At 73.6% G+C, this 57,671-nt stretch carries 51 protein-coding genes and 3 riboswitches (2 of these 54 running past the window's edge); of the genes, 39 read left to right on the plus strand and 12 right to left on the minus strand.

Translation table 11 applies throughout. The features are described from left to right. The 4 genes from ACYVJE_RS17440 to ACYVJE_RS17455 all read left to right on the plus strand — a co-directional run. On the plus strand, positions 1-1,396 hold the 3' portion of the coding sequence (locus ACYVJE_RS17440) for a penicillin-binding transpeptidase domain-containing protein (RefSeq protein WP_459156866.1). It extends 446 nt beyond the left edge of the window; the window shows 1,396 of its 1,842 coding nt (coding positions 447-1,842); the start codon falls outside the window, past its left edge; the stop codon is at positions 1,394-1,396. Between the two features lie 156 nt (positions 1,397-1,552). Further along, positions 1,553-1,969 (plus strand): type II toxin-antitoxin system VapC family toxin, encoded by a 417-nt coding sequence (locus ACYVJE_RS17445; RefSeq protein ID WP_459156865.1) that lies wholly within the window; start codon positions 1,553-1,555, stop codon positions 1,967-1,969. Positions 1,970-2,065: 96 nt separating this feature from the next. After that, entirely contained in the window at positions 2,066-2,923 is an 858-nt protein-coding gene (gene map / locus ACYVJE_RS17450; RefSeq protein WP_459156864.1) for a type I methionyl aminopeptidase, read from the plus strand. A 185-nt stretch (positions 2,924-3,108) separates the two neighbouring features. Then, positions 3,109-4,584, plus strand: a complete 1,476-nt coding sequence (locus ACYVJE_RS17455; RefSeq protein WP_461145294.1) for a cobyric acid synthase — start codon at positions 3,109-3,111, stop codon at positions 4,582-4,584. Positions 4,585-4,640: 56 nt separating this feature from the next. Here ACYVJE_RS17455 and ACYVJE_RS17460 read toward each other — a convergent pair whose 3' ends face one another. From ACYVJE_RS17460 to ACYVJE_RS17470, 3 genes are all read right to left on the minus strand, one after another. Further along, positions 4,641-6,053 (minus strand): mycothione reductase, encoded by a 1,413-nt coding sequence (locus tag ACYVJE_RS17460; protein ID WP_461145295.1) that lies wholly within the window; start codon positions 6,051-6,053, stop codon positions 4,641-4,643. Between the two features lie 14 nt (positions 6,054-6,067). Next, a complete protein-coding gene (locus ACYVJE_RS17465; RefSeq protein ID WP_461145296.1) occupies positions 6,068-7,195 on the minus strand; it encodes a VanZ family protein in 1,128 nt (375 codons plus the stop codon). 267 nt (positions 7,196-7,462) lie between these two features. Continuing rightward, positions 7,463-8,008, minus strand: coding sequence for a YbhB/YbcL family Raf kinase inhibitor-like protein (locus ACYVJE_RS17470; RefSeq protein WP_461145297.1), 546 nt, complete (start codon positions 8,006-8,008; stop codon positions 7,463-7,465). A 209-nt stretch (positions 8,009-8,217) separates the two neighbouring features. On the opposite strand from ACYVJE_RS17470, the gene ACYVJE_RS17475 reads away from it, so the two are divergent. The 4 genes from ACYVJE_RS17475 to ACYVJE_RS17490 all read left to right on the plus strand — a co-directional run bounded on the left by ACYVJE_RS17475 (position 8,218) and on the right by ACYVJE_RS17490 (position 15,060). Then, positions 8,218-9,189, plus strand: a complete 972-nt coding sequence (locus ACYVJE_RS17475) for a sugar kinase (protein ID WP_461145298.1) — start codon at positions 8,218-8,220, stop codon at positions 9,187-9,189. A gap of 1 nt (position 9,190) precedes the next feature. Continuing rightward, positions 9,191-9,799 (plus strand): bifunctional 4-hydroxy-2-oxoglutarate aldolase/2-dehydro-3-deoxy-phosphogluconate aldolase, encoded by a 609-nt coding sequence (locus tag ACYVJE_RS17480; protein WP_459156858.1) that lies wholly within the window; start codon positions 9,191-9,193, stop codon positions 9,797-9,799. A gap of 191 nt (positions 9,800-9,990) precedes the next feature. Continuing rightward, positions 9,991-10,112: riboswitch (cobalamin riboswitch) on the plus strand. 53 nt (positions 10,113-10,165) lie between these two features. Next, positions 10,166-13,840, plus strand: coding sequence for a cobaltochelatase subunit CobN (gene cobN / locus ACYVJE_RS17485; protein ID WP_461145299.1), 3,675 nt, complete (start codon positions 10,166-10,168; stop codon positions 13,838-13,840). 371 nt (positions 13,841-14,211) lie between these two features. Next, complete coding sequence (locus ACYVJE_RS17490; protein WP_461145300.1) at positions 14,212-15,060, plus strand: S1 family peptidase; 849 nt, start codon at positions 14,212-14,214, stop codon at positions 15,058-15,060. Positions 15,061-15,204: 144 nt separating this feature from the next. Here the strand turns inward: ACYVJE_RS17490 and ACYVJE_RS17495 are convergent, their stop codons facing one another. Next, positions 15,205-15,834: a LysE family translocator gene (locus ACYVJE_RS17495; protein WP_459156855.1), complete on the minus strand. Its 630-nt coding sequence runs from the start codon at positions 15,832-15,834 to the stop codon at positions 15,205-15,207. 261 nt (positions 15,835-16,095) lie between these two features. Between ACYVJE_RS17495 and ACYVJE_RS17500 the strand changes: the two genes are divergently transcribed. From ACYVJE_RS17500 to ACYVJE_RS17550, 11 genes are all read left to right on the plus strand, one after another. Beyond that, positions 16,096-16,944, plus strand: a complete 849-nt coding sequence (locus ACYVJE_RS17500) for a S1 family peptidase (protein WP_461145301.1) — start codon at positions 16,096-16,098, stop codon at positions 16,942-16,944. 138 nt (positions 16,945-17,082) lie between these two features. After that, on the plus strand, positions 17,083-17,538 hold the full coding sequence (locus tag ACYVJE_RS17505) for a GNAT family N-acetyltransferase (protein WP_459156853.1): 456 nt from the start codon (positions 17,083-17,085) through the stop codon (positions 17,536-17,538). 191 nt (positions 17,539-17,729) lie between these two features. Then, positions 17,730-17,866, plus strand: a riboswitch (cobalamin riboswitch). 58 nt (positions 17,867-17,924) lie between these two features. Next, the gene (locus tag ACYVJE_RS17510) at positions 17,925-20,084 is read left to right on the plus strand and encodes a magnesium chelatase subunit D family protein (protein WP_461145302.1); all 2,160 of its coding nucleotides are present in this window, start codon (positions 17,925-17,927) and stop codon (positions 20,082-20,084) included. A 333-nt stretch (positions 20,085-20,417) separates the two neighbouring features. Next, positions 20,418-21,032: a cob(I)yrinic acid a,c-diamide adenosyltransferase gene (cobO, locus tag ACYVJE_RS17515; protein ID WP_459156851.1), complete on the plus strand. Its 615-nt coding sequence runs from the start codon at positions 20,418-20,420 to the stop codon at positions 21,030-21,032. Next, positions 21,026-22,396, plus strand: coding sequence for a cobyrinate a,c-diamide synthase (locus tag ACYVJE_RS17520; RefSeq protein ID WP_461145303.1), 1,371 nt, complete (start codon positions 21,026-21,028; stop codon positions 22,394-22,396). Before cobO ends, ACYVJE_RS17520 begins: the two co-directional genes overlap by 7 nt. Further along, positions 22,393-23,154: a precorrin-2 C(20)-methyltransferase gene (cobI, locus tag ACYVJE_RS17525; RefSeq protein WP_459156849.1), complete on the plus strand. Its 762-nt coding sequence runs from the start codon at positions 22,393-22,395 to the stop codon at positions 23,152-23,154. Before ACYVJE_RS17520 ends, cobI begins: the two co-directional genes overlap by 4 nt. Then, on the plus strand, positions 23,148-24,647 hold the full coding sequence (gene cobM, locus ACYVJE_RS17530; protein WP_461145304.1) for a precorrin-4 C(11)-methyltransferase: 1,500 nt from the start codon (positions 23,148-23,150) through the stop codon (positions 24,645-24,647). The genes cobI and cobM overlap by 7 nt, the downstream gene beginning before the upstream one ends. Beyond that, complete coding sequence (locus ACYVJE_RS17535; RefSeq protein WP_459156847.1) at positions 24,637-25,830, plus strand: cobalt-precorrin-5B (C(1))-methyltransferase; 1,194 nt, start codon at positions 24,637-24,639, stop codon at positions 25,828-25,830. The genes cobM and ACYVJE_RS17535 overlap by 11 nt, the downstream gene beginning before the upstream one ends. Further along, positions 25,815-27,068, plus strand: coding sequence for a precorrin-6y C5,15-methyltransferase (decarboxylating) subunit CbiE (gene cbiE, locus ACYVJE_RS17540; protein WP_461145305.1), 1,254 nt, complete (start codon positions 25,815-25,817; stop codon positions 27,066-27,068). The genes ACYVJE_RS17535 and cbiE overlap by 16 nt, the downstream gene beginning before the upstream one ends. Then, positions 27,065-28,825 carry a precorrin-3B C(17)-methyltransferase gene (gene cobJ / locus ACYVJE_RS17545; protein WP_461145306.1) on the plus strand — a complete coding sequence of 587 codons (1,761 nt, stop codon included), beginning with the start codon at positions 27,065-27,067 and terminating at the stop codon, positions 28,823-28,825. The genes cbiE and cobJ overlap by 4 nt, the downstream gene beginning before the upstream one ends. After that, positions 28,818-29,000, plus strand: coding sequence for a DUF362 domain-containing protein (locus ACYVJE_RS17550; RefSeq protein WP_459156844.1), 183 nt, complete (start codon positions 28,818-28,820; stop codon positions 28,998-29,000). The genes cobJ and ACYVJE_RS17550 overlap by 8 nt, the downstream gene beginning before the upstream one ends. 101 nt (positions 29,001-29,101) lie before the next feature. On the opposite strand, the gene ACYVJE_RS17555 is transcribed toward ACYVJE_RS17550, so the two are convergent. After that, entirely contained in the window at positions 29,102-29,371 is a 270-nt protein-coding gene (locus tag ACYVJE_RS17555; protein WP_459156843.1) for a DUF1876 domain-containing protein, read from the minus strand. Between the two features lie 188 nt (positions 29,372-29,559). Further along, positions 29,560-29,690, plus strand: a riboswitch (cobalamin riboswitch). Between the two features lie 309 nt (positions 29,691-29,999). Between ACYVJE_RS17555 and ACYVJE_RS17560 the strand changes: the two genes are divergently transcribed. From ACYVJE_RS17560 to cobA, 3 genes are read left to right on the plus strand one after another with little or no spacing between them, the layout of a single operon-like run. After that, positions 30,000-30,602, plus strand: a complete 603-nt coding sequence (locus ACYVJE_RS17560; protein ID WP_461145307.1) for a precorrin-8X methylmutase — start codon at positions 30,000-30,002, stop codon at positions 30,600-30,602. A gap of 60 nt (positions 30,603-30,662) precedes the next feature. Continuing rightward, positions 30,663-31,529, plus strand: coding sequence for a sirohydrochlorin chelatase (locus tag ACYVJE_RS17565; RefSeq protein WP_461145368.1), 867 nt, complete (start codon positions 30,663-30,665; stop codon positions 31,527-31,529). After that, a complete protein-coding gene (gene cobA / locus ACYVJE_RS17570; protein ID WP_461145308.1) occupies positions 31,513-32,733 on the plus strand; it encodes a uroporphyrinogen-III C-methyltransferase in 1,221 nt (406 codons plus the stop codon). The genes ACYVJE_RS17565 and cobA overlap by 17 nt, the downstream gene beginning before the upstream one ends. A 72-nt stretch (positions 32,734-32,805) precedes the next feature. Here the strand turns inward: cobA and yaaA are convergent, their stop codons facing one another. Then, a complete protein-coding gene (gene yaaA / locus ACYVJE_RS17575) occupies positions 32,806-33,546 on the minus strand; it encodes a peroxide stress protein YaaA (protein ID WP_459156839.1) in 741 nt (246 codons plus the stop codon). A gap of 55 nt (positions 33,547-33,601) precedes the next feature. Continuing rightward, entirely contained in the window at positions 33,602-34,909 is a 1,308-nt protein-coding gene (locus tag ACYVJE_RS17580; RefSeq protein ID WP_461145309.1) for a cytochrome P450, read from the minus strand. Between the two features lie 143 nt (positions 34,910-35,052). On the opposite strand from ACYVJE_RS17580, the gene ACYVJE_RS17585 reads away from it, so the two are divergent. Further along, positions 35,053-36,795, plus strand: coding sequence for a proline--tRNA ligase (locus ACYVJE_RS17585; RefSeq protein ID WP_461145310.1), 1,743 nt, complete (start codon positions 35,053-35,055; stop codon positions 36,793-36,795). Positions 36,796-36,992: 197 nt separating this feature from the next. Here the strand turns inward: ACYVJE_RS17585 and ACYVJE_RS17590 are convergent, their stop codons facing one another. Beyond that, positions 36,993-37,691, minus strand: coding sequence for an HAD family hydrolase (locus tag ACYVJE_RS17590; protein ID WP_459156836.1), 699 nt, complete (start codon positions 37,689-37,691; stop codon positions 36,993-36,995). A 94-nt stretch (positions 37,692-37,785) separates the two neighbouring features. Then, complete coding sequence (locus ACYVJE_RS17595) at positions 37,786-38,196, minus strand: secondary thiamine-phosphate synthase enzyme YjbQ (RefSeq protein WP_461145311.1); 411 nt, start codon at positions 38,194-38,196, stop codon at positions 37,786-37,788. Positions 38,197-38,320: 124 nt separating this feature from the next. On the opposite strand from ACYVJE_RS17595, the gene ACYVJE_RS17600 reads away from it, so the two are divergent. Continuing rightward, the gene (locus tag ACYVJE_RS17600; RefSeq protein ID WP_461145312.1) at positions 38,321-39,346 is read left to right on the plus strand and encodes an aminotransferase class V-fold PLP-dependent enzyme; all 1,026 of its coding nucleotides are present in this window, start codon (positions 38,321-38,323) and stop codon (positions 39,344-39,346) included. A 117-nt stretch (positions 39,347-39,463) separates the two neighbouring features. Further along, on the plus strand, positions 39,464-40,654 hold the full coding sequence (locus ACYVJE_RS17605) for a hypothetical protein (RefSeq protein ID WP_461145313.1): 1,191 nt from the start codon (positions 39,464-39,466) through the stop codon (positions 40,652-40,654). 120 nt (positions 40,655-40,774) lie between these two features. On the opposite strand, the gene ACYVJE_RS17610 is transcribed toward ACYVJE_RS17605, so the two are convergent. Together ACYVJE_RS17610 and ACYVJE_RS17615 are read right to left on the minus strand one after the other, a co-directional pair. Continuing rightward, the gene (locus tag ACYVJE_RS17610; RefSeq protein WP_461145314.1) at positions 40,775-41,239 is read right to left on the minus strand and encodes a ferritin-like domain-containing protein; all 465 of its coding nucleotides are present in this window, start codon (positions 41,237-41,239) and stop codon (positions 40,775-40,777) included. Then, positions 41,236-41,736, minus strand: a complete 501-nt coding sequence (locus ACYVJE_RS17615; RefSeq protein WP_461145315.1) for a hypothetical protein — start codon at positions 41,734-41,736, stop codon at positions 41,236-41,238. The genes ACYVJE_RS17610 and ACYVJE_RS17615 overlap by 4 nt, the downstream gene beginning before the upstream one ends. 288 nt (positions 41,737-42,024) lie before the next feature. Between ACYVJE_RS17615 and rimP the strand changes: the two genes are divergently transcribed. The 8 genes from rimP (at position 42,025) to ACYVJE_RS17655 (ending at position 50,895) form a co-directional block, all read left to right on the plus strand. Then, entirely contained in the window at positions 42,025-42,582 is a 558-nt protein-coding gene (gene rimP, locus ACYVJE_RS17620) for a ribosome maturation factor RimP (RefSeq protein WP_461145316.1), read from the plus strand. Then, positions 42,579-43,658: a transcription termination factor NusA gene (nusA, locus tag ACYVJE_RS17625; protein ID WP_459156829.1), complete on the plus strand. Its 1,080-nt coding sequence runs from the start codon at positions 42,579-42,581 to the stop codon at positions 43,656-43,658. Before rimP ends, nusA begins: the two co-directional genes overlap by 4 nt. Before the next feature lie 74 nt (positions 43,659-43,732). Further along, positions 43,733-44,077, plus strand: coding sequence for a YlxR family protein (locus ACYVJE_RS17630; protein WP_461145369.1), 345 nt, complete (start codon positions 43,733-43,735; stop codon positions 44,075-44,077). Between the two features lie 92 nt (positions 44,078-44,169). Continuing rightward, entirely contained in the window at positions 44,170-47,193 is a 3,024-nt protein-coding gene (gene infB, locus ACYVJE_RS17635; protein ID WP_461145317.1) for a translation initiation factor IF-2, read from the plus strand. A 72-nt stretch (positions 47,194-47,265) separates the two neighbouring features. Continuing rightward, entirely contained in the window at positions 47,266-47,559 is a 294-nt protein-coding gene (locus ACYVJE_RS17640) for a DUF503 domain-containing protein (protein ID WP_459156826.1), read from the plus strand. Between the two features lie 43 nt (positions 47,560-47,602). Beyond that, a complete protein-coding gene (gene rbfA / locus ACYVJE_RS17645) occupies positions 47,603-48,121 on the plus strand; it encodes a 30S ribosome-binding factor RbfA (protein WP_459156825.1) in 519 nt (172 codons plus the stop codon). Between the two features lie 73 nt (positions 48,122-48,194). Beyond that, positions 48,195-49,217 carry a DHH family phosphoesterase gene (locus ACYVJE_RS17650; protein ID WP_461145370.1) on the plus strand — a complete coding sequence of 341 codons (1,023 nt, stop codon included), beginning with the start codon at positions 48,195-48,197 and terminating at the stop codon, positions 49,215-49,217. 217 nt (positions 49,218-49,434) lie between these two features. Next, positions 49,435-50,895, plus strand: coding sequence for an MATE family efflux transporter (locus tag ACYVJE_RS17655; protein WP_461145318.1), 1,461 nt, complete (start codon positions 49,435-49,437; stop codon positions 50,893-50,895). Between the two features lie 240 nt (positions 50,896-51,135). On the opposite strand, the gene def is transcribed toward ACYVJE_RS17655, so the two are convergent. Beyond that, positions 51,136-51,639: a peptide deformylase gene (gene def, locus ACYVJE_RS17660; RefSeq protein ID WP_459156823.1), complete on the minus strand. Its 504-nt coding sequence runs from the start codon at positions 51,637-51,639 to the stop codon at positions 51,136-51,138. Between the two features lie 320 nt (positions 51,640-51,959). Between def and truB the strand changes: the two genes are divergently transcribed. The 6 genes from truB to ACYVJE_RS17690 form a co-directional block, all read left to right on the plus strand. Then, positions 51,960-52,868 (plus strand): tRNA pseudouridine(55) synthase TruB, encoded by a 909-nt coding sequence (gene truB / locus ACYVJE_RS17665; RefSeq protein WP_461145319.1) that lies wholly within the window; start codon positions 51,960-51,962, stop codon positions 52,866-52,868. A gap of 263 nt (positions 52,869-53,131) precedes the next feature. After that, complete coding sequence (locus ACYVJE_RS17670) at positions 53,132-54,112, plus strand: bifunctional riboflavin kinase/FAD synthetase (RefSeq protein WP_459156821.1); 981 nt, start codon at positions 53,132-53,134, stop codon at positions 54,110-54,112. A 149-nt stretch (positions 54,113-54,261) separates the two neighbouring features. After that, positions 54,262-54,753 (plus strand): helix-turn-helix domain-containing protein, encoded by a 492-nt coding sequence (locus tag ACYVJE_RS17675; RefSeq protein WP_461145320.1) that lies wholly within the window; start codon positions 54,262-54,264, stop codon positions 54,751-54,753. A gap of 135 nt (positions 54,754-54,888) precedes the next feature. Further along, positions 54,889-55,458 (plus strand): RNA 2',3'-cyclic phosphodiesterase, encoded by a 570-nt coding sequence (thpR, locus tag ACYVJE_RS17680; RefSeq protein ID WP_461145321.1) that lies wholly within the window; start codon positions 54,889-54,891, stop codon positions 55,456-55,458. A gap of 210 nt (positions 55,459-55,668) precedes the next feature. Beyond that, on the plus strand, positions 55,669-55,938 hold the full coding sequence (rpsO, locus tag ACYVJE_RS17685; RefSeq protein WP_459156818.1) for a 30S ribosomal protein S15: 270 nt from the start codon (positions 55,669-55,671) through the stop codon (positions 55,936-55,938). A 318-nt stretch (positions 55,939-56,256) separates the two neighbouring features. Further along, positions 56,257-57,671, plus strand: the 5' portion of a protein-coding gene (locus ACYVJE_RS17690; protein WP_461145322.1) for a polyribonucleotide nucleotidyltransferase. 859 nt of this gene lie beyond the right edge of the window; 1,415 of the gene's 2,274 nt are visible here — the first part of the coding sequence; it begins with the start codon at positions 56,257-56,259; its stop codon lies off the right edge, out of view.

Raw genomic sequence — 57,671 nt, forward strand, 5'->3', positions numbered from 1 at the left:
GCTGGCGTTCCACGAGGAGCGCCCGGATCCGGCCCCGGTGTACGACCGCTCCGGGGACGAGCTGATGACGCCGCAGCGGGTCGTCACCGTGCAGCTGGACCCGCGAGCCGCGGGGGACGTCCCCGCCGTGGCCGGTGAGCTCGCCGGGGCGCTGGGCGGGGTCGCCCCAGGGGTCACGCAGCAGTCCATCACCGAGGGCGTCCGCCAGACCCCGGAGGGGCAGCCCTACACCGTTGTCTCGCTGCGCGACGCGGACTACCGGCAGGTGCGCGACAGCATCCACGACCTGCCCGGGGTGCGGTTCCCGTCCCGCACCCAGCTCGTCACGGTCGACCGCAGCATGGGAACGCAGACGCTGTCCGGGATCACCGAGCGCGTCGACGAGCAGGTGAAGGCCAACGCCGGCTGGCGGGTGGTCGCGCAGCAGCGGAACTCCGGTGCGCGGGCCGCGACGCTGCACGAGGTGCGGCCGCGGCCGGTGCAGCCGGTGCGCACGACGCTCGACGCGGCGACGCAGCGCGCGGCCGAGGGCGTGCTCGACCAGCACGGCAAGTCGGCGATGCTCGTGGCCATGCGCCCGTCCGACGGCGAGATCGTCACGATCGCGCAGAACGACGCGGCCGACGCGTCCGGTCCGGTGGCGCTGACCGGCCAGTACCCACCGGGTTCGACGTTCAAGATGGTGACCGCCACCGCGGCGCTGTCCGCGCAGGGCGGCCGCCTCACCCCCGACACGCCCGTGGCGTGCCCGCCGCGGAAGACGTTCAACGGGCGCGTGCTGCCGAACGAGGACGAGTTCGACCTCGGTCGCGTGCCGCTGCACACGGCGTTCGCGCAGTCCTGCAACACCACGTTCGCGCAGCTGGCGGCCGATCAACCGGCGGACGCCCTGCCGAAGACCGCGCGCAAGCTCGGTGTGGGCGCGGACTTCCGGATCCCGGGTGCCACGACGATCACCGGTTCGGTCGAGGCCTCCGAGGAGGTGGTCGGGCGCGCGGAGAACGGCATCGGGCAGGGCACGGTGCTGGCCAGCCCGTTCGGCATGGCGCTGGCGACCTCCACGATCGCCGGTGGTGAGATGCCGACGCCGAAGTTGGTGCGCGACGCGCCCACGGAGACGACGAAGCCCGCCGGCGAACCACCGCCGCCCCAGGTGCTCGACCAGGTGCGCGGCATGATGCGCGAGGTCGTCACCTCCGGCACGGCGAGCGGGCTGTCCGGCTCCGGCGAGGTCCACGGCAAGACCGGTACGGCGCAGTACGGGGACGGGTCGCACGCCCACGGGTGGTTCACCGGTTACCGGGGGGACCTCGCGTTCGCCGTGCTGCTCACCGACGCGGGTTCCTCCAAGCCCGCCGTGAGCGCGGCCGGCGACTTCCTCGGCGCGATCGGATGATCCCGCGCCGCTGATCTGTCACCACCCGCGATCACCGTGCTACGTTCCGGCGCTTGAAGCAGCGCGACGGCGGTGCCGGAGGGGGCGGTCCGGCACCGCCGTCGCGAGAGGTGTTCCCTCGGCACTCACGCGGACCGGGAGGAGTGGGCAGCGGTGATGATCTATCTGGATTCCTCCGCGCTGGTGAAGCTGATCGCGCCGGAGACCGAGAGCGCGGCGCTGAGCGAGTGGATCCGGGCGCGCTGGGAGCACTCCCGGGCCACCAGCGCCCTGTCGCGGGTGGATGTGCTGCGCGGGTTCCGCGAAACGGGGCCCGCGGCGGAAGACCTGGCCGCGATCGTGCTGGACAAGATCGAGTCGCTGGCCGTTTCACCGGACGTGCTCGCCGCGGCCGCGGACCTGCCGGTGGGGGTGAGCACCACGGGCGCCGTGCACCTGGCGACGGCGCGCGCGTTCGACGTCGAGCTGCTCGCCTACGTCAGCTACGACGCCGCGCTGCTGGAGGAGGCCGCGCGGGTCGGCCTGCCCACGGCTTCCCCCGGGCTGGAACAGCCGACCACCCCGCTCGGGTGACATGCCGCCGCCGCGGCGTGTGCGCTTCGCCATAGCAGCGCCGCGCGGGCCCCTGGGGCGCGACGTCACCGCGACACGACGTTCTAGAGTGAGGGCATGCCCGTTCGATCCCCCCTAGAGCCAGGTGTGCAGACGCCGCGTCGGCCGGTGCCCGCGCACATCGCGCGTCCCGAGTACGTGGACAAGCCCGCTCCGGCCCGGAACACGGATCCGGACGTGCAGCCGCCCGAGGTCATCGAGGCGATGCGCGTCGCGGGCAAGCTCGCCGCGCAGGCCCGGGTGGAAGCGGGCAAGGCGGTCCGCCCCGGGGTGACGACGGACCACGTCGACTCCGTGGTGCACGAGTTCTTCTGCGATCACGGCGTGTACCCCTCCACGCTCGGGTACCGCGGGTTCCCGAAGTCGTGCTGCACCTCGTTGAACGAGGTCATCTGCCACGGCATCCCGGATTCGACGGAGATCCGGGACGGCGACATCGTCAACGTCGACGTCACCGGCTACGTCGGGGGCGTGCACGGCGACACCAACGCCACCTTCATCGCCGGTGAGGCCTCCGAGGACGTGCGGTCGCTCGTCGAGCGGACCCACGAGGCGACGATGCGCGGGATCCGCGCGGCCAAGCCGGGGCGCCAGCTCAACGTGATCGGCCGCGTCATCGAGTCCTACGCCAAGCGGTTCGGTTACGGCGTCGTCCGCGACTTCACCGGGCACGGGATCGGGCGCTCGTTCCACAGCGGGCTCGTCGTGCTGCACTACGACGAGCCGTCGGTGCAGACCGTCATCGAGCCCGGGATGACGTTCACCATCGAGCCGATGATCACCCTCGGCGGCATCGACTACGACATCTGGGACGACGGCTGGACCGTCACGACCAAGGACAAGAGCTGGACCGCCCAGTTCGAGCACACGATCCTCATCACCGAGGACGGGAACGAGATCCTCACCGAGTCGTGACCCGCCCCGCTCCGCCTGACCGGTCGGTCCCCGGGGTGCGGCGGCAGGTCGGGGGCACGAGAGGACCGCGCTGCCCGGAACGGCTCCAGACGGTGTTCGCGGGTGGCGGGGCGCTGCCGGTGGGACGGGGCACATTTCCCGCGCGCGCCCCGCTCGCGGGCGATCGTCTGCGGTAGGAAAGGCCCGTGTCCGCACTGTTGGTAGCCGGGACGACCTCCGACGCCGGGAAGAGCGTGCTCACCGCGGGACTGTGCCGCTGGTTGACCCGCGACGGCGCGCGGGTCGCACCGTTCAAGGCCCAGAACATGTCGAACAACTCCGCCGTCACCCTCGACGGCGGGGAGATCGGGCGCGCGCAGGCGTTGCAGTCCGCCGCGTGCGGAGTCGAACCGTCGGTGCGGTTCAACCCGGTGCTGCTCAAGCCCGGCAGCGACCGCAGCTCCCAGGTCGTGGTGCTCGGTCGCGTGGCCGGGGAGGTCACGGCGCTGTCCTACCGCGAGCGCAAGTCCGCGCTGCTGGACGTCGTGGTGCGCACCCTGGGCGAGCTGCGCGCCGAGCACGACCACGTGATCTGCGAGGGCGCGGGCTCGCCCGCGGAGATCAACCTGCGCGAGCACGACATCGCCAACATGGGGTTGGCGCGCGCGGCGCAGCTGCCGGTGCTCGTCGTCGGCGACATCGACCGGGGCGGGGTGTTCGCGCAGCTGTACGGCACGCTCGCGCTGCTGGACCCGGCCGACCAGGCGCTGCTGCGCGGGTTCGTGGTCAACAAGTTCCGCGGTGACCGGCGGCTGCTCGACCCCGGGCTGGAGCAGCTGCGGCAGTTGACCGAACGCCCCACGATGGGCGTGCTGCCCTGGGCCGAGGACCTGTGGTTGGACGCGGAGGACTCGTTGTCCTACGTGGCCGACGGGGTGATCGGCAGGCCCCGGTCACCGGTGGGGGAGGAGTGGCTGCGGGTGGCGGTGGTGCGCCTGCCGCGCATCTCCAACGCGACCGATGCGGAGGCCCTGGCCGCGGAACCGGGTGTTTCCGCCCGGTTCGTGACCGAACCCTCGCGCATCGCGGATGCCGACGTCGTCCTGCTTCCCGGGTCGAAATCCACTGTGGATGACTTGGCGTGGTTGCGCCGCACCGGGCTGGCCGAGGCGATCACGCGGCACGCGCGCGCCGGCAAGCCGCTCGTGGGAATCTGCGGCGGATTCCAGATGCTCAGCCGGCGCATCGTCGACTCCGTCGAATCCCGCGCCGGCGAGGTCGACGGGCTCGGGCTGCTCGACGCGGACATCGCTTTCGCCCCGGAGAAGACGCTGGCACGCCCGCACGGGACGGCCTGGGGCGAACCGGTCAGCGGCTACGAGATCCACCACGGCCAGGCCCGCCGCGGCGATCTGCTCCCACTGCTCGAGCACTCCGACGGCACGGCCGAGGGCGGCGTGTCCGGCGCCGTGTGCGGAACCCACTGGCACGGGCTGTTCGAGAACGACGGGTTCCGCCGGCGGTTCCTCGGCACCGCCGCGGAGCGCGCGGGACGCGACGGGTTCCGACCGGCCGCCGACGTCTCCTTCGCCGCGGTGCGCGAGCAGCAGCTCGACCTCCTCGGCGACCTCGTCGAGCAGCACCTGGACACGGACGCGGTGCGGCGGTTGCTCGGCGAGTAGCGCGGTCGGGCGCGGGCCGCGGGGTGCTCGCGGTGGCCGCGAACACCCCGCGGGCATCAGCGGGCCTGCTCGTTCAGCGGCAGGTTCAGCAGCGCGTTCTCCAGCAGTTCCGGCATGGCCGGGTGGATCCAGTACTGGCCGCGCGCGAGCTCGCGCGCGTGCTGGCCGAACACCATCGCCTGGATCAGCGGCTGCACCAGGGTCGGCGCCTGCGGGCCGATGATGTGCGCCCCGAGCAGCGCACCCGTGTTCGGATCTGCCAGCAGCTTGCAGAAGCCGGTGGTGTTCTCCATCGCCCAGCCGTAGGCGATGCCCGCGTAGTCCTGCTGCGAGGTGACGTAGTCGACGCCCTGCTCGCGAGCGGCCTGCTCGGTCAGCCCGACCGAGGCGATCTGCGGCGAGGTGAACACGGCGTGCGGCACCCAGCGGTGGTCCGCCTGCTGCGGGGAGTTCGGGTGCAGCAGGTTGTGCTGCACGACGCGGGCTTCGTGGTTGGCGACGTGCTTGAGCTCGTGCTCCGAGCTGATGTCGCCGAGAGCCCACACGCCGTCCTGCGGGGTGGCCTGGGTGCTGTCGACCTTCACCAGGCCGTCCGGGTGCAGTTCGACCCCTCCGGTCGCTGCGTCGATCATGTCCGTGTTCGGGATGCGCCCGGTGGCGATGAGCAGCTGGTCGGCTTCGACCGCCTCCCATCCGGCCTCGGGGCTGTCGAGGTACATGCGGATGCACTCGTCGTCCTGCTCGACGCTGCGGACGGAGCGGTTCAGCCGCAGGTCCCACTGCCGGGAAGCGATCTCGGTGAACCGCTCGGAGACCGACTCCTCCTCGGCGCGCAGCATCCGGCCGGAGCGGCCGACCACGGTGACCGCGACGCCGAGGGAGTGGAACACGTGCGCCAGCTCGGCGCTGATGAATCCCGTGCCCAGGATGATCATCCGCTCGGGCAGGGTCTCCAACCGCATGACCGTGTCGCTGGTGTGGTACCAGACCTCGTCGATGCCGGTGATCTCCGGAATGCTCGGCCGGCTCCCCGCGGCGAGCACGATGTGATCGGCGGTGAGCGTTTCCGGCCCCTCGAGGCCGTAGACGGTCAGCTCCTTCTTCCCGGTGAACCGGCTGTAGCCCTGGTAGAGGGTGACGTTGGCGTTCTCCTCGGCGCGGTAGCGGCGCCCGCCCTCCGCGATCGCGTCGATCCGGCCGAAGATGCGGTCGCGGATGTCCTGCCAGCGCACGTGCGGGTCGGCGAGATCGACGCCGAGTGCGCCCGAGTGCCGCGGAGTCGCAGCGACGTCGGCGGCGTGCACGAACATCTTGCTGGGGATGCACCCCACGTTCAGGCACGTTCCGCCGTAGGAGTCCTCCGGGCCGATGCCCTTCTCCACGATGGCGACGTTCCAGTCCGCGAACCGTTCGTCCACGATCGTGTTGCCGGATCCGGAGCCGAGGATGATGAGGTCGAAGTGTGGCACTGCTCCAGCCTGCCTTACCGCTCGCCGCGTTGGGGTGCTCGTGCGTCGACTACGGACAACAGCGCGTGCTGCGCGGGCATTCCGCGTCGTGGCTCGATTCTCGGTCGTGCCCGCGGCGTCCCCGCCGCCGGGTCGGGCAGTGCCGCCCCGCCGGCCGATCCCTCCCGGCCGTGATCGCGCCGCGGGGGCGTGCGCAGGCGCAACGACAGGCCGCAGGCGTGCAGCACGTGCCCGGTCGCCAGCACCGGTGCGTGCCACGCCGGCGCGACGAGCCCGGCGACGCCCTGGGTGACCGCCAGCACACCGGCCCCCGTAGCCCAGTGCACCACCGCACGGGTGAGCGGTGCCGGTCCGCGCAGCCGCAGCAGGACCGCCCCGTGCCCGGGGGTGCCACCGGTGCAGGCGGTGTGCACCAGCAGCAGCGCCGCGGGGGCGAACCACAGGGCGGTGGCCTCCGCGAGCCGGGACTCGGCGGGCGGGAACGCGCCGGTGTCGCGCAGCAGGGCCAGCGCTGCGAGCAGGGCACTGCCCGACCACCACAGCGCGAGGAGGTCGCAACAGCGCGCGAGCAGCCGCCGCGCAGGTGTGGCCGGGCGGGGAGCGGCTCGGTCCGCGGTCGGCCCTCCGGATCGCTCCCTTCGCGGCAGCGCGTCGACCAGCCGTGCCCCGAGCGCCGCACCGAGGGTGTTCGCCAGGAGGTCGTCGACGTCGAACACGCGGTGGGCGCAGGGTGCCCACCCCCACATGCCGGTGAGCTGGGTCGTCTCCACCAGCAGCGAGCAGGCCGCGGCCCACGCGGCCGCGCGCGGCAGGCGGTGGCCGGCGAGCGCGAGGAACGCGCCGAACGGTGTGAACAGGGCGATGTTGCAGAGGAACTGCAACAGCACCGGGTCGGTGACCGACGGGCTCAGCCGGCCGAGCGGGATCCAGCGCGGACGGCGGCAGGGCGCGTCGGGTTCGGGTGGTAGCACGTAGCAGGCCACCGCCGTGGCGTAGAGCAGCACCGCCGCGCGCATCAGGCTCGGACCGGGGCGCAGTCGGCCGTGCCGCCGGTGCTCGGCTGCCACGTACGGGGCGAAGAGGCAGGTCACGAGCACTGCGGTGAGCACGGCCGCGGAGCCCGCCGGTGCGATCGCGATCATTGCTGCCTCCTTCCCGTGCGTTGCACGGGGAAGGAGGGCTCAGCCGGCGTTGCAAATGCACCCCGGACGGGTGATCTTCGTGCGCGTCAGCGGAGGCCCATCCCCCATCCGCGTGGGGACAACCCACAATTTTCATGAAAATTGTGCTCTCTGGAGGAGTTCCAGATAAGTGGGCGCCTGCGCCCCGGGCACGAGTGCGCCCCGGTGCTCCGCTGGGGTGCACCGGGGCGGGAAGAGCGGGTCGCGAGGACCGCGGAAGAGCTCGGCTCAGATCTGGTAGGTCGGGGCGATGACCGCGCGGCCCACCGTGTGGAACGCGAGCATGAAGTTCACGACGGCCGGGCTGGCGGTGTCGTCCACGCCCAGCTTCTCGGTGTCCGCGGCGATGACCGCGAAGTAGTACCGGTGCGGCCGGTCGCCTTCCGGCGGGGCGGCGCCGCCGAAGGCGCGCTCGCCGAAGTCGTTGGCCACGTGGAAGGCCCCCGCCGGGACGCCCTGGCCGTTGCGGTTGCCGGCGTCCGCGGGCAGCTCGGTCACCGAGGCGGGGATGTCCACCATGGCCCAGTGCCAGAACCCGCCCGGGATCGGCGCGTCCGGGTCGAAGCAGGTCACCACGAAGCTCTTCGCGGATTCCCCGAAACCGCTCCAGCTCAGCTGGGGCGAGAGGTTCCGGCCGCCCATGCCCATGCCGTCGTAGGCGTGGGTCTGGTCCATGGGCTGCCCGTCGGTCACGTCGGTCGAAGCGAGGGTGAACTGCGGCACCTCGGGCAGCAGCGAGTACGGGTCCGGGTCAACCGGGCGCTGAAGGCTCATGAGTGCTCCTTTGCCTGCGGACGGTGATTCGTGATCGCCCCGCCCCAGCGTAGAGGTCGGCTCCACCTCCGCGCCGTGTGGATCGTTTGCACCATGTGCACGGTCGCTGTGGATCGCGCACGCCGGGTGGGTAGCGTGTTCCCGGTCGGCGCGTCCGGCCGCACCGCCGCGCGGGCCGCGCCGGACGTGAGCAGAGAGGGGAGTGCCGCATGACCGCCGAACTGCCCGGGGCGTTCGAGGCGCTGTGCGTGGGCGAGACGATGTCGCTGATCGCGCCGGAGCAGCCGGTCGCCCTCGAGAACGCCGCGCGGTTCACCCTCTCCGCAGGGGGTGCGGAGTCCAATGTGGCGATGCACCTGGCCGGGCTGGGACACCGGGTCGGCTGGGCGAGCAAAGTGGGCGACGACCCGCTCGGGCGGCGCCTCGTCGCCGACATCTCCGCCGCGGGCGTGGCCACCGACCTCGTCGCGACCGAATCCGCCGCGCCCACCGGGGTCTACTTCAAGAACCCCGGACCGGACGGCACGCGCGTGCACTACTACCGCTCCGGGTCCGCGGCCTCCACGATGGACGAGGGCTTCCTCGGCGACGGAGTGCTCGACGCCGTCGAGGTCCTGCACGTCAGCGGCATCACCCCCGCCCTGTCGGCGGCCTGCGACCGGATGGTGCAGCACCTGCTCGCGCGTCCACGCCGGCACCTGCTGTCGTTCGACGTGAACCACCGCCCCGCGATGTGGCCGGCCGAGCAGGCGGCGCCCCGGTTGCGGGAGCTCGCCGACCTCGCCGACATCGTGTTCGTCGGCCTCGACGAAGCAGCCGCGCTGTGGGGCGCGCGCACCGCGGAGGAGGTGCGGGCGATGCTGCCGCGCCCCGGCACCGTCGTCGTCAAGGACGCGGCGAACGCGGCCTGGGAGCTGGGCGCCGAGCCCGTGTCCGTTCCCGCGCCGCACGTCGACGTCGTGGAACCCGTGGGGGCGGGGGACGCCTTCGCCGCGGGGTACCTCGCGGGCGTCCTCCGCGGCTTCGACCCGCAGCGGCGCCTGCGGTTCGGCCACCTGCTCGCCGCGCACAGCCTGCTCAGCACCACCGACCAGACCGCGCCGCCGGAGGAACCCGCGCTCGCCGGCTGGTTGGACCGCTCCGATCAGAGCTGGCGCGCACTCCGGTTCGGGGAGGGCTGAGATGCACACCTTCGACGAGCTGTTCACCGTCCCGGTCATGGCGATCCTGCGCGGGATGGATCCGCAGCGCACGGTCAGCCTCGCCGAGCGGGCGTGGGACCTGGGGATCCGCGCGGTGGAAGTGCCGATCGAAACGGGGGAGGCCGAGCCGTCCCTGCGGGCCGCCGTCGAAGCGGGCAGGCGGCGCGGACGTCCCGTCGGCGCCGGCACAGTGGTCGGCCTCGACCAGCTGCACGCGGCGCACGCCGCCGGCGCGGCGTTCACCGTCGCTCCCGGCCTGGATTCCGAAGTGCTGCGCACCAGCGAGGAGCTGCGAGTGCCGCACCTGCCCGGCGTGGCCACCCCGAGCGAGATGCAGTGGGCCCAACGGCTGGGGGTGACCTGGGTGAAGGCCTTCCCCGCCGCCGAGCTCTCCGCCGGGTGGTTCCGCGCGATGCGCGGACCGTTCCCGAGCATGCGCCTGGTCGCCACCGGCGGCGTGCACGCGGGCAACGCGGAGGAGTACCTCGCGGCCGGGGCCTCGGTGGTCGCCGTGGGCTCGGCGCTGGAGGACTCCGCGCAGCTGGCCAGGCTGGCCGACCTCGTCGGTGGCGCGGGCGCGCCGGGCTGAGCCGCCCTCCGGTGTGGCCCAGCACACCGCGCGCCGCGCGGCGCTGCCGACCGCTGGTCACCTGCGACGATCGCGCGCGCTCCCGCTGCGCGGCGCTGCCCGGCGCCGTTGCGGGGGAGACGGGTGAAGCAGCTCATGGCGCCGCGTGCCGCGCCCGTTAGGATGGGTCGGCAAGCCTGCGGCGAAATCGGAGGAACCCGGTGCGAGTCCGGGGCGGTCGCGCCACTGTGACCGGGGAGCTGCCCCTGAGATGCCACGGCCCGGAACGGGCGGGAAGGCGGGGGAGGTGCGGTGATCCGGGAGCCAGGAGACTCCGAGCGCCGCAACCCCCACCCGGGGCGCGCACCCCGAGAGAGAGGACGAGGCGTGACCGAATCCGCCAGTACACGTGTGCTGCTGCTGTCCACCGCCGACACCGACCTGCTCGCCGCACGTGCCTGCGAAGCGGACTACCGCGTGGCGAACCCGGCCCGCGTCTCTGCTGAGGAAGTGCCCGACCTGGTGTCCGGTGTGGACATCGTCGTTGTGCGGCTGCTCGGCGGCAAGCGCGCCTGGGAGGACGGGCTGAACGCGGTCCTCGAGACCGGTGTCCCGACCGTCGCGCTCGGCGGCGAGGCGACTCCGGACGCGGAGCTGATGGCCCTGTCCACCGTTCCCTCCGGTGTGGCGACCCAAGCCCTGTCCTACTTGGTGGAAGGTGGTCCGCGCAACCTCGCGCACCTGGCCTGGTTCCTCTCGGACACGGTGCTGCTCACCGGAACCGCGTTCGAGCCGCCGGAGAAGACCCCCGAGTTCGGTGTGCACGGCAGCCGGGAGCACGACCCCGCCCGCCCCACAGTCGGCGTCGTGTTCTACCGGGCGCACGCCCTGGCCGGGAACACCGCGTTCGTGGACGTGCTCGCCGACGAGGTCGAAGCCGCCGGTGCCAACGTGCTGCCGGTGTACTGCGGGTCGCTGCGCGGCCTGTCGGACACCGAAGGGCTGCGCGAACTCCTCGGCGAGTGCGACGCCCTGATCGCCACGGTGCTCGCCGCGGGCGGTTCCGTGGCCGCCAACGCCAGCGCGGGCGGCGACGAGGACTCGTGGGACGCCGGCGCACTGGCCGAACTGGACATTCCCGTGCTGCAGGGGATGTGCCTGACCAGCAGCCGTGCGCAGTGGGAGGAGAGCGACGCCGCGCTGTCCCCGATGGACGCCGCCATGCAGGTGGCCGTCCCCGAGTTCGACGGCCGCCTGATCAGCGTCCCGTTCTCCTTCAAGGAGTCCGGTGAGGACGAGATCCCGGTCTACGTCGCGGATCCGGAGCGCGCGCGGCGCGTCGCCGGGACAGCGGTGGCCCTGTCCCGGCTGCGCGGAACCCGCAACGCGGACAAGCGCCTCGGCGTCGTGCTGTCGTCGTACCCCACCAAGCACTCCCGCGTCGGCAACGCCGTCGGACTCGACACGCCCGCCTCGGCCGTGGTGCTGCTGCGCGCGCTCGAATCAGCCGGCTACGACCTCGGTGGTCTCGACACGTCCGGACTGGACGGGGACGCGCTGATCCACCGGCTCATCGCCGCGGGCGGGCACGACGTCGAGTGGCTCACCGAGGAGCAGATGTCGCAGGCCGCCGTACGGATCCCGGCGACGCGCTACCGCGAGTGGTTCGACGCGCTGCCCAAGCCGCTGGCCGACAGCATGGTCGAGCACTGGGGAACGCCGCCGGGCGGCCTCTACGTCGACGAGGAAGGCGCGATCTACGTCGCCGCTCTGCGGTTCGGCAACGTGGTGCTGCTGATCCAGCCGCCGCGCGGCTTCGGCGAGAACCCCATCGCGATCTACCACGACCCGGACCTGCCGCCGTCGCACCAGTACTTCGCCGCCTACCGGTGGTTGGAGGAGGAGTTCGGCGCCGACGCCGTGGTGCACCTGGGCAAGCACGGCACGCTGGAGTGGTTGCCCGGCAAGGGGATCGGGCTGTCGGCCGACTGCGCCCCCGACCCGGTGCTGGGCGACATGCCGCTGGTGTACCCGTTCATCGTCAACGACCCGGGCGAGGGCACGCAGGCCAAGCGGCGCGGGCACGCGACGGTCATCGACCACATGATCCCGCCGATGGACCGGGCCGACTCCTACGGCGACATCGCGAAGCTGGAGCAGCTGCTCGACGAGTACGCGTTGGTGTCCGACATGGACCCGGAGAAGAAGCCGGCGCTGCGCGACCAGATCTGGGAGCTGGTCACCTCGGCCGAGCTGCACCACGACCTGCACCAGAAGGAGCAGCCGGACGCGGATTCGTTCGACGACTTCGTGATGCACATCGACGGCTACCTCTGCGAGATCAAGGACGTGCAGATCCGCGACGGGCTGCACGTGCTGGGCAGGGCCCCGCAGGACGAGGAGCTCGTCAACGACGCGCTCGCCGTGCTGCGCGCCCGGCAGGTCTTCGGCGGAGCGGTCGGCGCCGTCCCGGGGCTGCGCTCGGCGCTGGCCGAGCACTTCGGCATGGACGAGCAGGCGCTGCTCGCCGACCCCGGCAGCCGCGCGTCCGTGCCGAGCGCGCTGACCGATCTCGTGGACGGGCCCGCCGCCTCCGGGGCGGACGCGGTGGATCTGCTGGAGTCGCTGGCGCGGCGCATCGTGGAAGCCGTGGCCACCACCGGCTGGGACGCCGACCGCGCCGCCGCGACCGCGCAGGAGGTGCTCGGCGGCAGCGTGCCGCAGGTCGAGAAGGTCGCGCACTTCGCCTGCGCCGAACTCGTGCCGCGGCTGGCGCGCACCACCGACGAGATCGACAACGCGGTGCACGCCCTCGACGGCGGATTCGTCCAGTCCGGACCGTCCGGTTCGCCCACCCGGGGACTGGTCTCCGTGCTGCCGACGGGGCGGAACTTCTACTCGGTCGACCCCAAGGCCATCCCCTCGCGCAACGCCTTCGACGTCGGTTCGTCCCTGGCGGATTCGCTGATCGCGCGGCACGTGGCCGACCAGGGGTCCCACCCCCGCTCGGTCGGGCTCACCGTGTGGGGGACCTCGGCCATGCGGACGCAGGGCGACGACATCGCCGAGATCCTGTGGCTGCTGGGCTGCCGCCCCGCGTGGGACGACGCCTCGCGGCGCGTCACCGGGTTCGAGATCGTCCCTCTGGAGGAGCTCGGCCGTCCGCGCATCGACGTCGTGATGCGGATTTCCGGCTTCTTCAGGGACGCGTTCCCGCACGTGGTCAGCCTCGTCGACGACGCGATCCGCGCGGTCGCGCAACTCGACGAGTCCGATGCGGACAACTACGTGGCCGCGCACTACCGCGCCGATCTCGGCGAGCACGGCGACGAGCGCCGCGCCAGCTCGCGGATCTTCGGCTCGAAACCGGGGGCCTACGGCGCCGGTCTGCTGCCGCTCATCGATGCGCGGAACTGGCGCAGCGACGAGGACCTCGCCGAGGTGTACGCCACCTGGGGCGGCTACGCCTACGGGCGGGGCCTCGACGGGCGGGAGGCCCGCGCCGAGATGGAGACGGCGTTCAAGCGCATCCAGGTCGCCGCGAAGAACGTCGACACACGCGAGCACGACATCGCCGACTCCGACGACTACTTCCAGTACCACGGCGGCATGGTCGCCATGGTCCGCTCGCTGTCCGGGCAGAACCCCGAGGCCTACGTCGGGGACTCGGCCGTGCCGCACGCGGTGAAGACCCGCACCCTCGGCGAGGAGACCAAGCGCGTCTTCCGGGCTCGCGTGGTCAATCCGAAGTGGATCAACGCCATGCGCCGGCACGGGTACAAGGGCGCGTTCGAGATGGCGGCCACCGTGGACTACCTGTTCGGCTTCGACGCCACGGCCGAAGTGGTCGACGACTGGATGTACTCCAAGCTCGCCGAGACCTACGTGTTCGACGACGAGGTCCGGCAGTTCCTCAACGACGCCAACCCGTGGGCGCTGCGCGGCATGACCGAGCGGCTGCTGGAGGCCGCCGACCGCGGTCTCTGGGAGGAGCCCGACCAGGAGAAGCTGGAGGAGCTGCGGTCGATCTACCTCGAGCTCGAAGGCGAGCTCGAGGAGTAGCCGATCCGGCGGGAGACGGCGCTTCCCGGTACGCGGGTCCTCGAGCACGGGGGTTCTCGAGCACGGGGGTCCTCGAGCACGGCCTGCTGCCCGACATGCTGGGACGTGTCGGGCAGCAGGCCGGTCCGAGTTCTGCGACGTACGGCATGCGCGTGCCGTGTTCGATCGTTTTCTGCCGTGTGCCAGTGGATCTGGATGTCCACTGTGTCCTGACGCGCAGTGTTCTCCGCCGGCGAACTTCACCGGATCGAGTGGTGGGGGACGGGGGTGCCGAAAACCTCTCGCACTGTGACCCTGCTGAGTGGGGACACTCCGGTGCGGATGCGAACGGTCCGCTCCGGGAGCGGTAACACCAGGGAGGAGAGGGAGTCATGGCGCGAGGCAGTACTCCGCGGAGGAGCAGGCACGTCGCGGCCGTGTTGTCCGCGGCCGCGATGGTGTCGGGGTCGATCGCTGCGGCCGGGATCGCGGGCACGGCGCACGCCGCTCCTGAGCAGCCCGCCGCCGCGGCCTCCTCGGCCGCGGCGCAGGCACCGCCGATCGTGGGCGGCGAACCCGCCCCGATCGCAGCGAGCCCGTGGGTGGTGTACCTGAGTGATGGCCAGGGCAACCAGTTCTGCGGGGGAACGCTCGTGCGCTCGAACAAGGTGGTGACCGCGGCGCACTGCGTGGAGGGGGAGTCCGCGGGTTCGGTCGAGGTCGTCTCCGGACGTGCGGACAAGAACACGGACGCGGGAACCGTGTCCGAGGTCACATCAGTGTGGACACATCCGTCCTATCGGAACCCGCAGGCGGGGGCCGACATCGCCGTGCTCACGCTCGCAGGTGAGCTGCGGCAGCCGACGCTGGACCTCGCCCCACCGCAGGACGAGCAGCTCTACGCGCCCGGCACGCCCGCCACGGTGTACGGCTGGGGGACGACGAGCGAGGGCGGGCAGTCCTCCGACGTGCTGCGCAGCGCCGAAGTGCCGCTGGTCGGCGACGAGAAGTGCGGCGCGGCCTACGGCGGCGACTTCGACGCCAGCGCGATGGTGTGCGCGGGCCTGCCCGAAGGCGGTGTGGACAGCTGCCAGGGCGACTCCGGAGGCCCCCTGGTCGCCGGTGATCGGCTGGTCGGGATCGTCTCCTGGGGCAACGGTTGCGCCCGGCCGGGATCGCCGGGGGTCTACACCCGCACGGCCGCCTACCAGCAGGACGTGGTCGCCCAGCTGAACGCGTGAACCGCACCCGCTCGCCGGCGGCGCGGCAGCGCGGAGGGCGCGGAGACGGGTGCGCGGCGCGGCCCGCCGACCCGCGGCGGAGGGTGGACGCGGCGGCGCGGGAACCGCCTCGCGCCGCCGCACCTCCCCGCTGGCGGCAGGTGCTCAGCCCGCCACCAGGCCGATCGAGATCGTGACGAAAGCGGTGGCGCTGACGAGGTCGAGGGTTCGACCGACCCGGGGGTTGCGCAGCCGGTCGGCGATGTGCCCCGCCCCCAGGACGATCGCGAGCTCCCAGACGGCGGCGAGGGCGAGGAACAGCACGCCGAGCACGACGAGCTGCGCGGCGGGGTAGGCGGCGGAGCCGACGAACTGCGGCAGGAAGGCCAGGCTGAACAGCAGCATCTTCGGGTTGGTGATGTTGCTGAGGAAGCCGCGGGTGAACGGTTTCGCCGTCTCGGCGTGCCGCGCGGGCAGCCCGCTGCGGGCCTCCCGCCGCGCCAACCAGAGCCCGCGCAGGATGCTCCCGGCCAGGTAGAGCAGGTAGGCCGCGCCGATCCACTTCAACGTGGACAGCACCGCCGGCTGCTGCGTGATGAGCGCGCCGAGCCCGGAGATCACCACGGTCATCTGCACCGCGCTGGCGCTGTGGATGCCGAGCAGGGCGCGCAGGCCGGCGCCCCGTCCCTGGTGCAGCGAGGTGCGCAGCAGGAGGAACGTGTCCACGCCCGGGGTGAGGATCACGACGAGGCTGGCGATCAGGAACGCGGGCACCGTGCTGAGATCCACGAACACGTCCTCCTCCTCACACGATCAGGTTCGATCTGCCGGTGGCTACCGGCACGGGTCGGGACGCGTCGGGTGCGCCCCGTTCGATGCAAAGCCCCCAGTGCGCACATCCATGTGCTCAACATGCCCATGGAGAGGAAAATTTCCGCGATATATCCATAGTAACGGGATTTTTTCCGAAAACCATGTGAGTTGTGCCTCCGCCCGGCGAGCGCGCGGGGGCACTACGGTGATCGGCTGGCGCAACCCGGTGAGAGGAGGCACCCCGTGGCGAGGTGCGACGGGAGCGGAGACTCCGCCGACGCCCCCGGTGCGGAGGCGGGTGGGCGCGGCCGGCTCGTGCGCGGTGCGGGCGTGCTCGGCGGTGTGGTCACGGTTCTGGCCGGGATGTCCCCGGCCGCGCAGGCCGTCACCGCCGAGCCGAAGGTGCTCGGCGGGGAGCGGAGCGACACGAGCCGGGCTCCGTGGGTGGTGGCGCTCACCGACGCCGAGGGGCGGCAGTTCTGCGGCGGCACGCTCGTGCGCCCCGGCAAGGTCGTCACCGCGGCCCACTGCACCGTCGACCAGCTCACCGGCGTCGAGCGCCCGTCGGAGGACCTGCACGTGGTGGTCGGGCGCAGCGACCTGCGCACCGACGCCGGGAGCGAGGCCACCGTCGCCGACGTGTGGCGCCACCCCGACTACCGCGACGTGCAGCACGGCGACGACATCGCGGTGCTCACGCTGCGCGACCCGCTGCCGCAGCCGACGATCGACCTCGTCGAGCCGGGTGATGCGGAGTCGTACCGCCCCGGCACGCGCGGCACCGTGTACGGCTGGGGCCGCACCGCCGAGTCCGGTCCGTCCTCACCCGTGCTGCGCTCCGCCGAGGTGCCCGTGGCGGCGAACGCGGAGTGCGCGGAGACCTACTCCGAGTACGACCGGTCCGCGATGTTCTGCGCCGGAGTTCCCCGGGGCGGCGTGGACTCCTGCGCCGGGGACTCCGGTGGTCCCTACGTGGTCAACGGGCGGCTGGCCGGCGTCGTCTCCTACGGCGACGGGTGCGGCCGCCCGGACACCCCGGGTGTGTACACCCGCACCTCGGGCTACGTCCCGCTGCTCGAGGGGCAGCTGTGAGCCCGCCTGCGAGCCGCCTGCGCGGTGCTCCGGCGCAGGCCGGGGCGCCCAGCGGCGCGCCCCCGGCGGGGTGGCGTGCCTAACGGTGCCGCGGGGTCGGGCGAACCGGGCGGGCGCTGCTGTGGTATCCACGAACAGGTGATACTTCAGCCGCTCGCGACTGCTGTCCACCGGGCGTACACCGCCGATCTGGACGCGACCGATTTCTACCGCATGCTGCGCCTGCGGGTCGACGTGTTCGTCGTGGAGCAGAACTGCCCGTACCGCGAGCTGGACGACCGCGATCTCGAGGAGACCACCCGGCACTTCTGGATCGACTCCGCCGACGGAGTCGTCCTCGGCTACCTCCGGCTGCTGGAGGAGCCCGACGGCACGTACCGCATCGGCCGGGTGTGCACCGAGGCGGGCGCCCGCGGCATGGGGCTGGCGCGCAAGCTGATGCGCGCCGCGCTCGCCGAGATCAGGCGCAGTCCGGCCGTGCTGTCCGCGCAGGTGGACAAGGCCGGCTTCTACCGCTCCTTCGGCTTCGTCGAGAGCGGTCCGGTCCACGACGAGGACGGCATCCCGCACGTCGACATGCGGCTGGCCGAGTGAGGCCAGGCCCCGGCCGGGTCGCGGACCTCCTGCGCAGCTCGGGTGGAGCGCCGCAGCGCGGAACGGCCCGGTGAGCTCCCGCGGGCTCCGTGGGACTTCTCTCCGATCGGGCCCGCTGTGTTGGATCCGTGATCGCGCTCTGCCAGGATGCTGGTGGACCTGCAGGAAACGGTTCCACGAGGGGGCGCCAGGGAAGCCGGTGCGAATCCGGCACGGCCGGCGCCACTGTGACCGGGGAGCGGACCTCCCGCGCGGGCCACCGGACCGCGGCGCACGGACGCCGCCCCGGGAAGGCCGGAGGGACGCGAGGATCCGGGAGTCAGGACACTGCCGCCCCTCGCCCCGACACCCCGGGCGTCCGAGACCGGAGGAAGGAAGACCTTGGTATGACTGCCTCGCCGCAGGCCTCCCGCGTGAGTCCGCGCTTCCCGTTTTCCGCCGTCGTCGGGCACGACGACCTGCGGTTGGCGTTGCTGCTGAACGCGGTGCACCCCCGCATCGGCGGTGTGCTGGTGCGCGGTGAGAAGGGCACGGCGAAGTCGACGGTGGTGCGAGCGCTGGCCTCGCTGCTGCCGGTGCTGGACGTGGTGCCGGAATGCCGGTTCGCCTGCTCCCCCGCGCAGCCCGACGCGCAGTGCCCGGACGGTCCGCACGCCTCCGCGGGGGCGCAGCACCGCGCGGCGCGCCTGGTGGAGCTGCCCGTCGGCGCCACCGAGGACCGGCTGCTCGGATCGCTGGACGTGGAGCGGGCGCTGTCCGAGGGCGTCCGCGCCTACCAGCCCGGCCTGCTGGCCGCGGCGCACCGGGGCGTGCTCTACGTCGACGAGGTCAACCTGCTGCACGACCACCTCGTGGACGTCCTGCTGGACGCGGCGGGGATGGGGCGCGCGCACGTCGAGCGGGAGGGCGTGTCCGTCTCGCACGCGGCGTCGTTCGTCCTGGTCGGGACGATGAACCCGGAGGAGGGCGAGCTCCGGCCGCAGCTGCTCGACCGGTTCGGGCTGGCGGTGGAGGTCGGTGCCGACCGCGAGGTCGGGACCCGGTCCGAGGTGATGCGCCGCCGCCTGGCCTTCGAGGACGACCCCGAGGGGTTCGCCGCGCGGTGGGCCGCCGAGGAGGCCGAGCTGGCCGAGCGGATCGCGCGGGCGCGCGACCAGGTGGGCAAGGTCGTCCTGCCCGACGCGGAACTGCGCCGCATCGCTGCGCTGTGCGCATCGTTCGAGGTGGACGGGATGCGCGCGGACCTCGTGCTGGCGCGCACCGCGGTGGCGCACGCGGCCTGGCGCGGTGCGGACGCCGTGGCCGCCACCGACGTTGAGACGGCGGCGAAGCTCGTGCTGCCGCACCGGCGGCGCCGCGATCCGTTCGACGAACCGGGTGTGGACGACGACCAGCTGCAGCAGGCGCTCGACGACGCCGCGCAGCACGCGGACGAGCCCGGTGACGACCAGGGCGGCGGTTCGGACGGCGACGGGGACGACTCGGGCGGAACGGACGGCGACGGAGGGCCGGACGACGAAGGGCCGGACGACGGTGGTCCCGATGACGACGGCCCCGGCGGCGGCGCGCCCGAACCGGAGGAGCAGCAGGCCTCGGCGCCCTCCTCGCAGTCGCAGGGTCAGGAGTCCCAGGACTCGGACGGTTCCTCGCCGGCGCCGCAGGAGCGCCGCGCACCGGCGCCCGGGTCCGAGTTCCGCGCGCGCCTGCTGGAAGTTCCCGGCACGGGGGAGGGAGCTCCCGGCCGCCGCAGCCGCGCCCGCTCGCGCACGGGACGCGGGGTGCGCGCCTCGTCCCACGAGGGGTACGGGGTCCACCTTCCGTCCACTGTGGTCGCTGCCGCTCCGCACCAGCACGCGCGGGGGCGCAGCGGCCCCGGTCTCGTGGTGCGCAACGAGGACGTGCGCCGCACGGTGCGCGAGGGGCGCGAGGGGAACCTCGTGCTGTTCGCCGTGGACGCGTCCGGCTCGATGGCCGCGCGGGAGCGGATGTCCGCGGTCAGCGGCGCGGTGCTGTCACTGCTGCGGGACGCCTACCAGCGCCGGGACAAGGTCGGCGTGATCTCCTTCCGCGGGGAGTCCGCCGAGGTGGTGCTGCCACCGACGTCCTCTGTGGACGTTGCTGCGGCGCGGATGCGCCAGCTGCGCACCGGTGGCCGCACGCCGCTGGCCGACGGACTGCTGCGCGCGCAGCGGGTGGTGGACAGCGAGCGGGTGCGCGATCCGCAGCGCCGCCCGTTGCTGGTGCTGCTCACCGACGGCAAGGCGACGGTCCCGGCGAACGCGGCGACCGCCCCGAGCGGATCCCGGCAGCGGGCGCGCCAGGCGAGCGCCGATGCGGTGCGCGCGGCCGGCGTGCTCGCCGAGCGGGAGGTCGCCGGTGTGGTCGTGGACTGCGAGCAGGGGCCGGTGCGGCTCGGACTGGCCGGTCAGGTGGCCGCTGCGCTCGGTGCTTCCGCGCTGCGGCTGGAGGAGCTCTCGGCCGATGCGGTGGCCGGCGTGGTGCGCGCGGCGCAGCAGCCGGCGGGGGCGGTTCGGCGCGCCGCATGAGCGCGCCGTACACGAATTTTTATCGTGTTTTGGGAAACGCCGCACAGTTGCTACGGTGATCACCGTCCACCTGACCCCCAGGGGTGGACCCGCGAAGTGCCCCTGCGCTCCCGGTGACCCCCAGGCCGGTTGAGCGTGGGGGCCTTCTTCGCGCGGAACCGATCGCTCCGCATCCGATGCAGTCCGGAAGTGCGTGAGCGGCAACCGCTCCCGCGGTGCTCCCGGTAGGAGGCGGCGCGCGGACCGGTGCCGCCAACCGCCCGGTTCGTCGGAGAAAGTGAGCCTTCTCCTGCGCGCATCGGCGCGCAGGGGGAGGTTGGTTAGGGTCGGACTATGCCACAGGGACAGCCAACGACAGTGCCCGACGACGGGCTCACCACGCGCCAACGGCGCAACCGCCCGCTGGTCGTGGTGCACACGGGGGAGATGAAGGGGAAGTCCACGGCCGCCTTCGGTCTCGCGCTGCGCGGCTGGAACCAGGGCTGGTCGATCGGCGTGTTCCAGTTCGTGAAGTCCGCGAAGTGGCGCGTCGGCGAGGAGAGCGCCTTCCGCGCCCTCGGGCGCGCGCACGAGGAGACCGGTGAGGGCGGTCCCGTCGAGTGGAACAAGATGGGCGAAGGCTGGTCGTGGACGCGCAAGAAGTCCACGACCGAGGACCACGCCGCCGCCGCGCTCGAGGGCTGGGAGGAGATCGAGCGGCGCCTGCAGGCGCAGCAGCACACCGTCTACGTCCTCGACGAGTTCACCTACCCGCTGCACTGGGGCTGGGTGGACGTGCAGCGCGTCGTCGAGGCGCTGCGCACGCGCCCCGGGTACCAGCACGTCGTGATCACCGGCCGCAACGCGCCGCAGGAGCTCGTCGACGCCGCGGACCTGGTGATGCGCACCGACAAGGTCAAGCACCCGATGGACGCCGGGCAGAAGGGGCAGAAGGGCATCGAGTGGTGAACGACGCACGCGTCGTGGTTGCCGCTCCCGCGTCCGGCCACGGCAAGACGACGGTGGCCACAGGACTGCTCGCTGCGCTGCGGCAACGCGGTGCGCAGGTCGCGCCGTTCAAGATCGGCCCCGACTACGTCGACCCCGGGTACCACCGGTTGGCATGCGGGCGGCCGGGGCGCAACCTCGACCCCGTGCTGGTCGGCGAGGAGCGCATCGCCCCGCTGTTCCGGCACGGCTCCGCGGACGCGGAGCTGTCCGTCATCGAGGGCGTGATGGGGCTGTTCGACGGGCGCATCGCACCGACCGGTGGCTCCGCCGCCCCGGAGGGCAGCACCGCGCGGGTCGCCGAGCTGCTCGCCGCCCCCGTGGTGCTGGTCGTCGACGCGCGCGGGCAGGGGCACAGCCTCGCCGCGCTGCTGCACGGGTTCCGCACCTACCGCGCGGACGTGCGCCTGGACGGGGTGATCCTCAACCACGTGGGGTCGGCGCGGCACGAGCAGGTGCTCACCGACGCCGCGCACGCGGCGGGGGTGCGGGTGCTGGGCGCCATCCCGCGGGAGGAGGCGCTGCGCGTCCCGTCCCGCCACCTGGGCCTGGTCACCGCGGTCGAACGCGGAACCGAGGCGGCCGAGGCGGTCGAGGCGATGGGCGAGGTCGTGGCCCGCTCGGTCGACCTGGAGGCGGTGCGCGCGCTCGCGGCCGGCGCCGCTCCGGTGCGCTCCTCCCGCTGGACCCCGGCGGAGGAGGTGACCGCGCACGCCGGTGCTCCCGTGATCGCCGTGGCCGGGGGGCCGGCCTTCACCTTCGGCTACCCGGAGCACCTGGAACTGCTCGAGGCGGCGGGTGCGCGGGTGCGCGTGGTGGATCCGCTGCACGCCGAGGCGCTGCCCGAGGGCACCGCGGGCCTGGTGCTGCCCGGGGGGTTCCCCGAGGAGCACCGCGCGCAGCTGTCCGCCAACACCGCGCTGCGCGAGGAGGTCGCGCGCTTCGCGGGCGCCGGCGGGCCGGTGCACGCCGAGTGCGGCGGCCTGCTCTACCTCGGCGAGGAGCTGGACGGGCACCCGATGTGCGGCGCGCTGCCCGCGCGGGCGCGCATGTCCGAGCGCCTCACGCTGGGCTACCGCTCCGCCGTGGCCGCCTGCGATTCCAGTGTTGTCGACGAAGGAGCACACGTGAACGGGCACGAGTTCCACCGCACGGTCCTGGAACCGGCGGGTGGTGATCCGCCCGCGTGGCAGTGGCGGGACGGCGCGGGGCGCCTCCGCCGCGAGGGCTACGTCACCGGGGGTGTGCACGCCTCCTACCTGCACGTGCACCCGGCCGGGGCGCCGGGGACGGTCGAGCGGTTCGTCGCGGGGTGTGCTCGGTGAGGCTGGTCGGAGTCGGCGTCGGCCCGGGCGATCCGGACATGCTGACGGTGGGCGCGCTGCGCGAGATCGAGGCGGCCGGGACCGTCTTCGTGCCGGTGCTGGACTCCGGCGAGCAGGGGCGTGCCGAAGCGGTGGTGCGCGCGCACCTCGATCCGGCGGACGCGGACGAACGGGTGCAGCGCCTCGTGTTCGCGCTGGCCGATCCCGTCGACGGGTCGCAGCAGCGGCGGCACCGGCACTGGGACGGGGCGGCGACCGCGGTCGCGGAGGCGCTGCGCGAGCGCGGTGGGACCGCGGTGTTCGCGACCCTCGGCGACCCCTCGGTGTACTCCACGTTCAGCTACCTCGCCGGGGCGGTGCGCGAGCTCGTGCCCGGCGTGGAGGTCGTCGGTGTCCCGGGGATCACCGCGATGCAGGCGACCGCCGCCCAGGCGGACGTCGCCCTGACCGAAGGCGCCGAACCGCTGACGGTGATCCCCGTGATGCGCGACGTGTCCGCGCTGCGGGACGCGCTGCGCGGGCGCGGTACGGTCGTGGCCTACAAGGGCGGGAGGCGGCTCGGCGAGCTGCGCGCGGCGATCGAACAGGCCGGCGCGCTGGACCGCGCGATCTACGCCGAGCACGTGGGAACCCCGGACGCGCGCGTTCTCCCGCTTTCCCAGGTAAATGTGTCCGATGTGGATGACGGTGCTGCGGCGCCGTATCTGTCCACTGTGGTAGTGCTTCCACCCCGAGGCGGGAGAGGAGAGCAATGGTGAGTGGCCGGATCTCGTTCATCGGCGCCGGGCCAGGCGCGGCGGATCTCATCACGTTGCGCGGAGCCAACCGGATCGCCGAAGCCGACATCGTGGTGTGGGCGGCGAGCCTGGTCACCCCGGAGTGCGTGCGGGACCACGCCCGCAGCGACGCGGAACTGGTGGACTCCTCGCGGATGACCCACGAGCACGCCCTGGAGATCTACCGGCGCGCCGAGCAGGAGAAGCTCAAGGTGGCCCGGGTGCACTCCGGGGACCCCTCCCTCTGGGGGGCGGTGCAGGAGCAGTACGACGCCTGCGTGCGGATGAACGTCGAAGTGGAGATCGTGCCCGGCGTGGCCGCGTTCTCCGCGGCGGCGGCCGCGGTCGGGCGGGAGCTGACCGTGCCGGAGGTCGCCCAGTCGCTGGTGCTGACGCGCCTCGAGGGCGGCAAGACGCCGATGCCGGAGGGGGAGAAGGTCCGGGAGTTCGCCAAGCACGGCACGACGATGGCGCTGTTCCTGTCCGCGGCGCGGACCGGGCAGCTCGTCGACGAGCTGCGCGCGGGCGGCTACTCCGACGACACGCCCGTGCTCGTCGCCTACAAGGTGACCTGGCCGGACGAGCTGCTGCTGCGCACGACCATCGGTGAGCTGGAGGCGACGGTCAAGGAGCACAAGCTCTGGCGGCACACGCTGTACCTCGTCGGCGAGGGGTTGACCGCCGGAGGCACGCGCTCGCACCTCTACCACGCGGGGCACTTCCACACCTTCCGGCGCGCCGATCGCAACGCCCGGCGCGAGCTGCGGGAGCGGCGGAAGCAGCGCTCCCGCGGCGGTGCGGAGGCGACGGCCGGGCGGCAGGAGGGCTCCGCTGCCGCGGAATCCGCCCCGGCCGCCCGGCAGGTCGACTCCGCCGCCCGGCAGGTCGAGTCCGAAGGGGCGACCGCCCCGGCGGCCGAGACCGCCCCGGTGACCGGAACCGCCCCCGCGGAGGGGAAGGCCCCCGCGGAAGGGAAGACCACCGCCGAGGCGAGCGCGGAGAACCGCGCGGTGGATCCGGACGTCGCCTGGTGGGCGGTGCGCGAGTGGCAGGAGGAGGCGCGCTCCGGGCAGTCCTCCGCCGCCCGCGGGAACCAGAACCGCCCCCGCGCGGCCCGGGCGGACGAGGCCCAGTCCGAGCTGTTCGGTGTGGGCGCCGAGGAGGGGGGCTCCACCGCCGCGGACACCGCGGCGGTCGCGGACACCGCGGCGGACTCCGGAACGGCCGCGGAGGCCGCGCCGGAGGTGCGAGCGGAGCGGGGAGGCGCCACCGGGTCCGAGGAGGCGTCGGCTTCCGGCGCCGCGGACGCGGCGGGCTCGACCGCGCGGGCCACCGGCTCGGGCAGCTCCGCTCCGGGCAAGTCGACCAGGACGGGCAAGGGCGGCCGCTCGACCAAATCGGCGGGCGGCAAGAGCGGCAAGCGCCGTTCCGCTGCGAACTCGGAGGCGAACAGCGCGAAGCGGGATGACCAGTAGCGACAGCGGGAGACCGCACGAGCAGGGGGCCGATGCGCAGCCCCGGCCGCGTGACCCCGACCTTCCGCGCACCGCCAAGGAGCGTCCGAAGGCGCTGCGCACCGGGTTCACCACGGGTGCGTGCTCGGCGGCAGCCGCGCGGGCCGCCGCCGAGCTGCACCGGACCGGGACAGCACCGGCCACTGTGGACATCGAGTTCCCGGACGGCGAGCGGCGCCGGTTCGCGGTCGACTCGGCCGCCGCGGAGCCGCCCGCCACCGCGGTCGTCGTCAAGGACGCCGGCGACGACCCGGACGCGACGCACGGCGCCCGCATCACGGTGACCGTCCGCCCCCGCACCGACGGTGCGGTCGAGCTGCACGGCGGCGAAGGCGTCGGCACGGTCACGCAGGCCGGCCTCGGCCTGCAGGTCGGCGGGCCCGCGATCAACCCCGTCCCGCGGCGGATGATCACCGCTGCGGTGCGGGAGGGGCTCGGCGACGAGGGCGCTGACGTGACCGTCGCGGTCCCCGGCGGTGAGGAGATGGCGCGCAGGACCACCAACCGGCGGCTGGGGATCATCGGCGGCATCTCCATCCTCGGCACCACCGGCATCGTGCGCCCGTTCTCCACCGCCTCGTGGCGCGCCAGCGTGGAGCAGGCCGTGTCGGTGCTCGCCGCGCAGCGCGGCAGCACCCTCGTGCTCTCCACCGGCGGGCGCACCGAACGCGCCGCGATGCGGCTGCTGCCCGACGAGCCCGAAGCGGCCTTCGTCGAGGTGGGCGACTTCACCGGCGCCGCGTTGCGCCGCGCCGTGGAGAACGAGCTCGGTGAGATCGTGTTCATCGGCATGATCGGCAAGCTCACGAAGCTGGCCTCCGGGGTCGTGATGACCCACTACACGCGTTCCAAAGTGGATACCGACCTGCTCGCGCGGATCACCACCGAGTTCGGCGGCAGCGAGGAGGACGCCGAGCACGTCCGCGCCGCTCCGACCGCGCGCCGCGCCTACGAGGTCTGGCAGCGCACCGGCGTGCTCTCGGCGTGTGCGGAACGGCTGTGCGGGCAGGTGGCCGCAGTATTGGAGCAGTTCACCGCGGACTGCGGTCGGCGGCTGCCGGCGCGCGTGGCGATGGTGGATTTCAGCGGCGAATACGTGGTAGCGGCGACAGAGGCGAGGTGGGTGACGTGGCCGTCACAGTGATCGGCGTCGACGGAGCGGAGCTTCCCCGGGGCGGCGCGGAGCTCGTCGACTCGGCGAAGCTCGTCATCGGAGGGCGGCGGCACCTGCGGTCGCACGCCCCGGAGAGCGCGCGCACCCTCGAACTGGGTCCCCTGGAGCCCGCGCTCAACGCGCTGTCGGCCCTGGCCGCCGACGAGGAGGCCGTGGTGCTCACCTCGGGCGATCCCGGGTTCTTCGGCGCGTTGCGGGCGCTGAAGGAGCGCGGCGTGCACTGCTCGGTGCTGCCGGCGACCTCGAGCGTGCAGCGGCTGATGGCGCGCGCGGGGCGACCGTGGGACGACGTGACCGTGGTGAGCGCGCACGGCCGGGAGCTGGAGCGCGCGATCAACGTCTGCCGCGCCCGCCCGGCCGCGGCCGTGCTCACCGCCCCCGGTGCGGGGCCTGCGCAGATCGGTTCCGGCCTGACCGGCTGGCGGCGCACCATGACCGTCGCCGAGGACCTGGGCGGCGAGTTCGAGAACGTGGTCACGCTCGACCCGGCCGAGGCGGCCGCCCGCACGTGGCAGGAGCCGAACATCGTGCTGTGCCTGGCCGACCAGGACGCGGTGCCGCAACGGGGCTGGTTCGCCGGTGGCGAGCCGCTGCCCCCGGACGGGTGGGGCCTGCCGGAGGAGGATTTCTCCCACCGCGACGGCATGATCACCAAGTCCGAGGTGCGCGCGGTCGCGCTGTCGAAGCTGGCACCGCGACCGGGGACCCTCGTCTGGGACGTCGGAGCGGGCTGCGGCTCGGTCGCCGTGGAGTGCGCGCGGCTGGGCTCGGCCGCCATCGCGGTGGAGTCGGACGAGGCGCAGACGGTGCGGATGATCACCAACTCCGCCCGGCACGGGGTGGACGTCCGCGTGGAGGAGGGGCGGGCGCCGCAGGCGCTGCGGCAGCTGCCCCGGCCGGACGCGGTGTTCGTGGGCGGCGGTGGCAGCGAGGTGGTCACCACGTGCGCGAACGTCGGGGCGAACCGCGTGGTCGTCGCCCTCGCGGCGCTGGACCGGATCGCCCCGGCGCGCGATGCGCTGCGCAGCGCGGGTTACGCGGTCGAAGGCGTCCAGGTCGCGGCGAGCAGGCTCGCCGACCTGCCGGACGGATCGGCGCGGTTGGAGGCGGCCAACCCCGTCGTGCTGCTGACGGGGAGCACGCGGGGCAGTGGTGGTACCCGGTCGGACGGCGGCCGGGGTCGGACAACGGACAAGGAGCAGTCGTGATCGGTTTGTTCGCGGTGACCGCGGCGGGACGCCGTGCCGCGGCCGAGCTCGCCGCCCGGATGGGACCGGAGGCGGTCGTCGCGGACGGCCCGGTCTCCGCGGCGGTGCGCCGGTTGTGGGACCACCTCGACGGCGCGGTGTTCTTCCTCGCCAGCGGGGCCACGATCCGCCTGGTGGCCCCGCTGCTGCGGGACAAGCACACCGACCCGGGCGTGGTGTGCGTCGACGAGGCGCGGCACCACGCCGTCGCGCTCCTCGGCGGGCACTCCGGCGGGGCGAACGCGCTGGCCGAGCAGGTCGGCGACGTGCTCGGTGCGACGCCGGTGGTGACCACGGCCAGCGACGCCACCGGCAGCACCCCGCTGGACGAGGTGGTCGAGGCGCTGGACGCGGTCGTCGACGGCGATCTCGCCGGTTGCGGGGTCGCCGTGCTCAACGGCGAACCGGTGCGGGTGGTCAACCCGCACGGCTTCCCGCTGCCCGCGCTGCCGGAGAACGTCCGCACCGACGTCGAGGAGCCGCGGTGGACGGTTCTGGTGGACGACCGGCACCGCCCGGACTTCGACGAGACGGACGACGTCCTGCGGCTGGTGCCGCGGACGCTCGTGGTCGGTGTCGGTTCGGCCAGCGGGGTCTCCCGCACCGCGGTGGTCGAGACGCTCGCCCGGCTGGAGTCCGAGCACGACCTCGACCCGCGCGCGATCCGCGCCGCGGCCAGCGTCGACCTCAAGGCCGAGGAGACCGGCATCCTGCAGGCGGTGCAGGACCTGGGCTTCTGGCACTCCAGCGACGGCGGTGACGAGCTGCCGCTGCTGACCTACCCGGCCCAGCAGCTCGCCGAGGTCGCCGTGCCCAACCCGAGCGAGACCGTGCGGGCCGAGGTCGGCACGCCCAGCGTCTCCGAGGCCGCGGCGCTGACCGGGGCCGCCGAGCTCGCCGAGGGCGGGGAGGTGCAGCTCGTCGCGGACAAGATCAAGGGCGCGGACGTCACCGCCGCCGCCGCCCGGATCCGCCCCCGGGGGCGGCTGGCGATCGTCGGCCTGGGCCCGGGGACGCCCGAACTGCGCACCGCGCGCGTGGAGGCGGAACTGCGCCGCGCCTCCGTGGTCGTCGGGCTGGACCAGTACCTCGACCAGGTGCGGCACCTGCTGCGGCCGGGCACCGAGGTCCGCAGCAGCGGCCTCGGCCAGGAGGAGGCCAGGGCCGAGGAAGCCGTGACGCTGGCGCGGACCGGCAACGCCGTGGCGCTCATCGGTTCCGGCGACGCCGGCGTGTACGCCATGGCCAGCCCCGCGCTGGAGAAGGCGTCCTCGGACATCGAGGTGGTCGGCGTTCCGGGGGTGACCGCGGCGCTCGCGGCCTCGGCGCTGCTCGGCGCGCCCCTCGGCCACGACCACGTGCTCATCAGCCTGTCCGACCTGCACACGCCGTGGGAGATCATCGAGCGGCGCGTGCGCGCCGCGGCGGAGGGCGACCTCGTGGTGTGCTTCTACAACCCGCGGTCGGTGCAGCGCGACTGGCAGCTGGGGCGTGCGCTGGAGATCCTCGCCGAGTCCCGACCGGCGACCACGCCGGTCGGCGCCGTGCGGCAGGCCTACCGGCCCGACCAGGGCGTCTGGTGCGCACCGATCGCCGAGTTCGACCCGGGTTCGGTGGACATGCTCACCACCGTGATCGTGGGCTCCTCGCAGTCGGCCGTGCTCAGCGACCGCTTCGTCACGCCGCGCGGGTACCGGTGGATGACCAGCGATGCCTGAGGACCCGCTGGTGATCACCACCGACTGCACCGCCTGCGGTGCGTGCCTGCTGACGTGCCCGGAGCACGCGCTGCGCCCCGCTCCGGGGCGCCCGCGGGTGGTGGCCGACCGGTGCACCGCCTGCGGCGAGTGCGTGGAGATCTGCCCGGCCGATGCCATCCGCCTGCTGGAGTAGGCCCCTGCCCGAGCAGGGTGCTGCGCCCGCCGCAGCGGCAGCGGGCGCGACCGGGAGCTCTCCGGCCCCGGCCGCGCCGCCCCCGCTCGGGGCCGTCCCGCTCAGGCGGGCAGCCGCACGCGGCGGTTCAGCTGCTGGCCGATGTCGGACGCCGCCGTGTCCAGCAGTTTGTGCGCCAGTTCGAACAGCGCGCGGGCCGTCGCGATTTCGTCCCCGATCTGGGGGACCTCGGGATCGTCGGGATGCCGCCGCGCCGTGCCGTGGCCGTGTACGACCTGGCCGCTCGGCGTGGTGAACCCGACATCGCACGTCGTCTTCGAACCCTGTTCGACGACTTGGAGATCGAGGGTGATCGTGTGCGTCTCGTTCATGGTCGCCTCCCGGGCCGTGCTGGGCAGAGCGCCACCACGGTGACTCCAGGATGCGGGTCGCGCTGGCGGAACGGAACCCGACGCGTCACCCACACGGGGTGGAACCGGACCCCTGCACGCTCTGTGATCGAATTCACCGGGTTTGACCTCGCGGGGTTCGCGGGCGAAGATGCGGCGGTCGGTGACAGAGGAACCCGGTGCGAATCCGGGACGGACCCGCCCACTGTGACCGGGTGAGCGGGCGCCGCGCAGGAATGGCCACGGCCGGAGACGGCGGGAAGGCCGACGGCGCTCGCGATGATCCGGGAGCCAGGAGACTCAGCACCGACCCCGCGCCGCACCGCGGCGCGCGGCGCCCTCGCCGGCCCCTCGGGCGGGAAACCCAGGAGGTTCGTGGACCGATGTCTCGCGTGCTGCGTCCGCCGCGCGGACGAGCGCGGCCGCAGCGCTGCGGAGTGCGGTTCGGCGCGCCGCGGTGGCGCGCGCGTGCCCGCGCAACCGCGGGCGAGCGCGCCCGCGCCGCCGTCCGGTGCCCCCGGCGCGGTCCCGGGGAGCGGCCGCGCCGCGGAGTCGAACGCGCGCCCGGCGCGGAGCGGCCGGGCGCGCCGAGCCCGATCTCATGCGAAGGATGACCGTGCGCAGGAAAGTGCATCCGATCGAAACCGAGTCCTACCGCATCATGCGGCAGCGCGCCGATTTCGCGCACCACCCGCCGCTGGCGCGCGCCGTCGTGGAGCGCGTGGTGCACACCACCGCCGATCCGAGCTGGGTGGGCGAAGTCGTCACCACCGAGTCCGCAGCTGAGCAGGGTCGGCGCGCGCTCGTGGGCGGCGCGCCGCTGGTCTGCGACGTGCGCATGGTCGCCGCGGGAGTGACCGCCCGCGACTCGCACGTCGGCCTGGACCACCCGTGGGTGGCGGAAACCGCCGAACAGGCGGAAATAACCCGATCGGCCGCGGGAATCCGTTGCGCCGCAAGGGATTTTCCCGACGGTGCGGTGTGGGCCATCGGGAACGCCCCCACGGCGCTGACCGAGCTGCTGCGGTTGGCCGCCGGCGGCGAGGTGCGCCCGGCGCTCGTCATCGGGGTGCCGGTGGGTTTCGTCGGCGCCGTCGAGTCGAAGGCCGCGCTGCGCGGGAGCGGACTTCCCGCGGTGAGCACGCTGTCCGAGCGCGGCGGTGCCGCCATCGCGTCCGCAGCGGTGAACGCGTTGTTGTACTGGCAAGATTGACGAATCCGGAGGTAACCAGTGAATCGACCGCGACCACTCCTGCTCGTCGGACACGGCACAGTGGACGAAGGCGGGGTGGGTGAGTTCCGCGCGTTCACGCAGCGGGTCGCCGAGCGCGTCTCCGCCGCGGGGATCGACGTCGGCGGAGGGTTCATCGAACTGTCCGCGCCCGCCGTGAACGAGGCGTGGGACGACCTCGCCGAACGCGGCCACGCCGAAATGGTCGCCGTGCCACTGGTCCTCGTCGCCGCCGGGCACGGCAAGGGCGACATCCCGGCCGCGCTGGAGCGCGAGGTGAAGCGCAACCCCGCCACCCGCTACGTCTTCGGCCGCCCGCTCGGCCCGCACCCGACGCTGCTGTCGGTGCTGTCCGAACGCGTCGAGGCGGAGGTTCCCCGTTCGGAGTGGACGGACACGGCCGTCGTCCTCGTCGGCCGCGGCTCCACCGACCCGGACGCGAACTCCGAGGTGTCCAAGGTCTCACGGCTCTTGCAGGAAACCGGCGGTTTCGCCACCGTGGAGACGTCGTTCATCTCGCTGGCACCGCCGGACGTTCCCGGCGGTCTGGAGCGCGCTCGCCGGCTGGGTGCGAAACGGGTCGTGGTGGCGCCGTACTTCCTCTTCGACGGAGTGCTGCCGCAGCGGGTCGTGACGCAGGCGCACGAGTACGGCGAGCGGAATCCGGACATCGACGTCCGGGTCGCCGGGTACCTGGGCAACACCGACGCGCTGGCCGACCTCGTCGTGGAGCGCTACCACGAGGCCCTGCACGGCGACATCCGGATGAACTGCGATACCTGCGCGTATCGCGTGCTGCTGCCCGGGTTCGAGGACAAGCTGGGCCAGCCGCAGACACCGCACCACCACCCGGACGATCCGACCGGACAAGGTCATGGCCACGGACACGCACATGGGCACGCGCACTGACACACCGACAGAGCACCACTACCTCGCCGGGTTGGACCTGCGCGGGCGACGCGTCGTCGTCGTCGGCGCGGGCACCGTGGCGCAGCGGCGCCTGCCGCGGCTCGTCGGCGCGGGGGCCGAGGTCGAGGTGATCGCACCGGAGGCCACCCCCGCCGTGGAGTCCATGGCCGATCGCGGCGAGGTGCGCTGGACGCGCCGCGCCTTCGCCGCGGGCGACCTCGCCGAGGCGTGGTACGCCGTGGCGGCGGCCTCCGACGATGCGGTCAACGCAGCCGTCGGCGCGGAAGCCGAGCGCAACCGGGTGTTCTGCGTGCGCGCCGACGACGCCCCCGCGGGCAGCGCCGTCACCCCCGCCGTGGGCGAGCACGACGGGCTGCTGCTCGGGGTGCTCGCAGGGGGCGAACCCCGGCGGTCGGTGGCGGTGCGCGACGGCCTCGTGGAGGCGCTGCAGTCCGGCGTCGTCGACGAGCACGCGGAACCGCCGTCCCCCGGCGTCGCGCTCGTCGGCGGCGGGCCGGGCGCGCCCGACCTCATCACGGTGCGCGGACGGCGCCTGCTGGCCAAGGCCGACGTGGTGCTCACCGACCACCTGGCACCGCGCGAGCTGCTCGACGAGCTCGGCTCGCACGTCGAGGTCGTGGACGCTTCCAAGATCCCGTACGGGCGGGCGGCGAACCAGGAGGTCATCAACCAGACGCTCATCGACAGCGCCCGCGCCGGGAAGTTCGTGGTGCGCCTCAAGGGCGGCGACCCGTACGTGTTCGGCCGCGGTTTCGAGGAGCTGCTGGCGTGCACCGAGGCGGGCGTGCCGGTGACGGTGGTGCCCGGCATCACCAGCGCGTTCTCCGCCCCCGCGGTCTCGGACGTGCCGGTCACCCACCGCGGCGTGGCGCACGAGGTGGTCGTCGTCTCCGGCCACGTGCCCCCGGACGACGAGAAGTCGCTGGTGGACTGGCCCGCACTGGCGCGGCTGAGCGGCACGCTCGTGCTCATGATGGCGGTGCGCCGGCTCGACGCGTTCGCCGACGTGCTGCTGCGGCACGGGCGCCCGGCCGACACCCCGGTGGCGATCATCCAGGAGGGAACCATGCCGGGGCAGCGGACGGTGCGCAGCACGCTCGGCGCGATCGCCGAGGACGTCGAGCATGCGGACGTGGCCCCGCCGGCGATCGTCGTCATCGGACCCGTGGCCGGGCTCAAGTGAGGGTCGACTGCGGGTCCCGCTCCTCCCGGCCGTCCCCCGGAGCCCGGGCGGCGGCCGAGTCCGGGCTTCCCGTCACCGCACGATGAGCGCGAAGCGCTGCTCCCCCTCGCGCTCCACCGCGAAGCCGTCCGACCGCACGAGGTCCAGCAGGTCGTCCACTGTGGCGGGTTCTGCGGCGGTCGCGGCGAGGCTGCGCGCCAAGCGCCCCTTGTAGGACTTGTTGTGGTGGCTGACGACCTTGCGCTCGCCGCGGGAGTCCTCCGAGAGCACGCGCACGCCCGCGGCGGCGGGAACGCGCGCCAGCGCGGCGTAGGCGCCCGAGCGCAGGTCGACGACGAGCTCGTCCAGCCCGCCCAGCACCGGCTCCAGCACGGGGCGCCACACCGGCCGCAGCTTCCCCGCACCGGGCAGCCGCGCATCGGCCGACATCCGGTACGGCGGGATCTCGTCGGTGCCGCGCACCAGCCCGAACAGCGCCGAGGCCACGGCCAGGCGCCGGTCGGCCCGGCCGCGCTCGTGCCCGTCCAGCGAGCGCACGTCGAGCGCGTCGTAGAGCACGCCGGTGTAGCGCTCCAGCGCGGGCGCCGTCGGGGCCTTCCACAGCTCCGCGTTCAACCGCACCTGGTCCACCTGGCGCTCGGAGATCCCGAGCGCGGACAGGCTCGCCGGGACGTCTTCGGCCAATGTGGACAGTTCGGTGGCCAGCGCGCGGCGCGCGTCGTTCAGCTCCGGGAACGACAGGGACTCCAGCTGGAGCGGAGCGCCCTCGCCGCCGGTCGTCTTCGTTTCCGAGGGAGGCAGCACGATGAGCACGGCCCCAGGGTAGGCGCCCGCACGCACCGACCGGTCCGGCGGGCGCGCCCGGCTGTCACGTCCGCGCGGCGGTGGTGGACCGGCTGGCGCCTCCGGCGCGCACCGGCAGCGCGGACAGGCCGTGGATGATCGAGCTCGCGCGATGGCGCACCGGTCCCGCCCGCCGCAGGTCCGGCAACCGCATCGCCAGGGTCCGCAACGCGACCTCACCCTCCAACCGGGCCAGCGGAGCTCCCAGGCAGTAGTGCCGGCCGCCGGCGAAGGCCAGGTGTTCCCCGCGGTCGCGGCGGGTGATGTCGAAGCGCTCGGCCTCGGCGTGCTGCCGCGGGTCGCGGCCCGCAGAACCGAGCAGCACGAGCACCATGCCGTTCACCGGCAGCGCACATCCGCCCAGCTCGACCGGCTCGTGCGCCACCCGAACCGTCGCCTGCACCGGGGCGTCCCAGCGCAGCGTCTCCTCCACCGCGGCGGACGCGCGCTGCGGCTCCGCGCACAGCCGCTCCCACTGCTCCGGGTGGTCCAGCAGCGCGGCCGTGCCGTTGCCGATCAGGTTCACAGTGGTCTCGAAACCCGCCACGAGCAGCAGGTTGCACAGCCCCACCAGTTCCGCGCCCGTGAGCCGCTGCTCGTCGGTGGCGCGCACCAGGTCCCCGAGCACGTCCTCGGTGGGCTCGGCGCGGCGCTGCGCGATCACTCCGTCGAACAGCTGCGCCAGCGCGGCGGTCGACTCCCGCAGCCGCCGCAACTGGCGCACCGACCGCACACCGTCCAGCGCACCGCCGAGCACGCGTCCGTGCCGGGCCAGCCGCTCGGCGTCCAACGGCGGCACTCCCAGCAGCTCCTGGATCACGGCGATGGGCAGCGGCGCGGCGAAGTCCCGGATCAGGTCGAACTCGCCCCGCCGACGGGCCGCATCCACCAGGTCCTCGGCAACGCGGGTGATGCGTTCCCGGTAGGTCTCGAGCCGGCGCGGCCGGAAGGCGGGCGCGGCCAGCCGGCGCAGCCGCGTGTGGTCGGGCGGGTCGAGCTCCAGCAGCGACAGGTCCTGGCCCAGCTCATCGGCGAACGGCTGGGAGGCGGCGCCTTCCGCGGTGCGCACGCCGAAGCGGCCGTCGCGCAGCACCGCGTCGCACATCCCGTGCGTGGACGCCACCCACATGCCCAGGCGGCTGCGCACCAACGGCCCGCGCCGCCGCAGCGTGCGGTACACCGGGTACGGGTCGTCCCGCCACGGCCGGTGCAGCAGGCGCGCCACCGGCTCGCCGAGCCGGGCCTGCGCCCACCCGGCCGCGCCGTAGGCCACCAGCTGCGCGCGCAGGCCGAGCTCGCGGGCGGTGCTGCGAACGCTTTCGTCGACGGGCATGCGGCACCTCCGTGGGGCTCCTCCCCGGAGTACCGCCCCGCGCGGCCGCCGGCAAGCCGCCGTCGGGGGCTTTGCGCACCTCCGAACGGAGGGTCGCTACGCTTCCGGTGTCGGATTTCGAACCCCGTCGAGAGCGAGCAGCCGTGATCACGAGGATGTCGACGTTGTTCCTGCGTACCCTGCGCGAGGATCCGGCCGACGCCGAGGTGCCGAGCCACAAGCTGCTCGTCCGCGCCGGCTACGTCCGCCGCGTCGCGCCGGGGATCTACTCGTGGCTGCCGCTCGGGCTGCGGGTGCTGCGCAACGTCGAGCAGATCGTGCGCGAGGAGATGGACGCCATCGGTGGCCAGGAGATCCACTTCCCCGCGCTGCTGCCGAAGGAGCCCTACGAGGCCAGCAACCGCTGGACCGAGTACGGCCCCGCGCTGTTCCGGCTCAAGGACCGCAAGGGCGGGGACTACCTGCTCGGCCCGACGCACGAGGAGCTGTTCGCGCTCACCGTCAAGGGCGAGTACAGCTCCTACAAGGACTACCCGGCGATGCTGTACCAGGTGCAGACGAAGTACCGCGACGAGGAGAGGCCGCGGGCCGGCATCCTGCGCGGGCGCGAGTTCGTCATGAAGGACTCGTACTCGTTCGACCTCGACGACGAGGGCCTCGCCCGCTCGTACCAGCTGCACCGCGGGGCCTACATCCGCATCTTCGACCGGGTGGGCCTGCGCTACGTGATCGTCGATGCCATGTCCGGCGCCATGGGCGGTTCGGCCTCCGAGGAGTTCCTCGCCGAGACGGAGACCGGCGAGGACACGTTCGTCCGCAGCAGCGAGTCGGGTTACGCCGCCAACGTGGAGGCCGTCACCACGCCCTCCCCGGACCCGCTGCCCGTCGCGGGCCGCCGGCCGGCCGAGGTCCACTACACGCCGGACACACCCACCATCGACACCCTCGTCGACCACCTCAACGAGCACACCGACCGCGCCTTCACCGCCGCGGACACGCTGAAGAACGTGCTCGTCAAGACCCGCCAGCCCGGTGCCGAGGAGTGGCAGCTGCTCGCCGTCGGCGTGCCCGGCGACCGCGACGTCGACCTGAAGCGGCTCGAGGCCGCGCTCGAACCCGCCGAGGTCGCCCTGCTCGAGGAAGCGGACTTCGCCGCCAACCCGTTCCTGGTGAAGGGCTACGTCGGCCCGAAGGCCCTGCAGGACAACGACGTCCGCTACCTCGTCGACCCGCGCGTGGTCAGCGGAACCGCCTGGGCCACCGGTGCCGACAAGCCCGACCACCACGTCGTCGACCTCGTGTGCGGGCGCGACTTCACCCCGGACGGCACCGTCGAGGCCGCCGACGTCCGCGAGGGCGATCCGTCCCCGGACGGGAAGGGCGTCCTGCGCGCCGCGCGCGGCATCGAGGTCGGGCACATCTTCCAGCTGGGTCGCAAGTACTCCGACGCGGTGCAGCTCGACGCGCTCGGTCAGGACGGCAAGCCGAAGCGGATCACGATGGGCTCCTACGGTGTCGGGATCTCGCGGCTCGTCGCGGCCATCGCCGAGCAGTCGCACGACGAGCAGGGGCTCGTCTGGCCCCGCGCCGTCGCCCCCGCCGACGTCCACGTCGTCATCGCGGGCAAGGACGAGAGCGTGTGGTCGGCGGGCGAGCGCCTCGCCGCGGAACTCGACGAGGCGGGCGTGCGGGTGATCCTCGACGACCGCGCCGCCTCGCCGGGCGTGAAGTTCGCCGACGCCGAACTCGTCGGCGTGCCCACGATCCTCGTGGTCGGCAAGGGCGTGGCCAACGGGGTCGTCGAGGTGCGCGACCGGCGCAGCGGCGAGCGCGCCGAGGTCCCCCTGGAGGAGGCCGCTCGGCACGTCGCCGACCTCGGCCGGTGATCCCGGGTCCAGGTCTCGCCGCTCCGGACGGTGGACGCCCGGAGCAGCTGCTCCGATCACGGTGACGCCGAGCGTGGTGACGCTGCGGCCGAGCGGCCCGTGCGCTGCGGTTCGCACATTTCTCGCGACATGCCCAGAACCCCGTTCGGGTGAGGTGTTCGAGGCGGCGGCCGGAGCGTGCTCAGCGGTGCGGGCAGTCAGTCGGAGAGGGCGCGCAGGAGCGGTTCCGGAGCGGTCAGGTCGTCGAGGACGACCTCGGCGCCCGCGGCCCTGAGGTCCGCCGCGCTGCTGCCGCCCGTGGCGACGCCGACCGGGCGGGCTCCGCAGGCCAGCGCGCCGGTGACGTCGTGCGGCGTGTCCCCGGCGACGAAGACCTCGGCGTAGGTCGTCCCGTGCTTGTGCTCGGCCTTGGCCACCGCCTCGGCGACGAGCTCCCGCCGGTGCTCGGTGTCGCTGCCGAAGCCGCCGATGTCGAGGTCCACGTGGCGGTCGAGCTCGAACGCGCCGAGCTTGTTCCGGGCCACCGCGGGCAGGTTGCCGGTCACAACGCTCTGCGTCAGCCCCTCCGCGGCGGCGAGCTCGGCCAGCAGCGCGGCAGCTCCGGGGAGGGCGCGCCCGCCGCGGCCGAGCTCCTCCCGCGTGTCCAGCACGGCCCGCGTCAGCGCGGCGAACATCGCCTCGACCGCCTCCGCGGTGACCGGGGCGCCGTGCAGCCGCAGCACGTCCGCGGCGATGGCCCGTTCGGTGCGACCGGCGGTCTCGGGCATGCCTTCCAGTTGCCGTCCGGCGACTTCGGACAGCGCGCGCGTGTACCAGCGGGTGCCGAAGCCCTGGACGTTGACCAGCGTCAGGTCGACGTCCCACAGCAGGAGTCGTTGCGTGCTCACCCGCGCCATCCTGCCAACGGCGCCCCGCCGCCGACGCGGTACCCGCGGAACTGCGCCGGCGGACCCCGCTGCGAGCGCCCGCCGCCGGTCCGCGGGGCGGCGGTCAGCCGGCGAGGAAGCTCAGCCGCACGTTCCGCGCGGGATTGTCCGCGTTGGTGTCCACGAGGCACACGGACTGCCACGTGCCCAGCGCCATGCGCCCGTCCACCACGGGCACCGAGGCGTACGGCGGGACGAACGCGGGCAGCACGTGGTCCCGGCCGTGCCCGGGCGAGCCGTGGCGGTGCCGCCAGCGCTCGTCCTTCGGCAGCACGTCCTGCAGCGCGCGCAGCAGGTCCTCCTCGCTGCCCGCGCCGGTCTCGATGACCGCGAGCCCCGCCGTCGCGTGCGGCACCCACACGTGCAGCAGCCCGTCGGCTGCCCGGGTCGAGCGCAGGAACTCCTGGCACTCGCGGTTCAGGTCGCGGACGGTCTCCCGGTCGCCGGTGCGGATCTCGATGACATCGGTGTGCATGCCCCTCACCGTAGGTGCCCGGGCGGTGCGGGCCGGGCCCAGGCGTCTTCCGGAACACCACCGCCGAGCCGCGGGGGCGCGCGCGAGGTGGCGGTGATCACCACCCCTCCGGCATGATCGGAGCATGCGCGAGGCGTTCGGGGCGCTGTTCGACGTCCCCACCGGGTACGTGAACACGGCCAGCATCGGCGTCCCGCCCGCGGAGGCGCTGCGAGCGGTGCGCGAGGCGGTCGGGGACTGGGGCTGCGGGCGCACCGAACCGGGGGACTTCGACACCGCCGTCGCCACCGCGCGGGCGGCCTTCGCCGAGCTCGTCGGGACCCGCCCGGAGCACGTGGCGATCGGCGCGACCGCCTCGCAGCTGGTGGGGATGGTCGCCGCGAGCCTGCCGGACCGCAGCAGCGTGCTGCTCGCCGAGGGCGATTTCACCAGCGTGGGCTTCCCGTTCGCGGCGCAGCGCGAGCGCGGCGTGCAGGTCGGTGAAGTCCCGCTCGAACGGCTCGGCGAGCACGCCGCGCAGCACGACCTGGTGGCGGTCAGCGCGGTGCAGTCCCGCGACGGGAGCGTGGCGGACCTGGCCGCGCTGCGCGCCGCGCGGCGGTCCGGGACCCGCGTGCTGCTCGACGTCACGCAGGCCGCCGGGTGGATGCCGCTCGGGCTCGACTGGGCCGACTGGGTCGTCGCCGCCGGGTACAAGTGGCTGCTCTCCCCGCGGGGTGCCGCGTGGATGGCCGTGCACCCGGACGCGCCGGCCCTGCTGCCGCACAACGCCAACTGGTACGCCGCGGAGGATCCGGCGGAAGCGCTCTACGGACTGCCGCTGCGGCTGGCGGCGGGAGCGCGGGGGTTGGACCTCTCCCCGGTGTGGCTGGCGCACGTCGGGGCGGGCGCGGCGCTGAGCTGGCTCGCCGGGCAGGACCGCACCGCGGTCGCGGAGCACTGCGTCGGCCTGGCGAACCGGCTGCGCAGCGCGCTGGAGATGCCACCCGGCGATTCGGCGATCGTGAGCGTGCGCCGGCCGGACGCCGGGCGGCGGCTGGAGGAGGCCGGTGTGCGGGCCTCGGTGCGCCAGGGCGGTGCGCGGCTGGCGTTCCACCTGTACAACACCGCCGAGGACGTGGACCTGGCCGCCCGGGCCCTGCGCGGGTGACAACCCTGCGCGGGCGATAGCAGCGCGGGCGACTCGCTGCAGGGGTGGCGCGGTGGGCGTGTGGCGGTGCTGACACCGTGATCTGACGGTTGCCCGGCCCCGCTACTGTTGTTTGCCGTGTCGGAAACACCACGTGGAGCGGGTGAGGCCTCCCCAGCGGACCCGGACGCGGGCGCGCAGCGGCACACCACCCCGTTGCGCCGGGACAACTCCCGGATCGCCGCGGATGCGGACGGCGGAACCGGATCGGAGGCGGTGCCCGCGGAGGGGAGTGCGGACTCCGCGGACGCGACGGAGGTGTCCGCGCCACCGGCCGGCGCCGGTGCGGCCGCGGTGCAGCCGGCCGCCGGGACGCCTCCCGCGGCCGGTGCGGACGAGGCGGAACCGCACACCGACCAGTTCCCCGCGGTGCCGCCGGCGCCCGCGCAGCAGGACCAGCGGCCCGGCCCTCCGCAGCCCGCGGCGCCTCCCGCTGCGGGCCCTCCGGCCGCACCTGCGCAGGGGCCGCCGCCCGCGGTGCAGCCCGCGCCGCCCGCCCCGCCACCGGCGCAGCAGGCGCCGGGCGGCACGGCGCTCGCCCAGCAGCAGCCCGTGCCGGCGATCCGCGGCAACCCGCATCCCGGCCCGCCTCCTGGCGCCGGGCAGAACCCCGGCACGGCCCGGCAGGCGCCGTCGAGCCCCCACCGCTCCTCGTCGAGTCCCCGCCGCTCCTCGGCGTGGACGTGGGCGGTGCGCGGTCTGGTGCTGCTCGGCGTCGCCCTGCTCTCCGGCGCGGCCTGGTGGGCGTTCGGTCTCGGCGGCCCCTCCGGGCAGGAGCGGGCGCAGGACCGGGGGGAGCCGATCGAGCAGCGGACGAAGTACCAGTTCGACATGCTGCAGAAGGAAGGCTGGCTGCCCGGCTGCGCCCAGGTGTCGACGGCCCGGATCGCCGAGTTCTTCGGGCGGGACGAGTGCGTGCACCGCACGCGTGCGCTGTACACGACGACGCTGCCCAACGGCGACCGGGTCGTGACCACCGTGGTCACGGTGCTCATGCACGACGAGCAGCAGGCCGCTCAGCTGGACCGGCTGCTCACCCGGGACGGCACCGGCAACATCAAGGACCTGGTCGACGAGGGCATGGAGACCCACGGCGACCTGCCGGGGCTCAACGACAAGGCCTACGGTTCGCAGCAGCAGGGCGAGCTCGTGGTCATCGGCGACTCCGCCTACATGGACGGGGACACCCCGAAGGACGATCCGCGCCTGCTGGACGTGACCGGCGAGGCGCTGCGGCTCGGCTGGCCCCAGGACCGCGACCAGGGGTGAGCCCGCGGCGATCTTCCCGGCTGCTGTTGGCCGTCGCTCCCCGAGCTCGGGGATCCCGGGCGAGGCGCCGTCGGAGGTTCCTCCCGGCCGCCCGCCCCCGTCGGTCAGTCCGCGGACCCGCTACGGCTGGCCGGGGAACTCCGGTGCCGCCGGGGAGCGGCCGAGCGCCAGCCGCCAGCGCGTGGTGCGGGTGGCCGCGGTGGTGAGCCCGTCCAGGGCGGTGCGGCGCAGCTCCGGCGAGTCGGTGTTCTCCAGCACCGAGCGCCATCCGACCTGGCAGTCGCGTTCGACGAGCAGGGCCGCGCGGATCGCCGAGGTCTGGTCGCCGACGTCACCGCCCACGTCGTAGGCCAGGGCGGGGGGAGGGGCCTTCTCCCCGGAGCGCCGCAGGGCGCGGTCGGCGGTGTCGCGCATCCGCTCGTGCTCGTCGAAGGCCTCGTCGACGGCCTCGGCCGCGGACCGGTCGGTGACGTGCGCCCGGGCGAGGCCGTACAGCCACACCGCGGCGTGCTCGGCCTCCAGGGCGCTGCGCAGGGCCCGAGCTGCCCTGTCGGACAGGGCGGCCCGGTCGGACGGTCGGCTCACGTCAGCACCTCCAGCAGGCTCGCGCAGCTGGCCGAGACGGACCCGGCCAGACCGGCGCGGTTCGACGGCGCGTTCGGGACGAACTCGGCCGCCCGGTCGCGGGCGCGTTCGAGCTCCCGGCGCAACCGCTGCCGCCCGGCCGCGGCGTCGGCGGACACCTCGGGCGCGGGCACGTCCGGCAGCGTCGGCGGTGCGTCGGCCTCGGGCGGGTGCACCCGCTCGATCTCGCGCCGCAGGGCGCGGGCGTGCGCGCTGCGCGCGTCGGCGACTTCCGCCGCAGCCGCGGCGAGCTCGGAGTGGCGCTCGCCGAGGGCCCGGGCGAGCGCGGCGTCGGACTTCGCGGCCTCGGCGAGGGGGAGCAGCGGGTCGGGTTCGTCCTCGCCGGAGCAGCCGGTCGCCGCGGCGGAGGCGCCGAGCACGACCGCGGGCAGGGCGGCGGCGGCGCGCAGGACGCCCCGGCGGTCGGGCTGTCCCGGGGAGCGCGGGGGAACGTTCACGAGGTTCCATCGTGCCAGCGCCGCTCGGCGGTGATCGGTCGAGGGGAACCGCAACGGCGATTCGTCGACACTGGACGGCCACACGTCGACGGACGGGTCCCGCGGCGCGCCGCGCCACCGGGCGACGCGCTACGCTGGGCGCCCGCGGCCGGCACGTGCAGCACTGGTCGTGAGTTCCGCGTTCCGCCGGCGTGGCGCCGACCGGGCGGGGAACGTCAGCGCCGCGAACGCACCCGCAGCCCCCGGGGTCTCGCCGAGGCCCGATGACGAAACCGAGGAGTGCCCGACGTGTCCAGCCCGCCGAGTGGTGCGGTCACTGCGCAGCTGGAGCCCGTGGTCGCCGAAGCGGTGGCGGCGATGGGCTTCGACCTGGAGGAGCTCGACGTCCAGCCCGCGGGCCGCCGCAAGCTGGTCAAGGTCGTCGTCGACGCCGACGGCGGAGTGGGGACCGACGCGATTTCCGAGGTCTCCCGCGCGGTGTCGAAGGTGTTGGACGGGTACGAGCACGTGCTCACCGGTTCGTACACCCTCGAGGTGACCTCCCCGGGGGTGGACCGGCCGCTCACCCGCGCGCGCCACTGGCGGCGCGCCCGGTACCGCCTGGTCAGCATCACCCTGACGAGTGGCGAGTCGTTCACTGCGCGTGTCGGCGAGGCCGATGACGAGGGTGTGTCGGTGCTGGTTGGCGGGAGCGTGCGCCGGGTGGCTTACCGTGAGGTTGAGCGCGCGGTGGTCGAGGTGGAATTCCAGCAGCCACCGGCGCAGGAACTGGCAGAACTCGAGCGGGCTGCGGGCGGCGTTTCCGGGCACGGGGACGACCGGGAGGACACGGAGGAGTCGAGGTGAACGTCGACATCGCGGCGCTGCGGGCGATCGAGCGGGACAAGGACATCCCGTTCGAAACGGTCCTGCAAGCAATCGAATCAGCACTGCTGACCGCATACCGGCACACGGAGGGGCACCAGCCGCATGCCCGCGTGGAAGTGGACCGCAAGACTGGCATCGTCCGGGTGATCGCGCACAGCCTGGCCCCGGACGGTTCCGTCGCGGAGGAGTGGGACGACACCCCGGAGGGCTTCGGCCGCATCGCGGCCACGACCGCCCGGCAGGTCATCCTGCAGCGGTTGCGGGACGCCGAGCACGAGAAGACCTACGGCGAGTTCTCCACCAAGGAGGGAGAGATCCTCGGTGGTGTGATCCAGCGCGACGCGCGGGCGAACTCGCGCGGCATGGTCGTCGTCGAGTTCGGCGAGAGCGAGGGCGTCATCCCGCCGGCCGAGCAGGTGCCGGGGGAGAACTACGAGCACGGCACGCGGATCAAGTGCTACGTGATCGGGGTCTCGCGCAGCGCGCGGGGGCCGCAGATCAACCTCTCGCGCACGCACCCGAACCTGGTTCGGCGGCTGTTCGCGTTGGAGGTCCCGGAGATCGCCGACGGCACCGTGGAGATCCCCTCGGTGGCGCGGGAGGCGGGGCACCGTTCGAAGATCGCGGTGCGCTCCGCTCTCGAGGGGGTCAACGCCAAGGGCGCGTGCATCGGTCCGATGGGGCAGCGTGTGCGCAACGTCATGAGCGAGCTGGGGCAGGAGAAGATCGACATCATCGACTTCTCCCAGGACCCGGCTGCCTTCGTCGGGAATGCGCTGTCGCCCGCGAAGGTTGTATCGGTGGAGGTCGTCGACGAGCAGACGAAGACGGCGCGCGTGATCGTGCCGGACTTCCAGCTCTCGCTGGCGATCGGCAAGGAAGGGCAGAACGCGCGGTTGGCCGCGCGGTTGACCGGGTGGCGCATCGACATCCGCAGCGATGCCGACCCCAGCTCGCCGACCACGACGGCGGGGCAGGTCCCGGTCACGCCGGACGAGGCGGCGAGCTTCGACCCGGGCGTGGACGAGATGCCCACCGTGGGTTCGGCGGAGTGAGTGCGAGGGGTTAGAATCGCCGCAGGATCGACACGAGGGAGCGCATGATCCGCACGGGCAGGTCCGGCCACCGGATGACGGGGCCGGTCCGTACCTGTGTGGGTTGCCGTTCCCGGGAGTCGGTTGATGCACTCTTGCGAGTGGTGGCGGAGAGCGGCGGTGCCGGAGTGGTCGCCGTTCCCGATCCACGACGTCGGCATTCGGGTCGAGGAGCGTGGTTGCACCCCGATCCTGACTGTTTGCAACGTGCGGAGCGCCGCAAGGCGTTCTCCCGGGCGTTGCGGGTGCGAGGTGCCGTCGACGCGTCGGCGGTGCGGGAGCACCTGAGCACCCGCCTCGGGCGGGCGACTCATCGTGTGACCGACGTGGGGAGATCCCCGCGCCAGGCGACGGACAGAAAGCAGGTCGACCCGTCATGAATCAGCCGTGAAGCTGAAGCCATGAACGCGCATCGGCGATAGGACGAGGTCGTGCGGGACTGCCGCCCGGCCTCACCCAGACGAGGAGAGCAGTGGCAGGCAAGGCCCGCGTACACGAGCTCGCCAAGGAGCTCGGTGTCACCAGCAAGGAAGTACTGAACAAGCTCGCGGAGCAAGGCGAGTACGTCAAGTCGGCGTCGTCGACGGTGGAGGCCCCGGTGGCCCGGCGGCTGCGGGACGCGTTCGGTCCCTCCGATTCCGGAGGCGGCAAGAAGGCGGCATCGGGCAAGGCGACGCAGCAAGCGGCCGAGGCCGGTCAGGGAACCGGGGACGGCGCGACGAAGTCGACCCCGCCGAAGCCGTCGGACCTGGCGCCCAAGCCCGGCCCCAAGCAGCCCGCGTCCGAGCAGCAGTCCCCGTCCGAGCAGCCCGCTGCCTCGGCGGGGCAGGAGCAGGCCAAGCCCGCGCCGAAGCCGGGCCCCAAGCCCGGTCCGAAGCAGGGCTCCAAGCCCGCTGCCCAGGACGGCGGCAAGACCGAGCAGCAGGACAACAAGGGCCGCAAGCAGGCGCCCAAGCCCGGTCCCAAGCCCGGCCCGAAGTCCGGGCAGTCCCAGGGCGGTGACGGTGAGGCCGGCGTGGTGCCGCCGAAGCCGCAGGCGCCCAAGCCGGGGCCGCGTCCGCCGCGCGTCGGCAACAACCCGTTCGGCGTCGGCAGCGGCGCGCCGCAGCAGCGCGGCGGTGGCGGCGGCCAGGGCGGCGGCCGCGGTGGCCGCGGCGGCCAGCGGCAAGGCGGCCAGGGCGGCGGCAAGCCCCAGCAGGGCGGCGGCCAGCAGGGCGGTCAGCAGGGCGGCGGCCAGCAGCAGGAGAACACGGCTCCCGCTGCCGGTTCCGAGTCGAAGTCCGAGGGCGGTTCGCGTCCGAACCCGGGCATGATGCCCTCGCGCCCGAACCCGGGCATGATGCCGCCCCGCCCGCCGCGCGGCGGCGGTGCCAGCACCGGCGGCGGCCGCGGTGGCGGCGGCCGCGGTGGCGGCGGTCGCAGCGGTCCCGGCGGTGGCGGCGGTGGCCGCGGCGGTCCCGGGCGCGGTGGCGGCGGTGCCCCGGCCGGCGGTCCGCCCAGCAGTGGCGGCGGCGGCGGTGGTTTCCGCGGTCGCCCAGGCGGTGGCGGTGGCGGCGGCCGCGGTCGTGGCGGTGCCGCGGGTGCCTTCGGCAAGCCGGGCGGCCCGAGCAAGCGCGGTCGCAAGTCGAAGCGCCAGAAGCGCCAGGAGTACATGGAGAACATGCAGGCGCCGTCGGTGGGCGGCGTGCGCCTGCCGCGCGGGCACGGTGAGCCCGTGCGCCTGCGCCGCGGTGCTTCGCTGACCGATTTCGCCGAGAAGATCAACGCGAACCCGGCGGCCCTGGTCCAGGCCATGTTCCACCTGGGCGAGATGGTCACCGCGACCCAGTCCGTCTCCGAGGACGTGCTCGAGCTGCTCGGCCAGGAGATGAACTACAAGGTCGAGATCGTCAGCCCGGAGGACGAGGACCGGGAGCTGCTCGAGTCCTTCGACGTGAACTTCGGCGATCCGGGAAGCTCCGAGGAGGACCTGCAGCACCGGCCGCCGGTGGTCACGGTCATGGGTCACGTCGACCACGGCAAGACGCGCCTGCTGGACACGATCCGCCGCAGCGACGTGCAGACGCGCGAAGCCGGCGGCATCACCCAGCACATCGGCGCCTACCAGGTCCTCAGCGAGCTCGAGGGCAACCCGCGGCCGATCACGTTCATCGACACCCCGGGCCACGAGGCGTTCACCGCCATGCGTGCCCGCGGTGCGAAGGCGACGGACATCGCGGTGCTCGTGGTGGCCGCCGACGACGGCGTGATGCCGCAGACGGTCGAGGCGATCAACCACGCCCAGGCCGCCGAGGTGCCGATCGTGGTCGCGGTCAACAAGGTCGACGTGCCCGGTGCGAACCCGTCCAAGGTGCGGCAGCAGCTGACCGAGTACGGGCTGGTGGCCGAGGAGTTCGGCGGCTCGACGATGTTCGTGGAGATCTCGGCCAAGCAGGGCGAGAACATCGAGTCGCTGCTCGAGGCGATCCTGCTGACCGCGGACGCCACGCTGGACCTGCGGGCGAACCCGAAGCTGCCGGCGCAGGGCGTGGCCATCGAGGCCCACCTCGACCGGGGCCGCGGTCCGATGGCGAGCGTGCTGGTGCAGCGCGGAACCCTCCGCGTCGGGGACTCCATCGTCGCCGGCGGCGCCTACGGCCGCGTGCGGCGCATGACCGACGAGAAGGAGGACGACGTCCGCGAGGCGGCGCCGGCGCGCCCGGTCCAGGTGATCGGGTTCACCTCCGTCCCGCGGGCCGGGGACACGTTCCTGGTCGTGGAGGAGGACCGGGTGGCGCGGCAGATCGCCGACCGCCGGGTCGCCCGGATCCGGGAGGCGCAGAACGCCGCCAACCGCAAGCGGGTCAGCCTGGAGGACCTGGACAAGGTGCTGAAGGAGACCAGCCAGCTGAACCTGATCGTCAAGGGCGACAACTCCGGTACCGTCGAGGCGCTGGAGGAGTCCCTGAACAAGCTCGACGTGAGCGACGAGGTCCAGCTCCGGGTGATCCACCGCGGCGTCGGCGGCATCACCGAGAGCGACATCAACCTCGCCACGGCCGAGAACACGATCGTGCTGGGCTTCAACGTCCGGGCGGAGGGCAAGGCCGCCGAGGTCGCCAACCGCGAGGGCGTGGAGATCCGGTACTACTCGGTGATCTACCGGGCGACCGAGGACATCGAGCAGGCCCTCAAGGGCATGCTCAAGCCCGAGTACGAGGAGGCGCAGCTCGGCCACGCGGAGGTCCGCGAGACCTTCAAGTCGTCCAAGGTGGGCACGATCGCCGGCTGCATGGTGTCGGACGGCATCATGCGGCGGAACGCGAAGGCCCGCCTGCTGCGGGACAACGTGGTGGTGACCGAGAACCTCACGGTCAACTCGCTCAAGCGGTACAAGGACGACGCGACCGAGGTGCGCGACGGGTTCGAGTGCGGTCTCACCCTGGGGTCGTTCAACGACATCAAGGTGGGCGACATCATCGAGACCTACGAGATGCGCGAGAAGCCGCGCACCTGATCCAGCGGTCGGGGGTCACCGGGGCTGCCGGTGACCCCCGAGTCCTGTTCGACCCGTCCCCGGGATGCCGTCATGTTCGTCGGAGCCCTCGAACTCGATGTCCTGTTCGGCGACGTCCGGTCGCTGAAGCAGAAGCGCTCGGCCGTGCGGCCCGTTCTGGCGGAGCTGCGCAGGCGTTTCGACGTCGCAGCGGCGGAAACGGGCAATCAGCGGCTCTACCGCCGCGCCGAGCTCGGCATCGCCGCCGTGGCCGCGGACGCCGGGCACGTGCACGAGGTGCTCGAAGCGTGCGAACGGCTGGTCGCGGCGCGGCCCGAGCTCGACCTGCTCGCGGTGCGGCAGCGCATGCTCGGACCCGAGGACTGACCATTCGCAGTGAATTCAGCATTTCTCACGAAGGAGGTGCGCCGTGGCCGACAGGGCGCGCGCCCGCAGACTCGCCAAGCGCATCGCCCAGATCGTGGCCTCCGAGCTGGAGCACCGGGTGAAGGATCCCCGGCTGGCGAGGGTGACGATCACCGACGCGAAGCTGACACCGGACCTGCGGGACGCCACCGTGTACTACACGGTCTTCGGTGAGGAGGCGGACTACTCCGGTGCCGCCGCGGGGCTCTCCCGCGCCACGGGGGTGCTGCGGTCCCGCGTGGGGCAGCAGACCGGGGTGCGGTTCACCCCGACTCTGACGTTCGTGGCCGACGAGGTGCCGGCTCAGGCGAAGCGCCTGGACGAGCTGCTGGCGCAGGCGAAGGAGGCGGACGCCGAAGTGGCGCGGTTGGCCTCGACCGCCAGCCCCGCGGGCGATGCGGACCCGTACCGCTCGGAGGAGGAGACCGAGGAGGCCGAGTCCGAGGAGGCGGAGGCCGCCGCCGAGCAGGCGCAGGCTGCTGAGCAAGCGCAGGCGGAGCGGGAACCCTCACAGGAAGGTTGAGGTTCGGCCCGCTCTCCGATGAGGTGGAGTGGCACGGAGGTGACCCCACCCTGGAGGTGACGCTGTGAGCGGGCTGAGCGGGCATCCGCCGGCCGCAGCGGACGACGTGGAGCGGGCGGTGGTCGCGGCCGCCCGCGTGCTGCGCGGCGCGTCCGATGTCACGCTGCTCGGGCACCTCAACCCGGACGCGGACGCGCTCGGCAGCGCGCTCGCCCTGGCCGGCGCGCTGCAGGCCCCCCACCGGACGGTGCGGGTCTCGTTCGACGCGGTCAACGAGCTCGCACCCGCGCTGCTGGCGCTGGACACCGATGGCGTCGTGGTGCCCGCGGAGCAGGTCCCGGCCGCGCCGCCCACCCTGGTCGTCTGCGACACGGGCGCCGAGCACCGGCTCGGCGCGCTCGCCGATCGCGTCCGGGCGACCCGCGAAACCGGCGGTGACGTGCTCGTCATCGACCACCACGCGGGCAACGCGGTCCACGGCACGGTCCACGTGGTCGAGGACCGCGCCGAGTCCACGTCGCTGCTCGCGCTGCGCGTGCTGGACGCGCTGGGATTCCCGCTCGACGAGCCGCGCGCACGCTGCGTCTACGCCGGGCTCGTGACCGACACCCGCGGCTTCCGCAACGCCGGTGCGCAAGCGCACCGGGTGGCGGCGCGGCTGCTCGAGGCCGGCGTGGATCCGGCCGCCACGACCCGCGCGCTCATGGACAACCACCCCTACCGCTGGTTGGGCATGCTCTCCGAGGTGCTGGCCGGCGCCGAGCTCGAGCCGACCGCGGCGCAGGGGTGCGGGCTGGTGCACTCCGCGGTCCTCCGCTCGGCGGCCGAGGGGATGCACGGCTCCGACGTGGACAGCGTGGTCGACCTGCTGCGCTGCGCCGAGGAGGCCGAGGTCGCGGCGGTGCTCAAGGAGATCGGGGACGACCGCTGGATGGTCTCGCTGCGCGCGGACAGCGCGCTCGACGTGGCCCACGCGGCGCGCACCTGCGGTGGGGGCGGTCACCGGTTCGCCTCCGGGTTCACCATGGAGGGCTCGCGGGCCGAGGTGCTGCGGCGGCTGCGCGCGGCCCTGGAGCGGGCACCGCGACTGGGGTGAGGTCCGGAGCCCGCTGCGCGAGCGCCAGCCCCGCGGGGGCGGTGCGGGGGGATAGCTGCCGCCGGGGCGGGAGCGCCGGGCGGCCTCGCCGCTCGTGCGCGACGGGCGCGGCATCCGCCTGCCCGTTTCGGCCCCGCGGGAGGACCGGGCTGCGAGGGGCCGCGCCGCGGGCACTGCGGGTGTCCCGCTGGAGACCGACACGTCGTGTGGAACGGAGATGGGTGTGACGGACGCGGAGCAGGGCACCGCCGCGGGGCGGGAGGCTGCTGCTGATCGGGGCGCCGGGGCTGATCGGGACCCCGGGGTGGATCGCGAACTCGAGAGCGGCCGCGTGTCCCCGCGGCGCATCCTGGCGCTGGCGGTGCCCGCGCTCGGGGTGTTGGCGGCCGAGCCGCTGTACGTGCTCGTGGACACCGCGGTCGTGGGTCACCTGGGGGCCGTTCCGCTGGCCGGTCTCGCGCTCGGCGGCACCCTGTTCACGCTCGTGTCGAGCCAACTGACGTTCCTCAGCTACGGCACGACGGCGCGGGCCGCGCGGTTGCACGGGGCCGGTCGGCGCGGTGCCGCGATCACCGAGGGCGTGCAGGCCACGTGGCTCGCGCTGGGCGTCGGCCTGGCGCTGCTGCTGGTCGCGCAGCTCGCCGCCGGACCCGTCGCCGGTGCGATGGCCGGTGCCGGTCCGATCGCCGAGGCGGCCACGAGCTGGCTGCGCATCGCCGTGCTCGGCGCGCCGATGGTGCTGGTGACGATGGCGGGCAACGGGTGGATGCGCGGCGTGCAGGACACGGTGCGGCCGCTGCGGATCGTGCTCACCGGCAACGCGCTCTCGGCGGTGCTGTGCCCGCTGCTCGTCTACGCGGCCGGGCTCGGGTTGGAGGGGTCCGCGCTGGCCAACGTCGCGGGCCAGACGGTCAGCGCTGCGCTGTTCCTGCGTGCTCTGGCGGTCGAGCGGGTCCCGCTGCGCCCCGACCTCGGCACGATGCGGGCGCAGCTGGGGATGGCCAGGGACCTGGTGCTGCGTTCGCTCGGGTTCCAGATCTGCTTCGTCTCGGCGACCTCGGTGGCGGCCCGGGCGGGCGCGGACACGGCCGCGGCGCACCAGGTCGTGTGGCAGCTGTGGACGTTCCTGTCGCTGGTGCTGGACTCGCTGGCGATCGCCGCGCAGTCGTTGGTGGGGGCCGCGCTCGGTGCGGGCAGTGCGCGCAGCGCGAAGGGGATCGCGCGGCAGATCGCCGCCTACGCGCTGGGCTTCGGCCTCGCGCTGGGGGTCGTGTTCGCCGCGTTGTCCGGTGTGCTGCCCCGGCTGTTCACCGACGACGCGAGCGTGCTGGCCGAGGTGCCGCACGCGTGGTGGTTCTTCGTGGTGCTGCAGCCGGTCGCGGGCGTGGTCTTCGGGCTGGACGGTGTGCTGCTGGGTGCCGGGGACGCCGCGTTCCTGCGCACGGCGACCCTGCTGAGCGCGGGGATCGGGTACCTGCCGATGATCTGGCTCTCGCTCGCGTTCGATTGGGGGCTGTCGGGGATCTGGACCGGGCTGAGCCTGTTCATGCTCTTCCGACTGGGCACGCTGCTGGCCCGCTGGTGGTCGGGCCGCTGGGCGGTGGTGGGTCTGGCTCCTGCCTCGACCGGGCAGCGCTCAGCAGCGGACCCCGCCGAGCAGGAGGGCCCCGTGCAGTAGGAGACCCCGTGCAGTAGGAGGACCCGTGCAGTCCTGACCGCCACCCTTCTCTGGAACTCTTCCAGAGAGCGCAATTTTCATGAAAATTGGGCGCTGTCCCCACGCGAATGGAGTACAAATCATCCCCACGCCATCGGGCGGTGGGTCGATGGATCCGACGCGCGCCGGCCGGGGCGGGAGTTGCAGGGGGTGTGGACCGGGTGCTGCGGGACGGGTGCTGCGCGCCGGGTGCGCGGCCGCTCAGGCCGGTTGCCAGAACCAGTCCTGTCCGCGCACCTGGCGGTAGGCCTCGCGGCGCGTCCCGGCGTCGAGCCGCTGGAGGTAGACCATGCCGTCGAGGTGGTCGACCTCGTGCTGCAGGCAGCGCGCCATGAGGCCCTCGCCCTCGACGGTCACCGGTTCGTCGTTCAGGTCCACGCCGCGGACGACGGCCCGCTGCGCGCGGCGGGTGGGGAAGCTCAGGTTCGGCAGCGACAGGCAGCCCTCCTCATCGTCCTGCTCCTCCGCGGAGAGCTCGGCGATCACCGGGTTGACGACGTAGCCGAACTGCTCGTCGACGTTGTAGCTGAACGCCCGCACGCCCACGCCGATCTGCGGTGCCGCGAGCCCGGCCCGCCCGGGCTGGTCGACGGTGTCCAGCAGATCCGTGATCACGCTTCGCAGCCGGTCGTCGAAGACCGTCACCGGCGCGGTGCGTTCGCGCAGGACCGGATCACCGAACGTGCGGATGGGGCGGACAGGCACGCGTGCACTCCTCTGCTCTGCGGACCGATGCTGACCGGGAGGCCACTCTACGATCCGCCGGTGCGCCCTCCGGAAGCGCGTGATGCCCGGCCGGAGCCCTGCCGGCCGGAGCGGTGGGACGTTTCCGGTGGTTTCACGGGGTGGGTGCAACACCGTGCAGGACGTTCACGGCGGAGGTGGTGCACCGCGATGCCGGTAGAGCAGGTGGCGGAGGCGCGGCGGCTGCGGCAGCAGGAGGGCCGTCCGCGGCGCGCCCGAGCGAGCAGCTCTGCCGCGCCCCCTCGCCGGAGCCCCGGTGGCGTGCGGGAAGATGGACGCTCGTGTCCGCCCGCAGTTCGCGTTCCCAACGGCCCGCCGTGCCGCCCGGCCTGCTCGTCGTCGACAAGCCCGGCGGCATGACCTCGCACGACGTCGTCGCCCGGACGCGGCGCCTGCTCGGCACCCGCAAGATCGGGCACGCGGGGACCCTCGACCCGATGGCCACGGGCGTGCTCGTCCTCGGCGTGGAGCGGGCCACCAAGCTGCTCGGGCACCTGGCCATGGACACCAAGGCGTACTTGGCCACGATCCGGCTCGGCGTGACCACCGGCACCGAGGACGCCGAGGGCGAGGTGCGCTCGCAGCAGGACGCCTCGGCCGTGCCGGAGGAGGCGATCCGGTCCGGGGTGGCCGCGCTGACCGGTGAGATCGAGCAGGTGCCCAGCGCGGTCAGCGCGGTCAAGGTCAACGGCCGCCGCGCCTACGAACTGGCCCGCGAGGGCCACGAGGTGGAGCTCGAGGCGCGCCCGGTGACCGTCTCGCGGTTCGACGTGCTCGCCGTGCACCGCGAGGAGCGCACGACCGACATCGACGTGCTCGTCGAGTGCTCCTCGGGAACGTACGTGCGCGCGCTGGCCCGCGACCTCGGCGCCCGGCTGGAGGTGGGCGGTCACGTGGCGCAGCTGCGCCGCACCCGCGTGGGCCCGTTCGGCCTGGCCACGGCGCGCACCCTCGACCAGCTGGCGGAGCGGCCGGAGCTGTCGCTGGACCTGGACCGGTCGGTGGAGGCCGGGTTCGAACGGCGCAACGTGGACGCGCGCACCGCGCGCGCCCTCGCGCACGGGCAACCGGTCCCGGCCGCGGAGGTCCCCGGCACCTACGGCATGTTCGACCCCCAGGGCTCGGTGGTCGCGCTCGTCCGCGACGAGGGGCGCAAGGCCAAACCGGTGCTCGTGCTCAACCCGGCCTGAGGAGGCCGCGGAACCGGCTCCCGAGGCATCCTCGCGCGGGGACGCGGAGCGGCGGCTCGCCGGCGTCCCGGTGGGCGCAACCGCGGCGCGCGGTGCCGCCCCGGTGCGCTCGGCGATCCGGGCCGGGTGGCGGGACCGCCGCCCATGCCGGTCCGGCAGCGCGGTGCGGCTCTCCGCGCGCACGGGCGGCGCTCCGCCGCGCGCAACGCCGCAACGGTGCCTCCCCGGCGGTGTGCGGAGGACCGGCGATAGGCTTGCGAGCCGTGCAGCGATGGCGTGGTTTGGAGCAGATCCCCGCAGGTTGGGGCCGGTGCGTTGTGACGATCGGCGTCTTCGACGGGGTGCACCGGGGGCATCAGAAGCTGATCCGCCACGCGGTGCACCGCGCCCGCGAGCGCGGTGTGCCGTGCGTGCTGCTCACCTTCGACCCGCACCCGATGGAGGTGGTGCGCCCGGGCAGCCACCCCGCCCAGCTGACGACGCTGCGGCGGCGCGCCGAACTGGTCGAGCAGCTCGGCGTGGACGTGTTCTGCGTGCTGCCGTTCACCCAGGAGACGGCGCGGATGTCCGCGGAGGACTTCGCGCACCAGCTGCTCGTGGAGCGGTTGCACGTGGCCGAGGTCGTCGTCGGGGAGAACTTCACCTTCGGGCACAAGGCCGCCGGCACGATCGACACGCTCGCGCAGCTCGGGGAGCGGTTCGGCTTCGACGTGGCCACCGACAGCCTGCTGTCCGGGCCGACGCCCCGCGACGAGGCGGGCACCGCGGAGGTGACCTTCTCGTCGACGTTCATCCGCTCCTGCGTGGACGCGGGTGGTGTGGGGGCCGCGGCGGCGGCCCTGGGCCGCTACCACCGGCTGGAGGGGATCGTGGTGCGCGGCGTGGGCCGCGGTGGTTCGGAGCTCGGCTTCCCCACGGCGAACCTGTCCATGCCGGAGTTCGCGGCGGTCCCCGCCGACGGCGTGTACGCCTGCTGGTTCACGCACCGCCGCGACCGCGAGGCGGACGGCAGCGAGCCGCTGCCCGCCGCGGTCTCGGTCGGCAGCAACCCGACGTTCTCCGGGACGGAGCGCACCGTCGAGGCGTACGTGCTCGACGTGTCCGAGGACTTCTACGGCGAGCACGTCGATCTGGACTTCGTGCGGCGGCTGCGCCCGATGGAGAGCTACGACTCCGCCGAGGCCCTGGTGGCCCAGATGCGGCAGGACGTCGCCGACACGCGGGCTGCGCTGGGCGAGGGGTGAGCTCCGGACCGGCGCGGCGCGCGGTGGCCGAGTGCGGCGCCGCCCGGACCGATGTGCCGATTCCGGACCTTCTCGACCTGCCGGGCTGGCAGGATCCAGGTCCGGGAACCGCGTCCGAGCGCGGCGGGAGCAGTCGATCCGGGGGAACGATGGCCAAGCGCGACACAGTGCGGCGGAACCGCGAGTTGCAGCGGCAGTGGTACGGGGAACCGCTGGGTGACCGGGTGCGCCGGCTCGTCGTGGCCTTCCGGATCTCGCAGGCGCAGCTGGCGGGGGTGCTGGGGATCAGCCCCGCGATGCTCAGCCAGGTCATGAGCGGCAGCCGCGCGAAGATCGGCAACCCGTCGGTGCTGGCGCGCCTGGTGATGCTGGAGCGCAAGGTGCTCATCCCCGGGGTGGCCTCCGGGGACGCGGAGGCGATCGAGCTGGCCCTGCATGACGTGCGGAGCTCCCGGCCGACCGTGGGCCGCGACGACTTACCGGTCTCCAGCAGCGCCCGGGAGGAGATCGCGTGGTCGGTGCTGCGCGACGTGGCCGAACCGCAGGAGCTGCGGTCGGCCGCGCGGCTGCTGGCCGCCCGGCACCCCGAGCTGGCGGACTTCCTGCGGCGCGCGGTGGGCCCGGAGCCGGACGCGCGGTGACGGGGCGTCGCGCCGGCGGAGGAGGCGCGGCACGATGGGGACCGCACACGGAAGGAGACGCGTCCGCCCGCGGTCGCGCTGGCCGCGCCCGGGGCGGAGGTGGTCATCGAGCTCGCGACGAGACACGGAAGGCGTATGCGGCTGTTCACCGCGCTGTGGCCCGCGGAGGTGGCGGTCGACCACCTGGCGGCGGAGATCGCGGAACTCTCGGAACGGCAGGTCGCCGAGTTGTCCCGGGGACTGCGCCGGTTCCGCTTCGTGCCGGCCGACCGCTGGCACTTGACGCTGTGCTTCCACGGCGAGGCCGCCGATCCGGACGAGATCTCCGAACGGCTGGACAGGGAGGCGGCCGACCTGGTGAAGGCCGAGGTCGTGCCGCCGCGGCTGCGGCTGGCCGGTGCCGGCGTGTTCCGCAGCGTGCTGTGGATCGGGGTGGAGCCCGCCACCAACGCGGACGCGGCGGTGCTCGGCGAGCTCGTGCGCATCGCCGGCGGGGATCCGGAGGGGTACCGCGGACACCTGACGGTCGCGCGCTGGAGCAACGGCAAACCGACCCGGGCGCTGGCCGAGTTCTTCGCGGAGTACGCGGGCCCGCGCTGGGACGTGCCCGAGATCACCCTGGTGCGCAGCGTGCCCGGGGAGTCCGGTCCGGAGTACCGCGTCCTGCACCGGGTCCCCGCGGGTGCCGCGTCCCCCTCGGGGTGAACGCCGCGGGGCGGTTCGCCGCGGTGCGCGGCGCTTCGGCCGCTGGGGGCAGCGCCCCTGATACCCTGACAGCGGGACGGCTGCGGTCCGTGGCGGCCGCCCCCCTGCGACGGCGTGAACCACGACCGCGCGGAGGTCCGCTCCGCGGGTCGCGGCTCGTGGCGCGCAGGTCGACGGAAACCGCGGGACGTTTTGACAAGGAGTGCACTCGTGGCTTTGTCCACTGCGGAGAAGAAGCAGGTCCTGGCCGACTACGGCCTGCACGAGAGCGACACCGGCTCGCCGGAGGCCCAGGTCGCGCTGCTGACCAGGCGGATCACCGGCCTGACCGAGCACCTGAAGTTCCACAAGCACGACCACCACTCGCGACGTGGTCTGCTGCTCATGGTCGGGCGCCGCCGCCGGCTGCTCAACTACCTGATCAAGGTGGACATCGCCCGCTACCGCTCGCTGATCCAGCGACTCGGTCTGCGGCGCTGAACCGCGGGAGGGGAGCGGCCGCGGCCGCTCCCCTCCGCATGCGGGGCCGTGCGCGACCGCCGCGATCCCGCGGGGGTCGCGGCGGTGCGCACACTGTGCGAACAACGGAACACCGCCCCCAGAATGGGGGTGTCCGGCGCCGCGCTGCGCCGGATGCGTGAACAGAGTGCTCACGGTGCCAGCGGAAGGCGTTCCGCCGGTCCTCGGTAGTGGCTCTCGGACGACGAGTCCTCCGGGGGCTTCGATCGATGGCCGGCCCTTTCGGACCGCACTCCAGCTGCTCGCCGTGAGCCTCGCGAGGAGCAAGGAGTCATCAGAGTGACCGAGACCCAATCGCCCGAAGAGGGCGTGTACGAAACCACGGCCGTGCTGGACAACGGCGCGTTCGGCAAGCGGACGGTCCGCTTCGAGACCGGTCGGCTGGCCAAGCTGGCCACGGGCAGCGCCGTGGCCTACCTGGACGACGAGACGATGCTGCTGTCGGCGACGGCCGCCTCCAAGCAGCCCAAGGAGCAGCTCGACTTCTTCCCGCTGACGGTCGACGTCGAGGAGCGGATGTACGCCGCCGGGCGCATCCCCGGGTCGTTCTTCCGCCGGGAGGGGCGTCCCTCAACCGACGCGGTGCTCACCTGCCGGCTCATCGACCGCCCGCTGCGCCCGTCGTTCGCGGACGGCCTGCGCAACGAGGTGCAGGTGGTGCTCACGGTGATGAGCCTGGCGCCGGGTGACCTGTACGACGTGCTGGCGATCAACGCCGCCTCCGCGTCCACCCAGCTTTCCGGCCTGCCGTTCTCCGGCCCGGTCGGCAGCACCCGCATGGCCCTGATCGACGGGCAGTGGGTGGCCTTCCCGACGCACGAGCAGCTGCAGCGCGCCGTGTTCAACATGGTCGTCGCCGGCCGCGTCGTCGGTGACGACGTGGCGATCATGATGGTCGAGGCCGAGGCGACCGACCACACCGCGGAGCTGGTCGCCGAGGGCGCCCAGGCCCCGACCGAGGGCGTGGTCGCCGAGGGCCTGGAGGCGGCCAAGCCGTTCATCCGCACGCTGTGCGAGGCGCAGCAGCGCCTGGCCAACGCCGCGGGCTCGGCCGCCGAGGAGTACCCGGTCTTCCCGGCCTACGAGCCGGACGTCTACACCGCCGTGGAGCGCGCGGTCTCCGACGAGCTCGCCGAGGCCCTCAAGATCGGGGGCAAGCAGGAGCGCGAGGAGCGCCTGGACGAGCTCAAGGCCGCGGCCCTGGAGCGCGTCGGCGTCGGCGAGGGCGAGGAGTTCGCCGGCCGGGAGAAGGAGGTCGGCGGCGCCTTCAAGGACCTGACCAAGCAGCTGGTGCGGCAGCGCATCCTGCGCGACCAGGTGCGCATCGACGGCCGCGGCGTGGCCGACATCCGGGAGCTCTCCGCCGAGGTCGGCGTGGTGCCGCGGACGCACGGTTCGGCGCTGTTCGAGCGCGGCGAGACCCAGATCCTCGGCGTGAGCACGCTGAACATGCTGCGCATGGAGCAGACGATCGACTCGCTCTCGCCGGAGACGACGAAGCGGTACCTGCACCACTACAACATGCCTCCCTACTCGACCGGGGAAACCGGCCGCGTGGGCACGCCGAAGCGGCGCGAGATCGGCCACGGCGCGCTCGCCGAGCGGGCGATCGTGCCGGTGCTGCCGTCGCGGGACGACTTCCCGTACGCGATCCGGCAGGTCTCCGAGGCGATCGGGTCGAACGGCTCGACCTC

The sequence above is a fragment of the Salinifilum aidingensis genome, from assembly GCF_054782015.1.

Bases quoted from the DNA above. Each gene is read 5' to 3' on its own strand.
- ACYVJE_RS17445 (WP_459156865.1), top strand. From the start codon at position 1,553: ATGATCTATCTGGATTCCTCCGCGCTGGTGAAGCTGATCGCGCCGGAG.
- map (WP_459156864.1), top strand. From the start codon at position 2,066: ATGCCCGTTCGATCCCCCCTAGAGCCAGGTGTGCAGACGCCGCGTCGG.
- ACYVJE_RS17465 (WP_461145296.1), bottom strand. From the start codon at position 7,195: ATGATCGCGATCGCACCGGCGGGCTCCGCGGCCGTGCTCACCGCAGTG.
- ACYVJE_RS17470 (WP_461145297.1), bottom strand. From the start codon at position 8,008: ATGAGCCTTCAGCGCCCGGTTGACCCGGACCCGTACTCGCTGCTGCCC.
- ACYVJE_RS17475 (WP_461145298.1), top strand. From the start codon at position 8,218: ATGACCGCCGAACTGCCCGGGGCGTTCGAGGCGCTGTGCGTGGGCGAG.
- ACYVJE_RS17480 (WP_459156858.1), top strand. From the start codon at position 9,191: ATGCACACCTTCGACGAGCTGTTCACCGTCCCGGTCATGGCGATCCTG.
- ACYVJE_RS17490 (WP_461145300.1), top strand. From the start codon at position 14,212: ATGGCGCGAGGCAGTACTCCGCGGAGGAGCAGGCACGTCGCGGCCGTG.
- ACYVJE_RS17510 (WP_461145302.1), top strand. From the start codon at position 17,925: ATGACTGCCTCGCCGCAGGCCTCCCGCGTGAGTCCGCGCTTCCCGTTT.
- cobO (WP_459156851.1), top strand. From the start codon at position 20,418: ATGCCACAGGGACAGCCAACGACAGTGCCCGACGACGGGCTCACCACG.
- cobM (WP_461145304.1), top strand. From the start codon at position 23,148: ATGGTGAGTGGCCGGATCTCGTTCATCGGCGCCGGGCCAGGCGCGGCG.
- ACYVJE_RS17535 (WP_459156847.1), top strand. From the start codon at position 24,637: ATGACCAGTAGCGACAGCGGGAGACCGCACGAGCAGGGGGCCGATGCG.
- ACYVJE_RS17550 (WP_459156844.1), top strand. From the start codon at position 28,818: ATGCCTGAGGACCCGCTGGTGATCACCACCGACTGCACCGCCTGCGGT.
- ACYVJE_RS17555 (WP_459156843.1), bottom strand. From the start codon at position 29,371: ATGAACGAGACGCACACGATCACCCTCGATCTCCAAGTCGTCGAACAG.
- ACYVJE_RS17560 (WP_461145307.1), top strand. From the start codon at position 30,000: ATGACCGTGCGCAGGAAAGTGCATCCGATCGAAACCGAGTCCTACCGC.
- cobA (WP_461145308.1), top strand. From the start codon at position 31,513: ATGGGCACGCGCACTGACACACCGACAGAGCACCACTACCTCGCCGGG.
- ACYVJE_RS17580 (WP_461145309.1), bottom strand. From the start codon at position 34,909: ATGCCCGTCGACGAAAGCGTTCGCAGCACCGCCCGCGAGCTCGGCCTG.
- ACYVJE_RS17590 (WP_459156836.1), bottom strand. From the start codon at position 37,691: ATGGCGCGGGTGAGCACGCAACGACTCCTGCTGTGGGACGTCGACCTG.
- ACYVJE_RS17595 (WP_461145311.1), bottom strand. From the start codon at position 38,196: ATGCACACCGATGTCATCGAGATCCGCACCGGCGACCGGGAGACCGTC.
- ACYVJE_RS17600 (WP_461145312.1), top strand. From the start codon at position 38,321: ATGCGCGAGGCGTTCGGGGCGCTGTTCGACGTCCCCACCGGGTACGTG.
- ACYVJE_RS17630 (WP_461145369.1), top strand. From the start codon at position 43,733: ATGACGGGGCCGGTCCGTACCTGTGTGGGTTGCCGTTCCCGGGAGTCG.
- ACYVJE_RS17640 (WP_459156826.1), top strand. From the start codon at position 47,266: ATGTTCGTCGGAGCCCTCGAACTCGATGTCCTGTTCGGCGACGTCCGG.
- ACYVJE_RS17655 (WP_461145318.1), top strand. From the start codon at position 49,435: ATGGGTGTGACGGACGCGGAGCAGGGCACCGCCGCGGGGCGGGAGGCT.
- ACYVJE_RS17675 (WP_461145320.1), top strand. From the start codon at position 54,262: ATGGCCAAGCGCGACACAGTGCGGCGGAACCGCGAGTTGCAGCGGCAG.
- thpR (WP_461145321.1), top strand. From the start codon at position 54,889: ATGCGGCTGTTCACCGCGCTGTGGCCCGCGGAGGTGGCGGTCGACCAC.